Consider the following 47,479-nt stretch of genomic DNA (forward strand, 5'->3'; position numbering starts at 1 on the left):
CCGTCAACTGGCGATACGTGATACCATTGTTGTTCTGCTGATTGCGGAGATAATATTCTTTCTTACCCTTTGGTAAAAATTCAGGTGATATAAAATTGTAACCCAGTGTTTGAACAGGGCTTCTTTTGATATTGTTCATAAGCAGAAATTGGGGTTGAGACCTGTTATTCTACTGTTACTGATTTAGCGAGGTTTCTTGGTTTATCAACATCAAGTCCTTTTGCGACTCCGATATAATAAGCAAGCAACTGCATTGGCACAACACTCAGCATTGGAGCCACTAATTCGTCGCATTCAGGCACGATGATCACATCATCTGCGAGTCCTGTGACCACATCATCGCCCTCTGTGATGACGGCAATTACCTTGCCTTTCCTGGCTTTGATTTCCTGCATATTGCTGACTATCTTCTCATGATATGAATCCTTCGTCGCGATAAAAACGACAGGTAAAGTTTCGTCTACAAGGGCAATGGGTCCATGTTTCATCTCCGCTGCAGGATAGCCTTCCGCATGAATATAAGAGATCTCTTTTAATTTCAGTGCGCCTTCAAGTGCAATCGGGAAGTTATATCCTCTTCCGAGATAAAGAAAATCCCTCGCATCCTTATATTTTTCAGCAAGCTTTTTGATGGAGTCATTGAGTAACAGTGTCGTCTTGATTTTTTCAGGAATCTCATGCAATTGGTTAAGGAGGTGCATGAACCTCTTATTATCAATGGTTCCTTTTTCGTGTGCGATCTTTAAAGCGATCATAGTCAGCACGGCCAACTGCCCGGTAAAGGCCTTAGTGCTTGCAACCCCGATTTCATGACCGGCGTGTGTATAAGCGCCTGCATGTGAAATGCGGGCAATAGATGAACCGACTACGTTAACGACACCAAATATCGTCGCACCCTGTTCCTTAGCCTTTTCGATTGCCACCAAAGTATCAGCGGTTTCACCGCTCTGAGAAACGGCTATTATAACATCACCTTTATTCACTACCGGATTCCGATACCTGAACTCGGAAGCATATTCTACTTCCACCGGTATCCGGCATAATTCTTCGATAATATACTCGGCAAGAAGACCCGCGTGCCAGCTGGTTCCACAAGCCACTATTATGATGCGGCTGGCATTTTTTAACTGCTCAATATTGTTCTGAACACCTGCCATCGTGATCGTTGCACCTACTTCATCAAGCCTTCCTCTGAGGCAGTCAAAAATGGTATCGGGCTGTTCAAAAATTTCCTTCAGCATGAAATGTTCATAGCCGCCTTTTTCGATAGCCGCAAGTTCCATATCAAGCTTCTGAATGAAAGGCGTAATCTTTTCGTTACCCAGGTTTTTGAGTATGAGTTCATCCGGCCGGATGATGGCGAGTTCATAATCATTCACATACACTACTTCCTTTGTATACTCGATAATAGGAGAGGCATCGGAAGCAAGAAAATGTTCACCTTTTCCAACACCGATTACCAGCGGACTTCCTTTTCTTGCAGCGATCAGCGTATCCGGGTTATCTTCATCAATCACCACGATTACATAAGCACCGGTGACGCGTTTAAGTGCGATCCGGATAGCTTCTTCCAGTGAGCTATTGTTGTTCTTCTGAATATCTTCAATAAATTTCAACAATACCTCAGTATCGGTATCACTTGAAAATATGTATCCTTTTTTCTGGAGTTCAGATTTGAGTTGTGCGTAATTTTCAATGATACCGTTGTGTATCATTGCCAGCTTACCATTTGAGGAAGAGTGGGGATGAGCGTTGCGGTCGCTGGGTTCACCATGTGTGGCCCATCTTGTATGGCCGATTCCGATGGAGGCATGCAAATCTTTACCGACCAGGGAATTTTCCAGTTCTGCAACCTTACCTTTTTTCTTGAACACCTTCAACCCGCTGTTCAGCAGCGCTACGCCCGAGCTGTCATAACCCCTGTATTCAAGTCGTTTTAAGCCTTTGAGAATAACCGGGTATGCTTCACGATGGCCGATATATGCAACAATTCCACACATGATGTATTTTTTAAGGGTAATAAACGAAAAACTCCACTTCAACCATAAGGTTGACAGGGGTTCAGGATATCGGGTTAGTAAATATATAAGATTTTTGTATACAACTTAAGGCTTCAAGATTACATAACTAACCGCATATTATCAAGAGAAGGCTGCATTATTTGCCTGAAGGCCTAAGGGTAGAACGTCATTTACAGGTCAATATCTCATTTGATAAACTTCTTTAAGGTTACATTTTAAAGGTCTGTTCTTTAAAAAGCCCTGTTCGTTAAAAAAGCCCTGTTCTTTAAAAAGGTCCGTTCTTTGAAAAAAGGTCTGCTCTTTAAAAGGTCCGTTTTTTAATAAGGCCTGTTCTTTAAAAAAATTACGTTCCTTAAAGGCCTATTTTTTTAGATAAGTCTCAAACAGCTTAAATATCCGCTTGTATTCATCTGTCCAGCTACTTGGTTCTACAAATCCATGGTCCTCGACAGGGTAAACGGCGAGCTCCCAGTTCTCCTTCTTCAGTTCGATCAGCCTTTGGCTCAGTCGGACTATGTCCTGAAAATGCACATTCACATCAACCATTCCATGACACATCAACAAGTGACCCTGGAGACCCTCAGCAAAGTAGATTGGTGAACTCCGGCGATATGCCAGGCTATCTGTAAACGGCTCATTCAGGATATTCGAGGTATATCCATGGTTGTAATGTGCCCAGTCGGTAACTGATCTGAGTGCACCACCAGCTTCAAACACACCCGGTTTTGTAAACATCGCCATCAGGGTTATAAAACCGCCATAAGATCCGCCATAAATACCAATATGTTTGGGGTTCACACCCTGTTTCTCGACCAGGTATTTTGCACCATCCACATGATCGTCAAGATCCTTTCCTCCCATGTGCCGGTAGATACCGGTCCTTACATCACGGCCATAACCTGCGCTGCCGCGGTAGTCAATATCCAGCACCGTGTAGCCATTGTCTGCCAGGAAATTATGAAACATATATTCCCGGAAATAACTACTCCACCACTTGTGTACATTCTGAAGGTAACCGGCGCCATGTACAAATACCACAGCAGGTGCCGATGCATGCGGTTTGGAAGGTTTATATAATCTCGCATAAACAGTGGCCCCGTCCGTGGCGGTAAAAGTTACGATTTCCGGATCGCGCCATTTATAGGAACTGAATTCTGCCGTTTGCGCAAGAGTGGTGATTTGTTCAGGTTTAGCTCCGGCTTTGTTTTGCTGAAGATAAAGTTCCCAGGGCTTATTGCTGTAAGAGTACAGGTAAGCGATATTTTTCTCATCCGGAGAAAGCGTCGCCTGGTTCGAGCCTGTCATCCCGGTAATCTTCTCGGGTTCTCCACCGTTTGCAGGCAGACGATAAAGATGTTGTTCACCCGGATGAACGGCATTGGTGGTGAGGTAAAAAAACTTCCTGTCTGCTGAAAGTATCGTGCGTTGTACTTCAAATTTACCGGTAGTCAGCGCTGTCTTCTGTTTGGTTTCAACGTTCATTTTATACAGATGAGAAAAGCCTGTTGTTTCGCTTTGAAACCAAAAAGTATTTTCATTGAGCCAGATATTGCCGGCGCTACCAAAGGCAAAGCCAATGCCGGGGCCGCCAATCCAGGCTTCGTCACGCTGCCGGTCAAGCAGCACAAGTTTCCCTGTTGCAGGTTCCAATAACATCAGCCACCTGTCTTTGTTATCCTGTGAACGGACGTCCATCACCGCATAGTTGCCGTTATCAGACCAATAAGGTCCGTTGAAAGTTACGCCCCTGGGTAGCCGTCGTTTTGCTGTGTCTTTAGTCTTGTAGTCCTTTGCATAATCAGGTGCATCGGTAATACCGGGGATAGCGTTTATTTTCACCGGGATAATTGTATCTGTCTGCGTGTCAAATACGAAAAACTCCTGGCTGCCCGCCGGTGCGCCTACTTTCGTGCGGCCAGGAATATCCGTAGTGAAACCGCCTTCAGTAACCCAGGACGGTATGATGGTGTTTTTTTCACCAACAGGTGCCTTAAATAACCGGTAGGTCACAAAGCGCCCGTCGGGGCTAATATTCAGTCCCACCAGGTTGCGGTCATCCAGCGTGATCGTGCGGAGCGTTTTTATTTTTGGTTGAGATTTTGTCCATGCTTCTGCTTTATCCCGTTTTTCTTTTCTTTGTTTTAATACCTCGAACAATTGTAACTGTTCTGTTTTGAGTGCCTGTTCCTGTGGATCACCTGAGATATTTGCACCTGAAGCACCTGAGGTCCCCGAGCCCCGGGATGCTGAACCACGTTGTCCCTGCGCACCTCCAACACCACCAGTACCACCGGTAGCTCCTGATCCCAATGTCCCGGCAACACCTCCGCCGGCTCTGACAAAATTTGTGAGCTGCGTTGTGGTACCATCATTCATGTCAAAAGCAAACAGGTTTTGATTGCGGGTATATATAATCCTTGTGTCATTGTTGCCGAATTGCGGATTTGCTTCGGCTTCGATTGTCTGGGTGATAATTTTTGTTTTACCCGATTTTACATCGGTAAATAAGATATCACCGTTTTTCGTGTATACATAGGCGTTCCTTTTCAGGTTATATTTTATTGCCTGTGGTGATATACTGTTTTGTCTCAGTTCATACCCGGCTTTTTTAGGCTGTCGGTCAGCCAGGGTGATATAATACAATGAGTCATCACTGGATTTATCGGGGTTCCAGTTAAAAAAAAGATATTTACCATCAGCACTCCAGTATGGATTTGATGGTGAAGATCCGATCCAGGCGGGATCCCGCATGATCTTATCAATACTCAGGGAGGTTAGGGTTTCCTGGCTTTGTGAACTAGTAATAATAAATAGAAGCAGTAGGTTGGTACAAATTGTTCTCATAATTCTTATACTAAGATCTTGAAGTATTGGCTTGAAGATTAAATGCTATAGACATTGTATTGTAGCATAAATGCTATAAAAAAATTAATTGGTTAAGCGGGATAAAGCAATCTTTAAAGCAAAATTCCCTGCATGAAAAAATAAGCCGTCGAAAAATAAATTATCAACCCGGTTACATCAACTAAAGTCGCAACAAAAGGTGCGGAAGATGTGGCAGGATCGGCTCCAAGTTTTTTCAAAATGATAGGCAGCATCGACCCGGAAACGGTTCCCCACAACACCACGCCTATGAGTGAAAATCCAACGGTTAACCCAATGATCACGGTATGTTCGCCGTAACTGTCAAAAATGCCGTTCCAGATAATTACCCTTAGAAATCCGACCAGGCCTAAAATAGATCCAAGTAAAAGACCACTGATAAGTTCCCGGCGCATCACCCGCCACCAGTCGGTAACATGAATTTCACCAACAGCCATTGCCTGTATGATAAGGGTAGATGCCTGTGATCCACTATTGCCACCGCTGGAAATAATGAGTGGAACAAATAGTGCCAATACCACGGCCTTTGCAATTTCATCCTCAAAATAACCCATAGCGGTTGCTGTCAGCATCTCACCAACAAAAAGCACAATCAGCCATACCACTCTTTTTTTGAACAGCTTCAGAATTGGCATTTCAAGATATGGCTCATCCAGCGCTTCAGTACCACCAATTTTCTGCATGTCTTCACTGAACTCTTCATTGGCTACCCAAAGCACATCATCTATGGTGACAATACCCAGCAACAAATTTTTATCGTCCACCACCGGCAGCGCTACCCGGTTATTCATTTTGAAAGTCTGGTTCGCCACTTCCTGGTCGTCGTTCACATTCAGTGTGATTGAGCGGTTATCTATGATCTCACCCACCTGCTTGTCGGGACTCGCCAGGATAATTTCACGGATCCTCATATCATCTATAAATTCACCTTTATCATTTACCACATAGATCACATCAATGGTTTCCCTTTCTTTGCCGACTTCACGGATATAATCCAATACTTCCTGTACTGTCCAGTCAACCTGTACGGCAATATAATCTGGCGTCATTAGCCTGCCAACGCTTCCTTCCGGATAACCCAGCAGCGAGAGGGTAACGCGACGCTCCTCCGGATCAAGTAATTTGATCAGCTCTTTTACTACTTCAGATGGCAACTCCTCAAGAAACGAAGTTCGGTCATCTGCCGGAAGTTCGTTTAATAGTTCAGCAGTTTTGAATGGAGGCAATTCCTGGATAATCGTTTTCTGGGTATTAATGTCCAGGATTTTAAATACACTGGCTGCCCGGTGCACGCTCATGTTACTTATGATCTTTCCTTCATACTCAGGATATTCATAGATCAACCCGGCAACATCGCTTATGTTTTGCTGATTCAGGAACTCACGGATACGAAGCACCTCTTCATTCTGAATAACTTCCAGGAACTGTTCAAGCAGTGATTCTTTTTCGATTTCCAATGCCATGCCTAATTGTCAATTTCTATATTTATCTTTCAACCTCCTGCTAAACAGGTAGAGATGATGATGATCGTGAGGTATAAAGTTAACAATACAATTTTAGGATTTGGTTTAGGATTTTTAGCTATCTCCATCAAAATAACAGGATACCATTAAATGTTGATATTATGATTTTGCCGGTGTTGTTTATAACTTCTACCCGCGACATGGGAAAAGGTGTATTTACATCGGAAAACCTGGAAGCAGGGACAGTGGTCGAAATTTCGCCTGTAATAGTAATGAGTGATGCGGATCGCAAACTGCTTGATCAGACACGTTTGCATGATTATATCTTTGAGTGGGGAGAAAATATCCGGCAATGTTGTATGGCACTTGGGTATATCCCGATGTATAATCATTCATATAGATCTAACTGCGAATACGATATGGACTATGATGAGGAGATCATGACCATAAAAACCGTCCGTTTTATAAAAGCGGGAGAGGAGCTGTTTATCAATTATAATGGCGATTGGAATAACAGCAAACTTCTTTGGTTTGAAGCTGTTTAGAACCCGAATTTGCCTGCCGGCGGACTTCCTACAACACTAATATCACCTTTCACATAAACCTGGATCTGTATGGTTTCTTTTTTCGACAAAAGGCCTACTATCTTAAACTCACTGAATTTCCCGACCGTACTTAGCCATTCGTTTAAGGGTTGATTCATTCTTTTTTCAATCTCCGATTTGTTTTTTTGAATCAGCGCAGCCAGGTCGAGTACTGATTGATCTTTCAGTTGTTTTATTATTCGTTTACGAAAAAGGCCCCTGGCCATCTTTACAAGCATGTCTTTTGAATCAACAGAGAACGAAATATCGGGCATGGACAATACTTGTTTTGCGCTGTCCAGCACCGGCGTACCAGTTAAATGTAGCGTGCCTTTTTTATAACCGTCAAACCTCAGGTCAACCGTTACCTTGCCTTCCTCTGTACCACCAAGAGCAACTTCCCTGATAACGAAAGTATGGCCCTCTACTTCAAAAGGCTTGTTTTTTAAACTGTCGTTAAGCAGCCCCGAAAGAGAAGAATAATTGTAAACTGTATTGAGATAAGCAGAAATGCCCGCCGGGTTTTCAGTATTGCTGAAAGGAGGCAGATAAGGTTTATTCGCAATAGACAAACTATCAGAAGAGAATTCAGGGTTACCATTGAAGCCAACGGAAAACATCAGGCTGTCACGGATATAATTGAACTTCCCAAGGCGCAACAGGCTCGGATTGAGATTCAGGTACCCATATTTACTAACCGTTAATACCCTGTTTCCTTTTGCCCGCCATTCGGTCAGCATTTCATTATTATTCAGCGTCTGAACAAACTGATCAAAATTATCACAATAATTTTCAACAGAAGCCCGGATACTGTCTATTATCTCAGCAGTCATATCTGTTTGAAGAATAGAAACAGTGCATTTATCCCTTGGTACCAGCTTGTCAAGTGTCGTTTTAGTAACAACCTGGTATTTCGGTAACAATTGTAATTGTGAACTGATGTTCACGTCAACCTTGCGAAGCGGTTCACTACCAAACCCGCAGCTACCGGAGATCCAGGGCGATACCTGTTTACCAAACGCACAGGCAGCTTTACTGCCCGCAATCTGGTAACTTCCCATGAAGCTGATATTTACCTTGTTGTTTATGCAGGTGAGGGTTACGGGTGATCGGATAAACCGGTATTTATACCTGAATTCACAATTGGTTTGCAGATAGTCGGGCCATTTTTCGGAGGTGAACTCTTTGGCCATCATAGAGTCCATCTGGCGGATCAGGGGCTTCATATAAAGTTTCACAGGGATATTAATCTGTGAAACAGGCAAAGCCGGCAATGATCTTTTCTCAGTTTTTGAGATAGTTGTTGCGGTGGTTTTCGGTGAGGAGCAGGATCCGAAAGCCAGCGTTAAAAGCGAAACAGTCAACAGGTACAGTGATCTCATGAACTAAACGATTGGGTGCAAATTAACGTTAATAAGTTATGAGTTATGAGATATGAGTTATGAGATATGAGTTATGAGTGAAGTGGTGGGTGGTGAGTTGTGAGTTTGAATTATGTGAGTTATGAGTGTAAGATTGAGCAAAGAAATGCTGGCGATTTTTAGGGAATGAAACCTGTAGGGCGGGTGGTTTTTTTTCGATCGATAGAATAGATATAATAACCTATACCTGCACCTATTGTATTTAACAAAAGGTCGTCAACGTCAAAACTTCCCAGCACGGCAATCAGCTGAATGATCTCGAACACCAAACTAATGGTCAGGGCTCCCAATAACACGGGTTTTAATCCTGCCAATTGCCTGTATAACATTGGGACCAGGATTCCGAATGGAATAAAGCCAAGTATGTTTCCCAGCAGGTTTCCAACAATATCCCGCATGGCAAGCCGCGACTTTATGAATAGCAGGATGGTAGTGAAGGGAACAAGGTTAGCTCTTCTGAAATTAGCCTTAATCATGTCCCAGTCGTAGTTATAGAGAAAATGATGTACGTAATAAGAAGGGGGGCGCTTAAAAAGGATCATTTTTATAAGAATACACGCATATAAGCCGAATACCATCCAGGTTAATGTTCTGAAGCTCCATTTAAATATGACAGGCTTTTGATTCATTGTACGGCATAAAAATGGGGATTTTGGATTGATACTAACCGTATGATTAGCCGGGAGAACTCAGGAGATATCAGATCTGTTTCGCAATATAAGCTAATACTGAAAAAGATAAAAGCCCGGGTAGAAATTAATCCAGCCGGTCAGGCGTACGTTTTTTCTTTAGTACACCCGGCGAATAACCATGGTGCTTTTTGAAGATCTCGATAAAATTGCTGACTTTTTCATAACCAAGTCTTTCAGCGGTTTCATTAACACTTAAGGCGTTTTCGAGCATTAATTGTTTGGCAAGGTCCATTTTCTTTTCGAGATAATATTCATAGATGCTTTTTCCAAAGATCGCTTTGAAATGCCTTTTGAAAGTTGATTCACTCAGCGCGACGGACCTGGCAATCTGTTCAAGACTTGGAAGGTTTTTCTGGAGATGAGCAAGCAGTATATTTTCAGCTTCCATGATCTTCTCGAAATGAACATCCTTTATGGCATAAGCTTCAGCCGGCTGCCGGTTGAACATTTTCTTGAAAAATTCCGAAACCAGCACTGCCACCAGGGAGTTTACAGTCTCATTTCTTGTGCCATCATGAATGATAACTTCAAACAACTCGTTTATTGTCAGATTAACCGTAGTGGAACAAATGTCTGATAACACAAAAGGTGCATCGGTTTTAACGGTTCTTTCCCAGAGATCCGCAAACGGTAGAATTTTCCTCTTGAACTGAAGTTTCAACCATTCGGAAGATATACTCAGATCTATAACCTGTATTGGATGAAAAGCTGAAATTTCGAAATCATATGCTACATCATCTGCCAGCAGGTAACTTGTTCTTGCATCATAATTGTTGAACTGTGTATGTGTGCCGATGGTTCTGAGCTGGCAATATTCGGGGGTAAGAATATATACGAGATTAAATCCTTTGTTTTCTGTTGCGGAAATCGCATGTTTAAATAAACGTGTAGGCTGATTTAAGATTACATTCCAAAGTCTCAATGAGAGTCCTCGTTCAGGATTTAGTTTCCTGATAAATCCTTTACCCATTGAAGTATTGATGGTAATAAGATTCTGCTGAGAAACTTCTGCTGAAATAGCCTCAGCAAAATTTTGAAAGGAACGATCTGAGTTTAGTCTGGTAATATGTACCTGGTAATCCGCCATTGATTGCTTCTGTTAATTGTCTGATATTGGCTACCACCTATATGGATGTTTTTTTATCCAAAAACCCTGTAAATAAAAAACGATTGCGTTCTCATTGCTAAATCAGAAGCTTACCAATGTTAGGAACTTAATTCAATGCAATTATAATGCATTTAAGACTGCAAATTACAGACCTTCGGCAGATGATTTTATATTAAAAATTCTGATCCCATTCAGGTATCCATTTGAGTACATACAGGTAAACAATTGGTTAAAACAAACCATAAAAAACCTGTTCCATCGTTTGTGTGGCTGGATTAAGTTATACAGACATTGTACATTCGCTTAAATCATGCTTCATCGATATGGCTAATATTTTCAGGGCGATTTACCACGATGAGTTAAATCATTTTTATAATGCCGAAATTTATATAAGTTCCGTGACCCTGACCATGCGATTTAAAAATGAACAGGGACAAATGATCGACAGGAACTGGCTTGGTGAGGATATTCATTCGCTTGAGGAGGGAGAACTACAGTCTACACTTTACTATAGAAACGAATCAGGTAAACCGGAGAAACTTGTAATCCGTGACCGGGCTTTACTGGAACACATAAAACACCAGTTTCGTCACCGGAGATTCGCCGGAAAAAAAATGCATTACTCCACCGGGAAAACCGGTTATCGCATTTTTGCAATATTGCTGGTAATTCTGTTCATTGTCGGATGCATTTATTTCTTTTTTGTTCCCTGGCTTGGTGAAAGGGTAGCAGTGGGTTTTTCAAAAGAAAAGGAGATAAGCCTTGGAGATCAGATGTATAGTTCGATAATTTCCAATGCGAAAGTTGACCAGCATAAGACCACCGTTTTAAACAAGTTTTACGGGGAGCTTCATTATGATATCAATTACCCGGTGAAAATTACCGTGATACAATCAGACGAAGTAAATGCTTTCGCAATTCCGGGAGGACATATAGTAGTTTATGACGGCATACTTGAAGGAATGAAAACTCCGGACCAGCTGGCAGCTTTACTTGGCCATGAAGCATCACATATCCGGTTAAGGCATAGCCTGAGAAACATTTTCAGGAGTATGGCCAGGAAAATGTTCCTGCTGATCATTCTCGGAGGTGATGCCGGGATTGCAGGGTACCTCGCTGACCGGGCAGATGATCTGAAAGGATTGCAATATTCCCGGAAGTTGGAAACAGATGCTGATGATAGTGGAATAAGATTGATGAGAAACTCCGGGTTGAACCCGGATGGTATGTTGCAATTGATGGAGCTATTGGCAAAAGAAGGCGCTGGCAAAGAAACCTCTGCTCTGCTTAGCACTCATCCCGTATTCGAAAGCCGCATAAAAAATATCCGGCAGCAACTCCATCAGGCGCCAGGTGATCCGAAAAGCAATCCACACCTCGCAGAATTATTCCACGAAATTTACGAAACGGGAAATTCTTATTAAGGACTTTTACAAAGGACCTTAACTGAGGACACTTACTAAGGACACTAACTGAGGATATTTGCGCCTTTAATTCATTTCCAGGATCTCGCCCACATGTTTCCTGATGTTGTCCGCCATTTTTTGCGTGGGCAAATCATTGGAATCTCCCCCAAAAGGATCTTCAATTTCTTCTGCGATTAATTCCAGGGTAGCCAGTACATAAAAGATCAGGCCAACGACGGGAATGGTAAGGTAACCCAATGCAAACACCAGGCTAAAAGGAAGCGTCATTACATAAATAAAAATGAAACGCTTCAGGAAGGTGCTGTAAGAAAAAGGAATCGGGGTGTTTTTTATTCTTTCGCAGGCGCCGCAGACATTTGTGAAGGTTTCCATTTCATGGTTGAGAATAATAAGTTGGTCACCTTTGATTTTACCCTCTTTATACAGATCATTTATCCTGCCGATCAAAAAACCCGCTACCTGGTTTGGCACATGTTTATTTTTATCGAGATAAGCCAATTCCGGATGATCACTTTCGTCAAGTGAGAGCCTTGTTTGTTCTGATGCCAGGTGATGGGCAAGGACCGAAGCATACATCGCAATACTTTTCCGGAAAAATTTCCGGCTTGCAGTATCGGCAGGGTCCAGTATCGCATTAAGCTTGATTGCAATGTTCCGGCTACTGTTTACCAGGGTTCCCCAAAGTTTCCGCCCTTCCCACCAGCGATCGTAAGCAGTGTTCGTTCTAAATACCAGCAACATCGAAATAGCAAAGCTGAGTAGCGTGTGCATGATAGTCAGGTTACTGACTTTGCTGTTTTTTGTCAGCTGAAAATATTCCAGTTCGAGATAAGTAATCAACCAGGTGTATAAACAAACACAGATTATAAGAATATATAACTTTTTTAGTGTGTCTGCCTTGTCGATGCGGAAAAAGGAGTACCAGTCTTTAGGATTGTATGTCTTCATGTTTCTTGCGTTTAGGGCGTTTTGCCTTCAGCGGCTTTTTCCCTTTCTTTCATTTTTTGCTGGTAACTGATTCCTTCTTTGATCCATTTTTCGGCTGGCTTCTTTAGCAGGAAATGATCAAAAAATTCTTTTTGTCTTTTCTGATAATCGATTTGGTTCTCTTTTTTTGCAAGGCCATGGTTTTCGTCCGCATAAACCAACATGATATGCGGCTTTTCCATGCGACGCATTGTGCCATACATTTCAATACCCTGGTGCCAGTCTACCGCTCCGTCCTTATCACCAAAAGCTACCAGCAGGGGAGCCTTGATTTTAGCAGCATTAAACATGGGCGAATTGCGCATATGGTCCTCCATCCGGTCATACCACGGACCATCAAATCTGCCCTGGCTGGTTTCAAATATCTGTTGATCCGGTGTGCCGGAGTTCCAGTAGATCGACAGCGACATACTGATCAGGTCCGTGAGCGGCGCACCCGCGCAGGCAGCTTTGAAGATATCAGTCTGCGTGATTATGAATGAAGTCTGGTAAGCGCCCCAGCTATGACCCATAATACCAACCTTAGCCGTATCTATCATACCTGTTTTTAATACTTCCTGAACGGCAGGAACCACGCAGTTGACCGCGCTCAAACCAGGATCATTAATGTCGTAGACAATGTCAGGTCTGAAAACAAAATATCCGTTTGTTGTAAAATTAGAAGTGTTGTATGCGCTTCTTATGGACGGGTTAGTATAAAAATGAACTGTGTTCGACAGGATCTCATAAATGTACACGATCATCGGATACTTTTTCCCCGGTTCATAGCTTGCCGGGTAAAAAAGAGCACCCTGGAGTTTTTTACCTTTGGTATTTGTGAAATTTACCAATTCACTTTTTCCCCATTTGTAGTTTGCCTGCTGAGGATTCGTGCCGGTGATCTTTGAGGTTTCAATAAAATTATTTGTTGCATATAACTCAGGGGAGATGTTATAATCCTGCTTTACATAAACAAAGGCGTTTGCATCTTTTGCTTTTGATAAGCGGTTGATCATCTTGTTCTCAAATACAAGTGGGCTCACCTTGCCTTTATCATACCGGTAATAACCAAAATATTTACTGGTATCACCCAAAGCAGAAAAAAACAATGGTTTTGAATCATCCAGGTAAGGATATTCGAAGTCTACCCGGTTTACACGGAAAACAATTTTTTGTTCCTGGCCATTGGTGAGTTTTCTTGCTCCTTTTCCATCAGGTTTTACTGCCCAGATATCATATTCATCATAAAGTAACACCTCCTTATCTCCCTTGATCCATCCACCTTGTCCAAAAGGTGGTTTCATAGCCGGATGATCATCTCTTGTGTTCCAGAATGTCGATTTGATAGTTGATGTCAGATCCGTTGTGACACCTGTAGCAATGTTATAGCTGTGCCAGTTTTTATCTTTAAAGAACAAAAGGTATTTCCCATCCGGAGATGTTTGTGGTGCTGTAAAAAATCCCGCCTGTGCTTTTTCCAACACAGGTTTTTGCTGACCCGTTTTGGCGTTCACCAGGTAATAATCAGCAAAATTTTCTTTGAACGCGGGTTTGTATTTGTCCGAAGTAGAAATAACAACATAATCACGACTGCCATTGATGGAAGCATTGCGGGTTGTATCCCAGGCCAACTGAAAGAATTTATCTGCAGTCACATTCCATACTGATAACAGGCTTTCTTCCTTATCACGGTTATATGTTATCTTTTGACGTGGCTGAATTTCGTTGTCCTTCCAGTGCCATATGTCAACCGCGGCTGGTTTTTCATCCTTCAATTCGGATTTAGCCAGACCTGGTTTTGCCGCATCAGCAGGTTTTGTTTTAGCTGTATCGTTAATATTTGTTTTTGAGCTATCCGTGGATTTGGTCTTTGAAGTATCCGTGGTTTTTTTTGTTTCTTTAGCCGGCTTAGGGGTCCAGTCTTTTAAACCAAAAAATACTCTGTCAAGATCATCGCTAATCGTAATATCAGAGCTGAGATAAACTCTTTTGTTTTTAGGAAAGTCCGGGCGTTTTACGGGATTAAAATGTTTGAGCGTAGGTGATTTCGAAACATTTGAGTAAATATAGATTGATGCATTCTCTTCTTCGAAAGCAGAATCCTTAAATACCTTATAAAATGCCAGGCCTTCTCCTTCTTTCTGCCATTGGAGATTTGTGAATCTCATCGTATCGCTGGCAATAACTTTCAAAACAGAAGTGTTGAGATTATACAATTCAACACTATTAGCTGCTTTATTCCCGGTTTCTACAATGTAAGCGAACAGTTCGCTTTTCTTGTTGAAAGCAAAATTCGTTACGTTACCAATTGTTCTTGTAGAACTGTCACCGAGATTTCTTAACAACAGTACACTGCCCTTGTCTTTGTTTTCTTTTGGTGCGGCAAGTGAAATCGCCAGGAATTTTCCATTTCTTGAAAACCCGAAATTGCTGATGCCTTCATATACCAGTTTTTGGCCGGTCTTCAGATTCAATAATCCCATCTTGTTGTTTTCGACCGGCTTATTTTGTTCGCGCAATTTTTCAGCTTCCTTAAAGGGAAGACCAATGCGGTATGCAAGCCATTGATTGTCTCCGCTGAATTCCCATACGGAACCAAATTCCAGCTTATATATTTTTTTTGAATCCCTGTTCACTAAGTACAAGGTATCGTTATCAGTTTCAACGGTGATACGATAGGCCACCCAGGCACCATCCGGCGAGAGATCGGCGGCATTTATGGATTGCCATTTACCATAATCAACAGCCAAAAGGTCTTTTTTCTGAGCGGTTCCTGTTAAGACTGCGAACAAACAAAACAGTAATAAGAGGGGGATTTTCTTCAGATTCATTTAATATAATTTAATGACTATGCCGGATTCCTTATCCGGCATATTTTCAATATAAACGATTGATTTAAATAAATTTCACCAGTTGAAGTAAAGTCATGAAAATTTGTCCTGAAAAGATAAAATGAGATATGTTCTGACATTTTATTATTCCCGACAGGCTGTATTTCAAATTTAAATATAGCTTAAGTCCCGAAAATTCCGCTCGCTGAGCAGATTTTTGAGATCCCATGGTAAGGATTTTAATAAGACCGGACGAATTCCTTACAAAATTAAATTAGGTCAACCTGAATTTGGGCTCCGGCTTTTATTCATATATTCAGGTATAGCAAAACTGCGCTGCGGAAAATAAGTTATCAGAGGGTCAAACCCTTGTAAAGCATTTTATGCAATAATATTCCCTAACCTTCAATAAATATAAAATGGAAACCATCATTGATTTTTCCAGAAAAGCAGTCCTGCTGTTATTGTTGTCAGCCAGCTTTAATTTTTTATCAGCTCAAAACTCAAGAAAAGAAAAAGATTCTATAAAAGCCCAGATGACAAAAAGCCAGGTTGAGGCAAAAAGCTTTGTTTTCCAGGCCCAGTCAGCTTCCCCGATGCGGGGAGGAAGAAGAAATTTAACTCCTGGTTACACACTCCTGATTTCAAATGATACATTGGTAAGCGACCTGCCGTATTTTGGCCGGGCTTATTCTGCAGGCTATGGTACTGACGGAGGGATAAAATTTATCTCAACCAAATTTGAATCAACAGTAAAGAATCGCAAAAAAGAAGGATGGGAAATTAACGTTAAACCTACTGACATAAGCAACATAGAGGTACTGATCATCACGGTTCACGAATCCGGCTCTGCATCATTGCAGGTAAAAACCCGCGACAGGCAGCCTATTTCTTTTGATGGATATATTGAAGAACCTAAAAGCCGAAAATAAGAACATAAGGTGTATACCCCATTGCCCCTGCTCGAAGCATTACGTCGGTCCGGAATGATTTTTTTGAATCAGCCTTCCCGGTGTTCGATCAGCTGCACTTCACAGGCAATCTTTACTTCTTCTCCAACAAGAATTCCACCGGCTTCTGTCACAACATTCCATACAAGTCCAAAATCCCTACGGTTGATTTTGCCATTAATAGTGAAACCGGCTTTTGTGTTTCCCCATGGGTCCTTGACTACCCCGCCGAACTCAACATCAAGTTTTATGTTCCTGGTGACTTCTTTAACGGTGAGATCTCCATATAATTCGTAGGAACCATCCCCATCAACCGACTCATATTTTGTTGCCTTGAAAGTAATAGCCGGGTATTTTGCTACATCAAAAAAATCAGGTCCCTTCAGATGGGCGTCGCGGTCAGCATTGCCGGTAGTCAGTGAAGCCACCACAACGCTGAAAGTCACTTTGGCTTTCATGAAATCTTCCTCCTCTGTTTCAACATTGCCTTCATACTCGCTGAAACTGCCGGTTACCGTTGAGATCATCATGTGTTTTACCTTGAACTCAATCTGCGTATGCGCTGGATCCAGCACCCATTTTTTTATCGCCATGGTTGAATAATATTTTAAGGTGAAAGGTAGGAATTTATCACAAGGTTTAAACAACGTTTAAGCCTGGATTTGTGATCAGGATCAGAATTTTGAGTATAGAAAGACTACCTTATCAACGCGGAGCTTCCCTTTGCAGAAATCTTTTTACCGGTATCAGATTCCGTATAACTAAGGGTCCAGACAAAAATGCCTGCGGGCTGGGCTTTTCCATTGATAGTTCCATCCCATTTTTGGGTCCAGTCAGATGTTTCAAAAACGACCTGGCCATATCGGTTAAAAACTTTGAACACCAGGTCTGTAGCCTTGAATGCATTCAACGGATAAAGGAAATCGTTCACACCATCACGGTTAGGTGTAAACGCCGATGGTACCGCTATATAACATGAGCTTACGGCTTTGATTGTAGCTGTAGCAGTATGGAAGCAACCGGCAGCATTGCCTACGGTCAATGAGACATTGTATTTTAATTCCCTGGTCAGCGCAGGGACCTCGTAACTCTGGGGTGATGGATGCTGGCTCGCACTTGTGAACCCATTTCCAAACTGCCAGTTCCATGATGTTATTTTTCCCCGGCTGCTATCAATGAAACCCGCAGTTTCCTTAGGGCAAACAATTTCAGGATAAATAAATTTCGCCGTCAGTTCGTTGTCAAGCATCACAGACTGGTTACTGGTGTCTGAACAGAAGCCGTTACTAACTACCAGGGATATGCGCTTTTCGCCAAACTTTGTATAATAAGCATCCGGATTTTGCAGGTTGCTTGATTTGCCATCGTCAAGGATCCATTTCCAGTTGTTAATTCCATTGCGTCCATCATGACGGAAGTTTATGGTATCAATAGTGCATCCCATAAATACGTTGTAGCTGAAGGCTGCTGAAACTGTGTCTTTAACACTAAAGGGTAGTGAAGATCCTGGGGGAGTTGACTGGCCACATTCATCGATCAGCGTGTTCAGATCGCTTCCGTTTACCAGGCTTACCTGGTAGTTACCCCCGATAACGACCGGAGATTGTAGCCTCAGGCTGATGGATGTTGCCAGACCTGAAGCATCACAGGTTGCGGTGGCTCCTGATACTTTCAAAACCGAGGGCCCGTTAATTACAAAATCACTGCCGTTAACAGCTACGCTGTTACATCTGATGGGGCGTTTAAAAATCAACTTCAATTCATTAGGTGAACATGCTACCGGAACCAGGCTGTCCATTGGTGTGGGTTGCAGCGCGTTTACTGTAAATGATATTTCCTGTGTTCCAAGGGAGTTACCACAATAGTCGATTAAGCTGTTTCCGTCTGAACCTATTTTTCCATTGAGTTTATATGTTCCCGCAGGCAGGGGATTGTTTAGGGTGAGGTTGATGGTTTCCATGTCAAAGCCATTTGTGCAGGTGACGGTCGCAGCCGCTTGTACTGATGCCAGTGGTGTTGATAACTGGAAATCTGTGCCATCCGCTGCAAGCGAGTTACACCTCATTTTTTTATTCAGCTTCACAGTGAGTTGTGTTCCATCACATTTGACTGATACGTTTTCTATTGCTGGTGGCTTTGTATCCGTGATGCTTGCAGTTGATCCGCTTCCACCAAATGAAAGTTTATAGCCACTCTGGCTGTCGGTGAAATGACTTACCAGCATAATATATTCATGACCCTTGATAAGTTCCGGCATAGTACTGAACAATGCTTTACCCGGCCCTTCGCAAACATGCGGCGATCTGCCTGCAGCCGAGGCCCCCGTAACACCGCTTTCGCCGGACCAGTTGCTGGCTACGATGAGTGAAGCAGTGGTATAGACGTCGTTTGGATCCCGGCCAGTAATATCAAAAATCTGCCAGTCATAATCATCTCCCAGGTCATTGGGGGTGATCTGAAAGCCAAGTTTGCCGGCTTCGAAGCAGGTGAATTTATACCAGTAAGGGTTTTTATCAGTAAGCGTAACCGTACATCCTATTCCGGGAACCGGCCGGTTCCCACAAATCGCAACGGTGTTTTGTGTGAAAGATGCTGTACCACAAACAGGAAATGCAGTGCCCGGATTTTGACCGAGAGCGGAGCAAGTGGACTGTGTATAAGCCCGAAAAATAGTTAAAGTGAACAGGAAAATGAGTGCCGCAGTCCTTGTGTTCATAAGTGATTGACTCAAAATAATGAACTAACGCTGCAACTTCCAAACATATTTTTGCATATGGTTAGTAAGATATACCCAGTTTTGGAGGTATTGCCGGTGTGAATTTTTGATGAATTAAAAAAGGGAGGTCAGCCCTCCCTTTTATTACTATTATAGTTTTTTACTTATCCTGTTGAACGGTAGATGTTCGGTCAGTGAAAACTTGCGGTCATTGTCTCGCAAACTGTTTCCTGATCACATTCAATGCACCACCGGCTTTGAACCACTCGATCTGCTGATCATTATAGGTGTGATTCAGTACAACAGTATCCTGGGTACCGTCCGCATGGTTCAACACCATTTTCAGTGGTACACCGGTTGCGAAAGATTGCAGGCCGATGATATTGATATCGTCATTTTCCTGGATCTTGTCGTAATCGTCCTTGTTATCGAAGGTGAGTGCGAGCATACCCTGTTTCTTCAGGTTGGTTTCATGAATACGTGCAAAACTTCTGACAATAATCGCACGAACCCCGAGATGACGTGGTTCCATAGCTGCGTGTTCACGGCTGGAACCCTCACCATAGTTTTCATCACCTACTACAACCGTTCCCACATAGTGAGCCTTATAATAACGGGCAGCATCTGGCACCCCTGTATAATCTCCGGTCAGTTGATTTTTTACCGAATCAGTTTTATCATTAAAATAATTCACGGCACCTATCAACATGTTATTGCTGATATTGTCAAGATGTCCGCGGAACTTCAACCATGGACCTGCCATAGAGATATGATCCGTGGTACATTTTCCTTTGGCCTTGATAAGCAATTTCAATCCAAGCAGATCCCTGCCTTCCCAGGCCGCAAATGGTTCCAACAATTGTAAGCGGCTACTTTCCGGACTTACTACTACCTGAACCCCGGTACCGTCGGCTGCTGGTTCCTGATAACCTGCATCTTCAACCGAAAACCCATTCGGAGGCAGTTCAATACCAGTTGGTTCATCAAGCTTTACGTATTCACCGTTCCTGTTTTTCAAGGTGTCTGTGAGCGGGTTAAAAGTAAGGTCACCGGCAATTGCAAAAGCGGTCACAATCTCTGGTGATGCTACGAATGCGTGTGTACTTGCAAGACCGTCGTTGCGTTTTGCGAAGTTTCTATTGAAAGAGGTGATGATAGAATTTTTCCTGTTTGGATCATCGATATGCCTGGCCCACTGACCGATACAGGGACCGCAGGCATTTGCAAGAACAACGCCGCCAATCTGGTCAAACGTTTTCAGAAACCCGTCTTTTTCAATGGTATATCTCACCAGTTCAGAACCGGGGGTAATGGTAAATTCAGCGTTTGTTTTTAAATTCTTGCTGATGGCTTGTTCTGCTACGGAAGCTGAACGGCTGATATCTTCATATGAAGAGTTTGTGCATGATCCGATAAGTGCAACTTCCAGTTTTTCGGGCCAGTTGTTGGCACGAACTGCTTCTCCAAATTTACTGATAGGCCAGGCCAGGTCAGGAGTGAAGGGTCCGTTTACATGCGGCTCAAGTTCATCAAGATTTATCTCGATCAGCTGATCATAGTATTTAGCAGGATCCTGGTAAACTTCCGGATCTGGTCTCAGGTGTTCCGCAACTCCGTCGGCCAGTGCAGCTACTTCTGCACGTTCGGTTGCTTTCAGGTAAGCAGCCATTTTCTGATCATAAGTGAAGATTGAACAAGTGGCGCCAATTTCAGCACCCATATTACAAATGGTTGCCTTACCGGTGGCGCTCATGCTATCTGCACCTTCGCCAAAATATTCAACTATTGCCCCGGTTCCACCTTTTACAGTAAGAATACCGGCAACTTTTAATATTACATCTTTTGGTGCGGCCCATCCGCTCAATCTGCCGCTAAGCTTTACACCAATCAGTTTTGGCATTTTGAGTTCCCAGGGAAGGCCAGCCATAACATCAACGGCATCTGCACCGCCAACCCCGATTGCCACCATACCTAAACCACCGGCATTTGGCGTATGTGAATCAGTACCGATCATCATTCCACCCGGGAAAGCATAGTTCTCCAGCACCACCTGGTGAATAATTCCGGCACCCGGTTTCCAGAATCCGATACCATATTTATTGGAAATAGAAGCCAGGAAGTCATAGACTTCCCGGTTTACGTCTTTTGCTGTTGCGAGGTCTTCCACTCCGCCTGTTTTTGCCTGGATAAGGTGATCACAATGTACAGTTGAAGGCACAGCTACCTTGCTGCGGCCACAGGTCATAAACTGAAGCAGTGCCATTTGTGCCGTAGCATCCTGCATGGCAACGCGGTCAGGTGCGAAATCCACATATTTTTTGCCCCTTTCGTAGGCTGCCGTCGGTAGATTGTAAAGATGACTATAAAGAATTTTTTCTGCTAAAGTGAGAGGCGATCCAGTAAGCTTTCGGGCTGCTTCGATTTTCGCGGGCATTTCCGAGTACACTTTCTTAATTAGATCCAGGTCAAATACCATAAATAGGGATTTAAATTGTTTGTAGCAGGCGGAATTTTATTCCGAGCTAACTTTTTGATTATGATAGAATTTTTTGGCTATCCGGTCGTTCTAAAGTCGTGCAAATTTACCAATTTTTGAACTTATCTTCTAACGTATTTTGGCACGATTTTATTAATTTTTACTAAATTGGGCTTATGAATCGTTTTAAGTATTTTATCGAATGGCAGGTATTCGGAGTTTGTGCCGCCATTGGTAAGTATATGGGGATAGCGCCCTCGCGCATCCGGTCCTGGTTCATATATGTTTCTTTTATGACGATGGGATCGCCGCTTATCGTTTATTTTATCCTGGCGTTCTGGATGAATATCAAGCGATACATCCTTTCATTCCGCCGGAACCCGTTTTGGTATCAATAATTAAGACACTATCACTTTCCGGAGTTTTACCATCTTTGCAAGCAGGTTTTCGAGCAGGTCAAGTTTAAGCATATTCGCCCCATCGCTTTTTGCAACGGCGGGATTAGGGTGGGTTTCGATGAAGAGTCCGTCAGCACCAGTGGCAATGGCAGCGCTGGCAATGGTGCCTATCAGTTGGGGATTGCCACCAGTTACGCCGGAGGTTTGATTTGGCTGTTGAAGACTGTGGGTGCAGTCCATTACAACGGGGACATTATGTTGTTGCATCCAGGGAATGTTCCGGAAATCAACCACCATGTCCTGGTAGCCAAAACTATTTCCTCTTTCAGTAAGTATCACTTTTTCATTGCCAATATTGCGGATCTTATCAGCAGCAAATTTCATCGAAGGTCCGCTTACAAACTGGCCTTTTTTCACGTTGACGATCTTACCGGTTGCAGCACATGCAATCAGCAAATCAGTCTGACGGCATAGAAAGGCCGGAATCTGAAGTATGTCAAGGTATTTTGCTGCCATTTCAGCTTCATCATGTGCATGGATATCCGAAGTAACTGGCAGGTGGTAAGTTTCTGCCACTTTCTTTAAATGTATGAGTGCGGTTTCATCACCTATACCCGTAAACGAAGTTGAGCTTGTGCGGTTAGCTTTACGATATGAAGCCTTAAAAACATATGGTATACCCAGGTTTTTACAAATGGTAGAAACCTTGTCGGCAACTTCCAGAACGAGCTCCTCACTTTCAACCACACAGGGGCCGGCGATCAGGAAAAAATTCTTCTCATCATATTGCTGGCCGGCGAAAAGGTCCGTCATAAATTTTTCCATGGGTCAAAGATAAGAAGATCCCCGACGCATTATATTTGCGGCATGATAAAAGAAAAGATTCTGGTGATTGGTGCTTCCGGTCAGATCGGGGTGGAATTAACCCTTGGTCTTAGAAAGATTTACGGAAACGCAAATGTGGTTGCTTCTGATCTCCGCGAAGAAAACGAATTATTGAAAGGCACCGGGCCTTATGTCAGTATAGATGTGATGAACAAGGAGATGCTACATGTACAGATTATCAGGCAGAACATAACACAGATCTATTTGCTGGCAGCCATCCTTTCCGCCACCGGCGAAAAAAATCCCAACCTGGCCTGGAACCTGAATATGCAGGGACTGTTGAATGTGCTCGATATAGCGCGGGAAGAACAGATCCATAAAATTTACTGGCCAAGCAGCATTGCTGTTTTTGGGCCAACATCACCAAGGATTAATTGTCCGCAGCAGACCATCATTGAACCTACTACAGTTTATGGTATCAGTAAATACGCGGGCGAATTCTGGTGCAACTACTTTTACCATCGCTATAAAGTGGATGTGAGAAGTTTGCGGTATCCGGGTTTGATAAGTTATAAATCAGCACCCGGTGGTGGTACCACTGATTATGCGGTCGAGATATTTCATGAAGCGATTGAAGAAAAAGCTTATACCTGTTTCCTGGAAGAAAATACCTATCTGCCAATGATGTATATGCCGGATGCAATCAGGGCAACAATTGAGCTGATGGAAGCACCTGCGGACAAAATCTCCATCAGGACTTCCTACAATTTATCTTCCATGAGTTTCTCTCCCAGGGAAATTGCTGCGGAAGTAAAAAAACATATCCCGGATTTTCAAATGAGCTATAAACCTGATTATCGCCAGGCAATAGCTAACAGCTGGCCTCAATCTATTGATGATTCAGTTGCCCGGCAGGACTGGGGCTGGAAGCACGATTTTGATCTGCCGAAAATGACTGCCGACATGTTCCAGAATCTTTAGACAGCAACGAAAAAAAGGCATTCATCTATCGTAAATACGAAGATGAATGCCTTTTCAGATTATTTCGATAATTCGAATTTATAAGTTCCTGACCCAGATATTTCTGAAGCTAACCGGATTTCCATGATCCTGCAAAATGATTGGTTCCTTTGCCTCATGTTTTTCATAACTGGCAAGACCGATGTATTGAGTGGCACCCTGGATGGCCATGTTATTCTGAACCAGTACGCCATTATGTATAACAGTGATACGTGCCTGGGTTTTTACTGAACCGTTTGGATTAAAAGTCGGAGCAATAAATACGACATCATAAGTCTGCCATTCTCCCGGTGGACGGCAAGCGTTCACAAGTGGTGGCAGTTGTTTGTATATGCTGGCCGCCTGACCGTTCACATAAGTTTTATTATCGTAGTTATCAAGCACCTGCAACTCATATTTTCCCATAAGAAAAATACCACTGTTTCCGCGTCCTTGTCCTTCACCTTTTACCTCAGCTGGAGCTCTCCATTCGATATGCAACTGGCAATCTCCGAATTTATCTTTTGAAGTAATCTCACCCGTTCTTCCTTTTACCGTCAGGGCGCCATCAGCGACTGTCCAGGCAACGGCACCTCCGCCTTTTGCTAGCCATTTTGATGCATCCTTACCATCAAATAAAACAATGGCATCTGAAGGCGGTTCACTGGCTGTTTTACCAGGTGTAACCACAGGTGCAGCTGGTTCATAATATTCGCTGAGTTTAGGGTCACCTCCCTTACGGTCCTGGGCATTTGCAAACATTACAGTGCAAAGCCCAACAGAACACAATACTAAAAATCTTCTGTTCATATCAATCATTTTGTTTTTTAGATAAAGCGGTAATTTAATACAAAATATGTTACTGTATCAACAAATCCGGGCTTTAACGGTCTGTATTAAAACCAATTAATCGAAGATGGTTTATCTTAACGTTTTATCGAAAAACCAGTAAAATAATGTAATGGAATTTCAGTTGAACTAACTTCAGAAACTGAGGCCAGTTGAGGGCCTTTGTGGCACCAGCGAACAAAACCTTCAAGCGTACCAGGATCACCGGTTGCGATGATCAATACATCACCATTATCCAGATTTTCAACGGTTCCTGATAAGCCAAGAGTTACTGCCTTTCGCCTGGTTGTTTCGCGATATGTAACTCCCTGTACTTTTCCCTTAACAATTATTTTTAATGTCTGCGTCATTTGGTGAGATCGGCAACAGTTCTTTTTTCAAGTATCCTCAGATTAGCATCTCTGACCATGATCATTGTATCGTGCAGGCCACAGCTTTTTTCATCGCAGTTTTTACATCGCTCGTAGAAGTATAAGCTCACGCAGGGTAACATGGCAATCGGGCCATCGATTAACCGCATTATCTTAGCAAGTGAAATTTCACGGGGAGGAACATTGAAAAAGTAGCCGCCTCCTTTGCCTTTTTTGCTTTCGAGAACACCGGCTTTCCGGAGTTCAAGCAGTATATTTTCAAGAAATTTTAAAGGTATTTTTTTCTTCTTTGCAATTTCCGCAATAAGAACAGGCTGATTATCTTTTTTCTCAGCCATATACATCAGGGCCTTAAAGGCATATTGCGCTTTTTTGGACAGCATGTTTAAAATTTATCGGCGAGAAGATATAGTTTTTTTCTGAGACTTGTTTTAGGGCTATTCAATTCCAAGCACATCATTCATATGATACACACCGTTTTTATTTTGGAGGAATTCGGCAGCCAGCACTGCTCCACCGGCAAAACCTTTCCGGTTGTGGGCCGTATGTTTGATTTCGATGTCATCAATTTCAGAGCGATAGGTTACCGTATGTGTACCTGGTGCGGGATCTATTCTTTCGCTGATTATAGAAAGAGCAGTCTTATCATCGGTCCATTCATTCACCCATTTATTTTTTGCCGGGATTTGTTGCATTACCTGTTCGGCGAGGGTGATGGCGGTACCGCTCGGCGCATCTTTTTTCTGGGTATGATGAACTTCTGTTAAACTTACTTCATAACTGTCGTGGCGGCTCATCAGGGAAGCAAGCTTTTTATTAACAGCAAAAAAGATATTCACGCCTATACTAAAATTGCTTGAATATAAGAAGCCGGTCTGTTTTGCTTTACTGTATGATTCTGCTTCTTGCAGGTTTTTCAACCAACCGGTTGAACCACTAACAACAGGAACACCTGCATCCAGGCAACGCTTAATATTTTCAAATGCCACTTCGGGGCCGGTAAATTCTATGGCGACATCAGCTTTGCTGATTTTTTCCACGGTATTGTCCTCCAGGTTTTCAATTCCAACTTTCAATACGATTTCATGACCACGGCTCAATGCTATTTCTTCTATGGCTTTACCCATTTTACCATAACCAATCAGGGCAATTTTCATTTTTCAAGTATTTAATCGAGATGCGAAGGTAAAAGGTTGTCTCAACATCGTCAATACACTGTTTTTCCCCGAGCCTGCTGGTTTTTATCTTTCAAAGAAAAAACTAAACTTAAGCCGGGTGTTTTTGTGCCGGTCATTATCACCGGTTTTACCCGCATGCTGATCTCGTCACTCACATCAAAGTCTTTAAGATGCGCATCCACGGTAGCATCGATAATGTTCAGACCCCAGGCCAGGATAGTAATGAGTATAGAATAATCCATATTTTTCCGGAACTCATCCCGGTAATTCCTGAGAGAATTTACAGAACCTGAAGCCGTCAATGCCCTTAGTTCCGGATGCACGGTTTCCAGTTCCTGTGGATCTACCGGTGGGTTGGAAGCCACACTCAGGGCATATCTCGCGCGATCGTACCATTGTTTGTTATAATAAACGAGATAGGCGGGTATACCGACGGCAGCATAAACCAATGGAAGTTTCCAGTATTTCCTGTTGTAAATCTGGCCCAGGCCAGGAAGGATCGCTGACCTGATAGCTGCTTTTCTCGGGCTGTGTTTGCGGACCGAATCTTTTTTGACGGCATTGATAACAGTATCGCCGGTAATGATAACGGCATTTGTCGTGTCGCGGCGATCACCAAGTTTAACCGTATCACTGCTCCTGTGGGGGATGGTATCCCGTTTTGCAACCGGTACAGTATCAGCAATGTTCACCGGTATCCTGGTCTTAACCAAATCACCTTGTTGCGAGAAAGCAAAAGGCTGAATCAACAACACCAGTAAAAAAACAAGGAACATTCTCATACCGGAAATGTCGGTTCAAACTCGGATTTAATATGATTAATTTTGAAATGACCCAGTAAAATTGGTTAACTAACGGTCACACCCAACTGATCAAGAATCTTATTAAGATCCTGGATTGAAAAGTATTCAATGGAAATGCTCCCGTAGCCCTTTTTATTATGATTCAACTTAACCTTTGTACTCAGATGCGATGCTAAATTATCTTCAATTTTTTTGTAAGCAGGGGGCAATGAAGCTTTTACGGAATCTTTAACAGGGGCGTTCGACTTATAAAGTTTTCTAACGAGTTCCTCTGTTTGACGAACAGAGAGATTTTTTGCTCTCACTTCATTAAAAATATAAAGTTGCTTATCAACAGTATCCACGTTTACAAGTGCACGTGCATGACCCATACTGATATCACCTTTGCGGACCGCTACCTGTATATCTGGCGGCAATTTTAACAAACGGATATAATTGGCTACGGTACTTCTTTCCTTACCCATTCTTTCCGCAACTTCTTCCTGTGTATGATTCAGTTCTTCCATCATACGTTTATAGGAAAGTGCAATTTCCATCGCATTCAGATCTTCACGCTGCAGATTTTCAAGTAAAGCCAGTTCAAGTAAGTCCTGGTCATTTGCCTGCCTGATATAAGCAGGTACATCAGCTAACCCCGCCAGCTTTGCAGCCCGCCAACGACGTTCACCGGATATAAGCCTGTATTTCCCGTTCCCGATTGAAGTAACCGTAATGGGTTGAACGAGGTCATGCATCTTAACGGAAGCAGCAAGCTCTTTTAAAGCCTGCTCATCAAAATCACGGCGTGGCTGTTTAGGATTAGGCTCAACATCTGTGATTTTTATACGCTGCATAGTAGTTGCTGCTTCCACAACAGAAGTTTTCAGCGAACCAGTATTTGTTTTCAGGTCAGAGTCGATGCTCTGCAAAAGAGAACGGATACCCTTGCCGAGTGCGTCTTTATTTTGTTTGGGATTGGTCATTGATTGGTTAAATTTATTCTAGTATTCTTTCTTCCTGGCTGATACGCGTCATATTGTTTTTCTGCAGCACTTCTTTTGCCAGGTTCAGATAATTTATCGCGCCCTTGCTGAGCGCATCATATAAAATCACCGGTTTTCCAACACTTGGCGCTTCACTTATCCTGGTATTACGGTGTATAATGGTATTGAAGACCATCTCGTCAAAATGTTTGCGAACCTCCGCTACTACCTGGTTACAGAGCCTCAGCCTGCCATCATACATAGTCATCAGTATACCTTCTATCTCGAGTTCCTGGTTTAACCTGCTTTGTACAATCTTGATTGTATTCAGCAATTTGCCAAGACCTTCCAATGCAAAAAATTCAGTTTGCACGGGCACAATCACTGAGTCAGATGCAACCAGGGCATTCACGGTGATTAAACCAAGTGAAGGTGAACAATCTATTATGACAAACTGGTAATCATCTCTCACAGGAGCAAGTATATTTTTCAATACAGTTTCCCTGTTCGGATAATTGATCATTTCTATCTCTGCACCAACCAGGTCTATATGCGATGGAATTACATCCAGGTTTGGTATTTCGCTTTTAAGGATTACATCACTTGCACGTACATTATTAACCATGCAATCGTACAAACTTTGCCTTATATTATGAAGATCGAATCCAACTCCGGTTGTACTGTTTGCCTGAGGATCCGCATCTACCAGCAAGGTTCTGAATTCCAGCACTGCAAGGCTTGCAGCAAGATTTATTGCTGAAGTTGTTTTTCCTACACCACCTTTTTGATTAGCAACGCCGATTACTCTCGCCATTTATACAAATTAAATTTTATTATCAGGGATAGCGGTAAAGTTGTTCACAATCGTTAAAACCGCAAAATTTAGTTTTGCCCATACCTTGAACATCTTCATTCACATTCCCCAAAGTCTACAATATATAACAGATTCATCCGTCTGACCAACAAGTTGATCTTTCGAAACAATAATTAATCGGAAAATTCACTGCAGACGGTAATTTTACGCCCGGAATTTATTTTAGTCGGCAAAAATAAAGCATCGTGGGCTAAATTGCAGGAACCAAATGCAATCAGTTATGTTATTATCGTCACTATGAGCGACTTGTACACTGTAATTTCAGCAACAAACCGGCCAAACAGCAATACATTGAGGGTGGCCAGCCAGTATGAGCAACTCCTGAGAGACAGGGAAGTAAACGTTCGGCTCATGTCGCTGGAAGGATGGAAATGGTTGGCGAGAGATCCGGAATTTACAAAGATCGAATCTGAGATACTTGCCCCGACCACGAAATTTGTGTTTGTTGTTCCGGAATACAATGGAAGTATACCCGGCGTGCTCAAGGTGATGTTCGACATATCCAGCTATAAAGATACCTGGTATGGCAAAAAAGCCATGCTGACTGGCATTGCCACCGGTCGTGCAGGTAATCTGAATGGTCTTGAACATTTAACAAGCATCCTGCATTATCTGAATGTAGTGGTTCATCCGAACAAACTGCCCATTTCATCTGTCGATAAGCTATTGAACCCCCAGGGTTTTATAGTGGATGAAGGAACATTACTTGCCATGAAACATCAACTCAACGAATTCACCAGGTTTTGAGAATTCACCAGGTTCTAAAATTGCGGCTTTTTAATTTCAATCAATTATGCGAAACTCAGGTTTGTTATGGATACTTATGGCCATCATGTTAATGATGGATATATATATATTCCAGGTCATAAGGTCATTAACTCAGCAAGCCAGTCCAAAAGTACGACTGGTCGTGACCATCATTTATTGGTTAGTAGCTATTGCTGCGCTGGCAGTAATGCTGGCCATTCCTTATCTCAATGAACAAAATTTTTCACGCACAGCACGTACCTATCTTTTCGCTATCCTGGTGGGTTTATTTTTTTCGCAGCTGGTTGCTTCAGTATTTTTTCTTGTTGATGATATTCGCAGAGGTATCACCTGGGTTGTTCAGAAACTGCAACACCGATCCCCGGATTCAGGGCCGGGAGAGGGTATAAGCAGGTCCGTATTTCTCAGCTGGCTCGGCATCGGCCTGGGTGGAGGCCTGATGGCTACACTTGTCTATGGTTTCAGTAATAAATATAATTACCAGCTGGTCCGGAAAAAGTTAGTGTTTTCAAATGTACCGGGTTCATTTAAAGGACTGAAGATTATCCATATCTCCGACATTCATGCGGGAAGTTTTACGGATAAAGCAGCAGTATTGAAAGGTGTTCAAAAAATCATGAACGAAAAACCCGACCTGATTTTGTTTACAGGTGATCTTGTTAATGACCGGGCTACTGAAATGGATGATTATATGGAGATCTTCAGCCAGTTGAAAGCTCCACTGGGAGTTTATTCAACATTGGGAAATCATGATTATGGTGACTACGTGGCCTGGGAAAGCGCAAGCGTGAAACACAGCAATCTTGAAAGGCTGAAGGAAATACATGGAGAATTGGGTTGGAAACTTTTGATGAATGAAAATGTTTCGCTCGAAAAAAACGGAGAGCAGATTGCATTGATAGGAATCGAAAACTGGAGTGCAAAGGGAAACTTTCCTAAATATGGACGACTGAATGAAGCTTATAAGGGAACAGCGCATCTGCCATTTAAAATTCTTATGAGTCATGACCCAAGCCATTGGATGGCTGAAGTGCAGGAGCAATATAAAGACATCGACCTCATGCTTGCTGGTCATACACATGGAATGCAGTTTGGTGTTGAAGTGCCTGGTTTTCGATGGAGCCCTGTACAATACATGTATAAACAATGGGCTGGTTTATATGAAAAGGAGAATCAGAAACTCTATGTTAACCGGGGTTTTGGCTTTATAGGTTATCCCGGAAGAGTTGGAATCTTACCTGAAATAACCTTACTGGAGATTGCTTAAATCGCCTTCAGTAAGGAACTTCAACAATGGTTTACAGATTTATCTTAATTTTAATAAAAAATAAGTCGTTGTTAACGCTAATTAACAAGGCCATATTTTCTCTGGCATGTAACTTGAAAATTATTAGAAACCATTAAAGCAGAAAATATGAAAACGAAAATCCTGGGTTTGCTAACGATTGCTCTGGTTGCAGGAACTATGAGTTTTGCACAAGGAGTTGGTATTAAGGCCGGCGCCAACATCAACAAAATAGATGGTAAAGGACTTAAGGAAGAATTTCAATATGGTTACAGTCTTGGTGGATTTGCTGAACTGTATTTCAACAACAAATGGGGTCTGCAACCCGAGGTATTGTGGAACCAGTACCAGACAAAAACCACAGATGACTTTGATGATGTAATTCCCGGTGGCACCAGCGATCTAAAGGGAATCAAACTAAATTATCTTTCCATTCCATTATTATTAAATTTCCGTCCTGTACAGTTTATCACGCTGCAGGCAGGTCCCCAGTTTGGAATTCTTATCAACAAGGACCAGGGTTTATTAAAGAACGGTCAGCAGGCATTTTCATCAGGAGATCTCAGTATGCTTGGTGGCGTGCAGCTAAATGTAGGTAAACTAAAAGTGGGTGGCCGTTACCAGATCGGTCTTAATAACATAAACGAAATCGACAATTCAACAAAATGGAAGAACCAGGGTTTTCAAGTCTATGCCGGCATTAAGTTATTGTAACGCCAGCCTGGATTTTCTATATACAACAGAAGTTATAGGTGCCGAATGAACAACCCCGTCCACATTAGCTGAGGACGGGGTTTTTTACGCAAATATTCTTCACACAAATGGCATCAAACTTGACCTACATACCTTTCTCTTAAAAAATCCCTGTTTGTAAAAGGGAATTGCTATTTTGTCACAGTTAATAAGAACAATGAAAGAATCGAATTATTTGTTTAATCCTGAAGATGATATGGACTTTATGCCCATCATTCCGCTTAACGAGAATGATGGTGAAAATGGCACTGACACTGTGATTCCTGATGAATTATCCTTATTGCCGCTTAGAAATACCGTTCTTTTTCCGGGAGTGGTTCTGCCAATAACCGTGGGCCGGGATAAAAGTATCAAGGCCGTCAACGATGCATACAAGGCTGACAAATTGGTAGGTGTGGTTGCGCAAAAAGACAGTGCGGTAGAAGATCCGGTAGTTGCAGACCTGGAAGATATCGGGACCGTGGCAAAAATTATCAAGCTTATCAAGATGCCCGATGGTGGAACAACAGTGATCATCCAGGGTAAAAAAAGGTTTAAAGTTCAATCCATCATTTCAGAGGATCCATATTTCCGCGCAAAAGTTACTGTACTGGAAGATGAAACCATTGCAAAAAATGAAGACTTTGAGGCCTATGTTGCCAATATCAAGGACCTGGCCTCACAGATCATTTTACTATCTCCCAATCTTCCTTCTGAAGCGGGTATCATTCTAAAAAATATTGAAAACCCGTCTTTCCTTATACACTTCATCTCCAGTAACCTTAATACGGATCTTGCGGAAAAGCAAAAATTACTTGAGCTGAATCATATCCAGGAAAGAGCTGATCTGCTGATGCAGTTGTTGCAGAAAGAACTGCAGTTTGCTGAGCTGAAAAACAAGGTAACTACAAAGACAAAAACAGAACTTGATAAGCAACAGCGTGACTATTTTCTTCAACAGCAACTCAAAAGTATTAAAGACGAACTGGGAGGGGATACCAATGAGCGTGAGATAAAAGACATGCAGAAAAAAGCCGAGACCAAGAAATGGTCAGTTTCTGCGGCTGAAATGTTTAAAAAAGGAATAGAGAAGCTTGAAAGAATGCATCCAAGCACTCCTGATTATTCTGTTGTTTATAATCATCTTGACCTGATGCTTGATCTGCCCTGGGCCGATTATACACAGGATCTTTATGATCTTAGAAAGTCCAAGAAGATCCTTGATAAAGATCACTATGGCATGAATAAGGTAAAGGATCGTATTCTTGAATACCTGGCAGTATTGAAATTAAAGGGTGATATGAAGAGCCCTATTCTTTGTTTCCTGGGACCTCCCGGGGTTGGGAAAACTTCACTTGGCAGAAGTATAGCCAGTGCTATAGGACGCAAATATGCAAGGATAAGTTTGGGCGGTTTGCATGATGAAAGCGAAATCCGCGGACACCGTAAAACGTATATCGGTGCCATGCCTGGCCGGATAATCCAGTTAATACGCAAAGTCAAATCCAGTAATCCTGTAATTATACTGGATGAGATTGATAAGGTCGGAAGCGATGGCCGCGGCGATCCCTCATCCTCTTTGCTGGAAGTACTGGATCCTGAGCAGAACTATACTTTTTATGATAACTACCTGGAGCTTGAGTATGACCTCAGCAAAGTGTTGTTTATCGCAACAGCCAATGATATCAATCACATTCAACCCGCTCTGCGCGACCGGCTCGAGATCATAGATCTTAGCGGTTATGCGGTGGAAGAAAAAATTGAGATCGGTCGCAGGCACCTGGTTCCAAAGCAAAAAGAAGCCCATGGTCTGAAGGATATGACATTCAATATACCTGATAAGGTTCTTGAAAAAATTATACAGGATTATACGCGTGAAAGCGGGGTGCGTGAGTTGGATCGTTACCTGGCATCTGTGATGCGTTATGAGGCCCGTGAATATGCAATGAAAGATAAGATCAAGGCCGGGCTCACAATAAAAGACATAGAAAAGATCCTGGGTAAACCGAGGTACAGCAATGAATTATATAAGGTGGCAAACATGCCTGGAGTAGCGGTGGGACTGGCCTGGACCTATGTCGGGGGTGATATACTGTTTATTGAAACAAGTATCAGTGAAGGGAAAGGTGAGTTGAAACTAACAGGAAATCTGGGCAACGTGATGAAAGAATCTGCAATCACGGCACTCACTTTTTTGCACTCAAATGCTAAGAAGGTTGATCTGGCACCCGAACTGTTTAGTACTAAAACAATTCATGTTCATGTTCCCGAAGGTGCGGTACCCAAAGATGGTCCGAGCGCAGGCATCACTATGATGACGGCGATCGCTTCGGCGCTCAGTGGCCGGAAGGTAAAAAGTTACCTCGCCATGACAGGGGAGATTACTTTGAGGGGACAGGTTTTGCCAGTGGGCGGAATCAAAGAAAAGATCCTTGCCGCGAAACGCGCAGGTATAAAAGAGATCGTTTTGTGCTGGTTAAATGAAAAGGATATCCAGGAGATTGACTCTTCATTTATCAAGGGACTAAAGTTCCATTATGTAAAAACCATGACACAAGTCTTAGATATTGCACTTAGTTGATGAGGTTTTTAATGGCATTTTAATCGATTATGTAACTATCAGGTAAACATTGTATTGGAATCCCTGTTATATTTAAATAATCAATAAGAATTTTTCATGTTGGTTGTTTTAAGGGTTAAAGAAATTCCTCCATGTCCATGGAGGAATTTTTATTTTGGGTATATTCGTTTCGACTATGAAACGAGGCGCAATCATCACGATCTTCCTTATCAGAAGCATAGCCCTTGATGCGCAAACGCTAGGCGGCAGCAGCGTTTTTAATTTTCTTAGGCTGTCAAATACACCCCAGCTTACAGCTCTTGGCGGTGAAAACATTTCCAATCAATCGGAAGATATCGGGATGGCCTTCCATAATCCGTCTTTGTTAAGGCAAACCATGCATACGCAGGCTTCTTTTGTTTTTAATTCATTATATGGAGGGATAAAAAACTATCACCTGCAGGCAGGATACCGGGATGAATCACTCAAAACAAATTTTGCACTCGGGGTGGTTTATTTTAATTACGGTTCAGTGGATCAAACAGACGCTTCAGGTAATATCATGGGAATATTTAAGCCAAGAGATTACGTGGTTCAGTTAAGCATGAGCCGTAATTATTTATCTAGATGGGTTTATGGGGCCAGTCTAAAATATATCGGATCGCGTTATGGTGCTTATACTTCTTCTGGAGCCGCAATAGATCTTGGTTTGTCCTACCTCGATACAAGCGCAGGATTTCAGGCTTCGTTTGTGATAAAAAACATAGGCACGCAGTTGAACACATATACGGTCAGCTCAAGAGAAGAATTGCCATTTGACCTTCAGCTGGGGGTTTCAAAAAGATTGAAAAACGCGCCACTCCAGTTTTCATTAACAATGAATCGCCTCCACAGGTTTGATGTAACCTATAATGATTCGGTATACAATGATGAAAACGGTCTGGATCAGAACACGAAAAGTTTTAGCCTCGATAATATTTTCAGACATATCATTTTGGCCACCCAGGTTTATATCACTGATAAGGTGGAAGTTTCGATCGGCTACAATTACCTGCGAAGAAAAGAACTGAATATCGCGACATCAGGTAACGGCGTCAATGGTTTTTCAGCTGGTGTCGGTGTTTTGTTTAAAAAAATACAACTAAGATATGGACAGGCTTATTATCAGAGTAGCCGTGCATACCACCAGGTTGGTCTGAATATAAAGCTCAACGAATTTTCAACATTCGGAAAATTGTGAACTTCCATTTCTTCTTCTAAAAAACTTCTACTTTCTCGTTTTTGAAAGCTTCCCTCGGCGACAAGCCCAATAGCTCAAACATAATTTTATCTTCTCCAAAACTTGGGTTCGGAGTGGTGAGTAATTTTTCACCGGCGAAAATAGAATTCGCCCCGGCCATAAAACAAAGAGCCTGTTCAGCAACGGTCATTGTGGCCCGTCCTGCGCTTAACCTCACCATTGTTCGGGGCATAAGGATCCTTGCTGTGCCTATCATGCGGATCATATCCCACACATCAACACGTGTGTTGTTTTCCAGTGGAGTTCCTTTTACCGGAACCAGGGCATTGATGGGAACACTTTCCGGATGTTCAGGAAGGGTTGCTAAGGTGTGAAGCATGGTAATACGGTCAGCATGGTTTTCACCAAGTCCGATTATGCCACCACAACAGACACTTACTCCGGCTTTACGCACATTATCGAGCGTTTGCAAACGATCCTCATATGTTCTGGTGGTAATTATTTCTTCATAATATTCTGAAGAAGTATCCAGGTTATGATTATATGCATATAAACCAGCGTCTGCTAACTTCTGTGCCTGTTCGGATGTAAGCATCCCAAGTGTACAGCAAACTTCCATGCCTAAAGAATTAACACCCTTTACCATGTCGAGCACCCTGTCGAAGTCACGGTTATCTCTCACTTCGCGCCAGGCCGCACCCATACAAAACCTTGTAGAACCAGCTTCCTTAGCTTGTAATGCGTAGTTAAGCACTTCCTCTTTTTTCATCAGCGCATGTACCTTCACATCAGTGTTATATCTGGCAGCCTGCGGGCAATAAGCACAATCTTCACTGCAGCCCCCTGTTTTTATAGATAATAATGTACAAACCTGTACTTCTCCTGTTCCCTCATATTGACGGTGAACAGTGGCTGCCTTAAATATCAGATCAAGCAATGGGGTATTATAAATTTCCTGGATTTCTTCTTTTGTCCAATCGTTTCTGCGCGTGTCCATCATACGATTAATTTGCAAGCAAACGTACAGAAAAATAATTATGAATTATGAGTTATGAATTATGAAATTTAGTTATCATTCACCACTTTTGGTTTCATGTTTTTTATACAAATACATTGTTCTGGTTGTTCCGGGAATAGTTTGCTTATTAATAAGGTCGAAATAGACGGCTAGTGTGGATTCAAAATTTTCATGGTTATAGTCAGGGAATACATCTTCCCTGTTGGCCAGCATAGCAGTTACCTTGGGATCATCTTTGGGTACGAATTCAATTAACAGCCATTTTGTATACTCACTAAAAAATGAAGCAAGCATACTGAGGGGAATATTTTTGCCGATAACAAGATGATGAACAAGTGCGAGTGCCAATATAAGATCGCAATCTAATCTTTGGAGGAAACTACTTCGTTCAAGATTCCTGAAACCTGTGGCAGGTGTGGGAGCAGTGATATCTACTACGAGTGATAATATGTTAAGTGATTCTTTTTTGCTTAAAAGGAATAAACGGTTTATTGATGGCGCATCATTATCAATGGCAATAACAATGGCTCCTTTACTGCTTAACAGGTTTGAAAAAAAGCCATCATTTGATCCGATATCAATGGCAACAGATATTTGTAGATCGCCTGTAAGTTGAGTAAAGATGGTTCTTTTGCTTGCGAGATAATTTTCACTCAGGATGGTTTCAGCGTAATAAGTATTCCAGGCTGCCGGAGATTTATCATTTGATTTAAGTCCTAAAATAAGAGCCCGCAGATGACTCACCAGGTTTATCATTTTCTTTTTGCTGAATCTTATTTCCCCCCTCACTGTATGTTTTGTTTTAGCAACCGATGCAGGCAGGAAAACATGCAGCCAGCAACCCAGGCTTAGCCGGCTTCTGAAAGGTAAAAGGGTGGCGGTTTCTGCCGCGGTAATTCCATCCGGGAAACTTTGATAAACCTGGTTAATGTAAAACCTCTTGTAGTTTTCAAGTAAAAGCGGGAATAAAAAACATTCACAGAATTGGCGGTAAGCAATCCATGGTAAATCCTGGTTATAACGTTGAAAAGAAAGGGTATCAATAAAAATGGCCTGCCCGCTTACGAACTGAACATTATAAGGACTTGCATCTTTAAGGATCATGTCATGTGCAAGCGCAGTTTCCATGATATCAAGATGAAGTAGTGCGGCCGCTTTCAACGCATCAAAACTCCATTCAGAAGGATAACTGATCGCCTTTATTTTTTCTGGTTTAATCACCATCCATGCAGAATCATTGGCTCCCGCAATAGCATTCATTTCTTCGTGCTTAACCATCTGTTTCTTTGCTATCAGTTTAGCAAGCAAACCAGAATTTTTCAGCTGTGAATAATCTTCAGCATAAGACTTGTTGATTTGCCGGTAGATTATTCCATCCTGTTCAAAAATATGCCCTGAAGGATCTCTATAAGACGACGGGTGCCGGTTTGTATTCACGCCATATGTTTAAGCATGTATCAAAGAAAAACAATTTATTGCTTAGCCTTAGAGATTAAATTATCTATACACGCGAAATGTAGTAGATTAGCTACAATGGTTTTCGTTGAAAATGTAATTACAAAAATATTAATTTCTGCCATGTGTTTTTCTCTCCGCAAACTAAGGTTTTGTCTGTCATTTGCAATTGCAATATTATTGATAAACAACGGAAGGTCCATTGCCCAGGCTGACAATCTCGTGGCAGGTCAAGCCGTAAAAATCAATGGATTTATAGGCGAAAAACTTGCAAATGCTTCCGCCAATCGTGTGTTTGCGCAGGATGTAAACCGGCTGATTGAACCATTTAAACATCGTGATGAAACACGTTGCTGGCAAACTGAGTTCTGGGGCAAATGGTTTACCTCCGCTGTTCTTGCATATCGTTATCAGCCAACTGCAGCTTCAAAGGCTATACTTGACAAGGCAGTTGCTGACTTAGTAAAAACCCAGACGCCTGACGGATATATAGGGAATTACAAAGCAACAAATCTGTTGGATCAATGGGACATTTGGGGAAGAAAATATTGTTTGCTCGGGCTCATAGATTATTATGATATCACAAAGGATAAAAACACGTTAGCTGCGGCTTCAAAGCTTGCTGATAACTTATTGAGCGATTTGTCTGCCCGGGGTGATACCATCGTTACAAAAGGAAATCATCGTGGTATGGCTGCTTCATCGGTTCTTGAACCGCTTTGCCTGTTATATACACGTACAAAAAACAATAAATATCTTGAAGCAGCAGAAAAAATTGTTGCCCAATGGGAAACTCCTGTCGGACCTCAACTCATCAGCAAAGCCTCCGTAGATGTTGCTTCAAGGTTTCCAAATCCCGGCCCTGAAAAATGGTTCAGCTGGATGCAGGGGCAGAAATCATATGAGATGATGTCTTGTTACGAGGGGTTATTGGAGTTGTACAGGATAACGGGTAATCCTTTGTATAGGCAAGCGGTAGAGAAAACCTGGCAGAACATTCTTGAAACCGAGATAAATGCTGCCGGCTCCGGCTCTGCCATTGAATGTTGGTTTGGTGGCAGGCAGTTGCAGGCTAACTCAATTTACAAATACCAGGAAACCTGTGTGACTGTTACCTGGATAAAACTGAGCCAGCAACTTTTAAAACTCACAGGAGAATCAAAATATGCTGATGCGATAGAAATTGCTTACTACAATGCTTTGCTGGGAGCTATGAGTCCCGATGGCAGGCATTGGGCGCAGTATACGCCTCTTTCAGGAAGAAGAATGGAAGGAGAGGAGCATTGTAATATGGGACTTAACTGCTGTATTGCGAGCGGGCCAAGGGGGTTGTTCACTCTTCCACACACAACAGTGATGTCAGCTGCAAACGGTATTTCGATCAATTTTTTTGTTGATGGTGTATACGAATCTGTTAGTCCGAAAAAACAAAAAATAACAGTTAACCAGCAAACTCAATATCCACAAAACGGCAATGTTGTTGCTTCCATAACGCTGACAAAACCGGAATCATTCGAATTGAGGATAAGGATCCCTCAATGGAGTTCAAATACGACTGTGAAAGTGAATGGTGAAATGATAACTGGTGTAACAGCAGGTGATTTTAAAAAGTTGACAAGGACCTGGAAAAACGGCGATCGAATCGAACTGGCATTTGATATGACCACAAGACTGCAAACGCTCGGTAAAAATCCAACTTATGTTGCTTTCATGCGTGGCCCTGTATTATTTGCCAGGGATACAAGGCTGGGCGGACCGGAACTGACTGCAGTACTCAAGCCAGTCAAAACAAAAGATGGAGGATTTATCCTGACAGATACGGCAACAAGTAAAAAAGATATCTGGATTGAAGTAAAAGGGCTTTTCGCTCCGGAATCTTATCCTGAAAATCGCGAAAAACCTATACAGGTAGCATTATGCGATTATGCTTCAGCAGGCAACGGTGCAGAAGCTTCTTATTTTGTTGTATGGATGCCACAGCTGCTTGATGCGAGACTCAGGTGAAATTCAGTTGTGAGTTGTGAGTGGTGAGTGGTGAGTTGAGTTATGAGTTATGAGTGATGAGTGATGAGTTGAGTGACCGAGTTGATTGGCTGAGTTGGTGATGGTAAGTCTAGAGTGAGTGCGTGGAACAAACGCACAACCCCGATAGGGGTTGATTTCGCAAGGCCCGGGGTGAAATCCCGGGTTCAGAGGTCGTTCGATTTTTCGTTGTCTTTTTTTGGCCTTTTAAAAAAAGATTTCACTTTCCACCAGATTGTTTTGAAATAAAACAGGGCGCCCAAAACAGCAGCGATAATTGCCTGTATAAGGTAACTACCGCTGCCTGGGTCGATATAAATGAAGTAGAGGTTAATCATGAAAATAACTAAGATTGGTTGATGGGGTAAGCGCCAGAAGCGTTTCATACATCAATTCAATGGTCTGTTCGATGTCCTTTTTATGCAACATCTCGACGGTTGTATGCATATATCGCAAAGGGATAGAAATTAACACCGAAGGACATCCTTCGTTCGCATAAGCAAATGAATCGGTATCAGTACCGGTACTTCTTGAAACCGTACGCATTTGTACCGGGATCTTCTTCTGTGAGGCAATATTCTCAACAAAGGCCAGCAGCTTATTATGAACCGCAGGTCCATACGCCAGCGAAGGTCCCTTTCCACAGAGTACATCACCTTCAATAATCTTATTAATCATCGGGGTATGTGTATCATGCGTAACATCTGTTATGATGGCAACATCCGGTTTTATCCGGCGTGCTATCATCTCCGCACCGCGCAAACCAATTTCCTCCTGTACAGCATTCACAACATATAGAGCATATGGAAGTTTCTTGTTGTTCTCCCTGATAAGTCGAGCCACTTCTGCAATCATATAACCACCGATCCGGTTGTCAAAAGCTCTTGCTATATAATAGTCATAGGCCATTTCATCGAAGCCATCCTGGTAGGTAACTACGGCTCCTATATGTATGCCCAGATCCTCAATTTCTTTTTTATTCCTTGCGCCACAGTCAAGACATAAATTATCAACTCTTGGTTGTGGTTCTTTTGAATCGTTATTGCTGAGACGGGTATGTATTGCCGGCCACCCGAAAACTGCTTTTACAGGTCCTTTTTTGCCATGAATAAACACTCGTTGAGCAGGAGCAATCTGGTGATCGACACCACCATTTCTTTTAAGATAAATAAGTCCTTCCGGAGTGATATAGTTAACAAACCAGCTGATTTCATCTGCATGACCTTCAATAACTACTTTGAAGGTCGCTTTTGGATTGATTACCCCTACAGCCGTTCCATATGGGTCAGTAAAATGGCTATCAACATAAGGTTTAATATAGTCGAGCCAAAGCTTCTGACCGCTGCTTTCAAAACCAACGGGTGAAGGATTATTCAGATAACTTTTTAAAAATTCATAGGATTTTCCGGTTATTCCCGGAGCCGATTTTTTTTTGGATAACTGTTTAGCCATATTTTATGATAGTTGGTTTAAATGATTGTCGGTTTAAATAAAAATCGAGGTCAGCAATGCGGATAACATCATCATTCCATCAAGGATAATATAGTAAAGATAGTCGGAAAAGTTTTTCTTCGCCACATAGTACAATGGTATCATAATTAAGCCGGGCAAAAGTATCAATACTACCTGTAATGTTGTAAATCCGCACCAAACCAGTAAGAAGGTAATAATTGCAAATGCTGACAAGGAAAAATAAAATAGCTTGTCCACACCTTTGTTGTCGAGATAAGTGATCATACTCCTGATTCCCTCTTTTTTGTCATAATCACGATCACGGTAATCGAACAGGATACAGATACTATAAATGAAGAACAAACGGGAAGCGCAGAATAATATTTGAGATGAGTCCCAGTTTTTGCCTGAAATAAAGATGGGCAGGGCCGTGGTAACATACATCCAGACCATTGCAAGAAATACAGTTTTACCTACAGCAATATTCCTCAGTATTCTGAGATAAGGCACTTTCGGGGCCGAATACAGAAATGTGAGAATAACGCCTATGCCTAGCCAAAACCAGTGCTCCGTGAAATAGAAAAAATACCAGACCGCACCAATTACCCCAATGATAAACAGGATTTTATGAACGGTTTTATTACGGATTGTCCACCCCAGTCTCACCATATTAGTTTCAACAGATGGTGTAAGTCCCCAATGAAAATTATAACTACAGATCGTAGAAAAGAAAACAAAGCAACAGTAATGAAAAACATCATATTGAAGATTCAACAGCTGGTTTGTCTGATAAATCATCACCAATGCGCAAACTGCGATGTATATACTGCTGAATACCAGGAAATGAATGGACGATTTGACCAACCCCCGCATGCCTCTGCGATTAGTGTTGTCCATAACTGTTAGAAAGAGGTCCCGGTGAAAGCATTTACCGGTCTCGTTTAGTTTATACGTTGAATTACTATTTGTTCAGTAGTAACGGTATCGCTAACGTGTTTGTCCTTATCCCTTAAAGCAAGTCTGATAATAATACTGTCACTTTCAAAGCCGGTGGATGAACCCGGATTGGCCGGTGCGCGCTCGGCAGATATTAATTGCAACTGATAAAACAGCCTCATTTCCAGTTCACCGTTGGTTTTTTTTGGAAAATCTGCTACTGATAGTGAAAAAGTATCCCTGATAGTTGTGGTTTTCCGGAGGTTCTGCCTGATTTTTTGAACAAAAATGGATTCAAGATCCGCCTCTTTGTCCCGGAATTCCAGGTTAATACTCAGGTCACCGTTCACAGGAATGAGTTTCGAACTGAGTGATTTAACATTAATGGATGGTTTGGTGTCTACCTTATCTTTGCTGCACGAAATCGCTATCAACGTAACTATCAACACCAAAGCAGGTAAAATGTACCGCATATTAAAAAACATTATTGATTACAAATTTAACGGTCGGAAAGTGAATATAAGTATATGAATTGTGAATACGAAGATAAAATTTTTCAGGCGAATGCCGGGAATTTTGAGGCGATTGCTATGTTGGTGTTCCGTTTCCAGGCAGCAAATAATGAGGTTTACCGGGATTATCTTTCCGCTCTCAAAGTTGATCCGTTCAGCATCTCCCGGCTATCTGAGATTCCGTTTTTGCCAATTTCGTTTTTCAAAACACAAAAAATAGTTACAGGCCAGTTTGAGCCTGAGGTAATATTCGAAAGCAGTGGAACTACCGGTTCTGTCAGCAGTAAACACTTCGTGAAAAAAACCGGCCTTTACCGCCGCAGTTTTATGGAAGCATTTAAATTATTTTATGATTTGCCGGAAAAATGGTGCGTGATAGGACTATTACCTTCATATCTTGAAAGATCATCCTCATCGTTGGTTATGATGGTTGATGAGTTAATCAAATCTTCAAAACATCCCCTGGGTGGATTCTATCTATACGAACACCAGAAATTAAGAGACAACCTGGTGAAATTACAGCAGGCAGGTCAACGCACCTTGCTTATCGGTGTGAGCTTCGCATTGCTGGATTTTGGCGAACAGTTCGGTATGCCACTTAATAATGCTGTAGTAATGGAGACCGGAGGAATGAAAGGTCGTCGTGCTGAAATTACACGTCCACATTTACATCAAACCCTTGAGAAGTATTTTAATTTAACGGATATTCATTCAGAATATGGCATGACGGAATTGTTATCCCAGGCATATTCTCTCTCAAATGGTTTGTTCAGTTGCCCGCCATGGATGAGGGTTATGGTAAGAGATGAAGATGATCCTCTTTCCGTAAATCATAACGGCAAGGGAATACTTAACATTATCGACCTGGCTAATCTTTACTCCTGTTCATTTATAGCGACCGACGATATAGGCGTCGTGCACAACGATCTTAGATTCGAAGTACAGGGCCGGATGGACAACAGTGATGTAAGGGGATGTAGTTTGATGGTGAGCGACGTTGGGAGTTATGAGTTATGAGTGATGAGTGATAAGTTGAGTGGTGAGTTGAGTGGTGAGTTGAGTCTTTGAGGTGATTGAGTTATGAGATTATAAGCAGTGTTATGAGGCATGTGAGTGATTTGTCGGGTGATGAGTTGTTTGTGATTTGTCGGGCGATGAGTTGTTTGTGATTAGGGGTGAGGGTTAGAGATGATTGGAATCAGAGAGGGATGGAGCATTTTATTCTGCTGCTTTCAAAAGCTGCCTCGATGATACGGATGGTATTGTATCCATGCTCGGGTGTTTCGGAAAGCGGTTTTCCTTTGACAAGTGTTTCGTAAATGTTCCTGTAGTAGTCACCGTAATTTCCTTTAAGGGAAGGATATTTTTCCCTGATGATTTTTCCATCGATTTCAGTATGCAATAGTCCATAAATAGATTCAGGTTCAGCACCCCAATCCGCACCCAATGGTAATTCGCCGGCTCTCAGTTTTGCTTCCTGTACATCCTCGCCATATTTTATGAATGAGCCTTTTGTACCGTGAATCATATACCTGGGCCCGGGCTCACGTACAAGCATACCCGCAGTTAACCGGACATGCAAAAATCCATAGTCGAGGCGCAGATCAAAATAATCGTCTGTTTTCGCATGAGAACGCTGCATTCTCACGTCTGCAATGATTCCGGAGGGCCATCCAAATAATGTCAGTGCCTGGTCAATAAGGTGAGCCCCAAGATCGAAAAGTATCCCGCTTCCAGGTTCTGGCTTTTCCCGCCAGGCCTGGGGCCTTTCCTCGATCCGATACCGGTCATAATGCGCTTCAAATTCATGAATGTCACCCAGTAGTTTTTTATCCAGGATTTCCCTGATGGTATGATAGTCACTTACATATCGCCTGTTCTGGTAAACGCTGAGCATTTTTCCGCTTGTGGCTGCTATTTGAACCAGCTCTTTTGCTTCGCCAGATGTATTTGCAAAAGGTTTTTCCAGGATTACGTTTTTACCTGCCTCAAGTGCCAGTTTAGCATAAGGAAAATGCGTTTCATTAGGAGTTGTAACAACTATAAGGTCGATTTCAGGATCATTTACCATTTCTTCAATTGACCTTACGATACGAACTCCGGGATACTTTTGCGCCGATTCGGATTTAGATCTTTCCAGCACACTCACGAGTTTAAAACCTGGATTAGTTATTATAAAAGGAGCATGAAAAACTTTTGCCGAAATCCCGAAACCTACAATACCTGTACGTATTACCATATTTGCGACTATTGTATAATAAAATAAGTATTTGTTAGAATAACTATTGCGAAACGACTATTGCCAAAACTGACTATTGCGAAAATTGACTATTGCAAAAATTGACTATCACGAATAAATGATTATAGTCGCTAGTTCCAATCATGCTTAACAACTTCGTAGTTGATTAGTTCGTGATTAATTAGTGATTGATTAAATATCGGAATAAAATGGTTATCGTGATTAATAACTGTCGCGATCAAAAACTATCCTGACAAATAAACTATCCTGGTCAAAAAACTATTCCGGCTAATAAACTATCCTGACCAATAAACTATCCTGACCAATAAATTATCCCGATTAGTAAACTATCATGTTTAATAATCAATCATTGTAAACGATCGTTATTAAAATAAATTTCGCTAAAATATTTAAACAAAGGCGTTTAGAATCATTACCCCTATGATACCGACAATAGCAACGATCGATTCCATTAATGACCACGAACGAAGTGTATCTTTCATGCTAAGATTGAAGTATTCCTTAAACATCCAGAATCCGCCATCATTCACATGCGAAAACATCAGGCTTCCTGCACCAATCGCCAGCACCATCAGGTTTGGATTTGCATTTGACTGTATAAGTATCGGGGCCATAATACCGGCGGTTGTTAGTCCGGCTACGGTCGCGGATCCGATACAGACCCTGATGATACAGGCTATCAGCCAGCCGAGTAATAATGGGTGAATGTTCCAGGTTTGTAAAACGCTGGCTATCTGGTTGCTCACGCCGCTGTCAACAAAAACCTGTTTTAATGCACCTGCGCCGGCAACGATAAAAATGATCATTGCAATGTCCTTCACAGCATCGCTGTAGAGATTCATGATGGTACTCATTTTTTTGCCCATCAATATTCCCAGGGTATAAGTGGCAACTATCAGTGCAATAAGCATTACAGTTGTTGGCTCGCTGACGAAAACGGCCACGTCGCGGGCGACCCCTTCTGCCGGAAGAAAAAAAGGAATTACTGTAGTTGCCATTAGCAGGATCACAGGCAGGAGGGATGATAAAAAACTATTAGCTCTTCCTGGCAAAAGGTGGGCCGGTAGAGTCTGAACCTCGAAGGTCTTGAGCGGTACAGATATGATTCCCCTGAGCGATTTTGAAAATATAGGTCCCGCAACAATGATGGCAGGTATTGCCACGATCATTCCATATAATAAGGTAAGACCCATGTTAGCCTTAAACTGGGCAACCAGGGCGGTAGGTGCCGGATGTGGTGGAAGGAAACCATGGGTTACCGAGAGGGAAGCCAGCATAGGTAAACCGATATAGACTGCCGGAAGCTTGTATTGATATACCACTGAAAAAATGAGCGGTATCATTAATACAAATCCGACATTATAAAAAAGTGGAATTCCAACTATAAAACCGGTTGCCATCAACGCCCACTGGATATATTTCAGGCCAAAAATCCCCATCATAGTAGAGGCAATCTGCTGCGCTGCGCCACTTTCAGCCACTAGTTTGCCTAACATTGCACCAAGACTAATTACAATTACCAGGCTGCCAAGTGTGTCACCGATACCTTTTTGAACAGACCCTGTTATGGTCCTCAACGGGATTCCGAGTAAAAGCCCGGTTGCAATAGATACCAGCAGAAAAGCAAGGAAGGCGTTTATCTTGCCCCAGGAAATAAGAATAACCAGGGATAGGATACACAACACAATCATAAGTAGCGTCATAGCATTCGTGGATTATGTTCACGAATATATGGTAAACCCGTAAAAAGCTAGCTTCCTGGATTATTGTAATTTGTTGATTTTGCACGTTCAGGGAGTTCACTCGGTTCTTCCCTTCGCCGGATGGGCCTTTCGGTTAGTTTGATTTGCCACTGTGATTCCTGCTTAGTTTGGTCGTTTATGCCGGTGGCTGCTGTTGTCTCCGGCCAGCTTTTAGTGCCTTGATCGGCTTTTTTAACCATTCTTTCAGCGGTAGTGGCTGCCCAGCCCTGCTCGGCTTCAGTAACTCCGCCCAGGAATCGAATGTGGCAAATCAACCCAACCTCAGGCCATCCTGCACGTTCTAACCTCGTTCACTTGAGGAGATATGCGAACAGCACAACAAAATTCAACATTCACTTATCGCAGTTATCAGGATTGCAGTCTATGCATTCCATTATTAGCACTTCTATTAGCACTTCAGGTTTCAGCATTCCGTTAGCAGCATGCAGTTATTGCAATGCAATAGTCGCAATTGCAATTATCCCGATAAGCTTCTCTATCCTTCGCTGAATTACGCTTATCGAATTATACTTCAACAATTCAGATGTAGACATTCAGTGTAAACCTCTAACCAGAACCACGATTGTTATTTGAAAAAGATTTTGTATCGCCGTTGGGGGGCTTTTGTGGATATTGGGGCTGATGGTTTTGTTTCAAAAGTTTGACCTTTACAGGATCAACAATCATCCAGGCATATGTA

39 protein-coding genes are annotated in these 47,479 nt (G+C 42.3%); 12 read left to right on the forward strand and 27 right to left on the reverse strand.

The genetic code is table 11. From position 1 onward, the window contains the following. Positions 1-164 precede the first annotated feature (164 nt). The 3 genes from glmS to mgtE all read right to left on the reverse strand — a co-directional run bounded on the left by glmS (position 165) and on the right by mgtE (position 6,367). On the reverse strand, positions 165-2,000 hold the full coding sequence (gene glmS, locus VK664_RS12315) for a glutamine--fructose-6-phosphate transaminase (isomerizing) (protein ID WP_461398964.1): 1,836 nt from the start codon (positions 1,998-2,000) through the stop codon (positions 165-167). A gap of 381 nt (positions 2,001-2,381) precedes the next feature. Then, positions 2,382-4,865, reverse strand: coding sequence for a S9 family peptidase (locus tag VK664_RS12320; RefSeq protein WP_461398965.1), 2,484 nt, complete (start codon positions 4,863-4,865; stop codon positions 2,382-2,384). A gap of 113 nt (positions 4,866-4,978) precedes the next feature. Next, positions 4,979-6,367 (reverse strand): magnesium transporter, encoded by a 1,389-nt coding sequence (gene mgtE / locus VK664_RS12325; RefSeq protein WP_461398966.1) that lies wholly within the window; start codon positions 6,365-6,367, stop codon positions 4,979-4,981. A 161-nt stretch (positions 6,368-6,528) separates the two neighbouring features. Here mgtE and VK664_RS12330 point away from each other — a divergent pair, with 161 nt between their 5' ends. Further along, on the forward strand, positions 6,529-6,912 hold the full coding sequence (locus VK664_RS12330; protein WP_461398967.1) for an SET domain-containing protein-lysine N-methyltransferase: 384 nt from the start codon (positions 6,529-6,531) through the stop codon (positions 6,910-6,912). Here VK664_RS12330 and VK664_RS12335 read toward each other — a convergent pair. The 3 genes from VK664_RS12335 to VK664_RS12345 form a co-directional block, all read right to left on the reverse strand. Beyond that, positions 6,909-8,333 (reverse strand): DUF4403 family protein, encoded by a 1,425-nt coding sequence (locus tag VK664_RS12335; RefSeq protein WP_461398968.1) that lies wholly within the window; start codon positions 8,331-8,333, stop codon positions 6,909-6,911. The two genes, VK664_RS12330 and VK664_RS12335, sit on opposite strands and share 4 nt — an antisense overlap. A 158-nt stretch (positions 8,334-8,491) precedes the next feature. Next, positions 8,492-9,001 (reverse strand): VanZ family protein, encoded by a 510-nt coding sequence (locus tag VK664_RS12340; RefSeq protein ID WP_461398969.1) that lies wholly within the window; start codon positions 8,999-9,001, stop codon positions 8,492-8,494. Between the two features lie 127 nt (positions 9,002-9,128). Continuing rightward, complete coding sequence (locus VK664_RS12345) at positions 9,129-10,151, reverse strand: helix-turn-helix domain-containing protein (RefSeq protein WP_461398970.1); 1,023 nt, start codon at positions 10,149-10,151, stop codon at positions 9,129-9,131. A 344-nt stretch (positions 10,152-10,495) separates the two neighbouring features. On the opposite strand from VK664_RS12345, the gene VK664_RS12350 reads away from it, so the two are divergent. Beyond that, entirely contained in the window at positions 10,496-11,596 is a 1,101-nt protein-coding gene (locus VK664_RS12350) for a M48 family metallopeptidase (protein ID WP_461398971.1), read from the forward strand. 66 nt (positions 11,597-11,662) lie between these two features. Here VK664_RS12350 and VK664_RS12355 read toward each other — a convergent pair whose 3' ends face one another. After that, positions 11,663-12,547, reverse strand: coding sequence for a bestrophin family protein (locus VK664_RS12355; protein WP_461398972.1), 885 nt, complete (start codon positions 12,545-12,547; stop codon positions 11,663-11,665). 11 nt (positions 12,548-12,558) lie between these two features. Beyond that, positions 12,559-15,396 carry a S9 family peptidase gene (locus tag VK664_RS12360; protein ID WP_461398973.1) on the reverse strand — a complete coding sequence of 946 codons (2,838 nt, stop codon included), beginning with the start codon at positions 15,394-15,396 and terminating at the stop codon, positions 12,559-12,561. A 419-nt stretch (positions 15,397-15,815) separates the two neighbouring features. On the opposite strand from VK664_RS12360, the gene VK664_RS12365 reads away from it, so the two are divergent. Then, positions 15,816-16,328 carry a DUF4251 domain-containing protein gene (locus tag VK664_RS12365; RefSeq protein WP_461398974.1) on the forward strand — a complete coding sequence of 171 codons (513 nt, stop codon included), beginning with the start codon at positions 15,816-15,818 and terminating at the stop codon, positions 16,326-16,328. A 68-nt stretch (positions 16,329-16,396) separates the two neighbouring features. On the opposite strand, the gene VK664_RS12370 is transcribed toward VK664_RS12365, so the two are convergent. The 3 genes from VK664_RS12370 to VK664_RS12380 all read right to left on the reverse strand — a co-directional run bounded on the left by VK664_RS12370 (position 16,397) and on the right by VK664_RS12380 (position 21,538). Continuing rightward, positions 16,397-16,939 carry a YceI family protein gene (locus VK664_RS12370; protein WP_461398975.1) on the reverse strand — a complete coding sequence of 181 codons (543 nt, stop codon included), beginning with the start codon at positions 16,937-16,939 and terminating at the stop codon, positions 16,397-16,399. 104 nt (positions 16,940-17,043) lie between these two features. Further along, on the reverse strand, positions 17,044-19,062 hold the full coding sequence (locus tag VK664_RS12375) for a T9SS type B sorting domain-containing protein (protein ID WP_461398976.1): 2,019 nt from the start codon (positions 19,060-19,062) through the stop codon (positions 17,044-17,046). Positions 19,063-19,270: 208 nt separating this feature from the next. After that, positions 19,271-21,538 (reverse strand): aconitate hydratase, encoded by a 2,268-nt coding sequence (locus VK664_RS12380; RefSeq protein ID WP_461398977.1) that lies wholly within the window; start codon positions 21,536-21,538, stop codon positions 19,271-19,273. Between the two features lie 176 nt (positions 21,539-21,714). On the opposite strand from VK664_RS12380, the gene VK664_RS12385 reads away from it, so the two are divergent. Continuing rightward, the gene (locus VK664_RS12385) at positions 21,715-21,936 is read left to right on the forward strand and encodes a PspC domain-containing protein (RefSeq protein WP_461398978.1); all 222 of its coding nucleotides are present in this window, start codon (positions 21,715-21,717) and stop codon (positions 21,934-21,936) included. Here VK664_RS12385 and kdsA read toward each other — a convergent pair whose 3' ends face one another. Then, positions 21,937-22,761 carry a 3-deoxy-8-phosphooctulonate synthase gene (gene kdsA / locus VK664_RS12390; protein ID WP_461398979.1) on the reverse strand — a complete coding sequence of 275 codons (825 nt, stop codon included), beginning with the start codon at positions 22,759-22,761 and terminating at the stop codon, positions 21,937-21,939. It lies immediately after the preceding gene. A 42-nt stretch (positions 22,762-22,803) separates the two neighbouring features. Between kdsA and VK664_RS12395 the strand changes: the two genes are divergently transcribed. Then, complete coding sequence (locus tag VK664_RS12395; RefSeq protein ID WP_461398980.1) at positions 22,804-23,742, forward strand: NAD-dependent epimerase/dehydratase family protein; 939 nt, start codon at positions 22,804-22,806, stop codon at positions 23,740-23,742. 78 nt (positions 23,743-23,820) lie between these two features. Here the strand turns inward: VK664_RS12395 and VK664_RS12400 are convergent, their stop codons facing one another. From VK664_RS12400 to VK664_RS12430, 7 genes are all read right to left on the reverse strand, one after another. Then, complete coding sequence (locus VK664_RS12400; RefSeq protein WP_461398981.1) at positions 23,821-24,570, reverse strand: 3-keto-disaccharide hydrolase; 750 nt, start codon at positions 24,568-24,570, stop codon at positions 23,821-23,823. A 116-nt stretch (positions 24,571-24,686) separates the two neighbouring features. Further along, the gene (locus VK664_RS12405) at positions 24,687-24,959 is read right to left on the reverse strand and encodes an acylphosphatase (RefSeq protein ID WP_461398982.1); all 273 of its coding nucleotides are present in this window, start codon (positions 24,957-24,959) and stop codon (positions 24,687-24,689) included. Next, entirely contained in the window at positions 24,956-25,363 is a 408-nt protein-coding gene (locus VK664_RS12410) for an RrF2 family transcriptional regulator (RefSeq protein WP_461398983.1), read from the reverse strand. The genes VK664_RS12405 and VK664_RS12410 overlap by 4 nt, the downstream gene beginning before the upstream one ends. A gap of 54 nt (positions 25,364-25,417) precedes the next feature. Continuing rightward, positions 25,418-26,137, reverse strand: a complete 720-nt coding sequence (gene dapB / locus VK664_RS12415) for a 4-hydroxy-tetrahydrodipicolinate reductase (RefSeq protein ID WP_461398984.1) — start codon at positions 26,135-26,137, stop codon at positions 25,418-25,420. Between the two features lie 50 nt (positions 26,138-26,187). Further along, entirely contained in the window at positions 26,188-26,940 is a 753-nt protein-coding gene (locus VK664_RS12420; protein ID WP_461398985.1) for a DUF5683 domain-containing protein, read from the reverse strand. A 65-nt stretch (positions 26,941-27,005) separates the two neighbouring features. Beyond that, positions 27,006-27,923 (reverse strand): ParB/RepB/Spo0J family partition protein, encoded by a 918-nt coding sequence (locus VK664_RS12425; protein ID WP_461398986.1) that lies wholly within the window; start codon positions 27,921-27,923, stop codon positions 27,006-27,008. A 13-nt stretch (positions 27,924-27,936) separates the two neighbouring features. Then, positions 27,937-28,737 carry a ParA family protein gene (locus VK664_RS12430; RefSeq protein ID WP_461398987.1) on the reverse strand — a complete coding sequence of 267 codons (801 nt, stop codon included), beginning with the start codon at positions 28,735-28,737 and terminating at the stop codon, positions 27,937-27,939. Positions 28,738-29,034: 297 nt separating this feature from the next. On the opposite strand from VK664_RS12430, the gene VK664_RS12435 reads away from it, so the two are divergent. The 5 genes from VK664_RS12435 (at position 29,035) to porQ (ending at position 35,382) form a co-directional block, all read left to right on the forward strand. After that, positions 29,035-29,544, forward strand: a complete 510-nt coding sequence (locus VK664_RS12435; RefSeq protein WP_461398988.1) for an NADPH-dependent FMN reductase — start codon at positions 29,035-29,037, stop codon at positions 29,542-29,544. Between the two features lie 46 nt (positions 29,545-29,590). Beyond that, positions 29,591-30,832, forward strand: a complete 1,242-nt coding sequence (locus VK664_RS12440) for a metallophosphoesterase (RefSeq protein ID WP_461398989.1) — start codon at positions 29,591-29,593, stop codon at positions 30,830-30,832. Between the two features lie 147 nt (positions 30,833-30,979). Then, the gene (locus tag VK664_RS12445; protein WP_461398990.1) at positions 30,980-31,564 is read left to right on the forward strand and encodes a porin family protein; all 585 of its coding nucleotides are present in this window, start codon (positions 30,980-30,982) and stop codon (positions 31,562-31,564) included. Positions 31,565-31,760: 196 nt separating this feature from the next. Continuing rightward, positions 31,761-34,163, forward strand: a complete 2,403-nt coding sequence (lon, locus tag VK664_RS12450) for an endopeptidase La (RefSeq protein ID WP_461398991.1) — start codon at positions 31,761-31,763, stop codon at positions 34,161-34,163. A 175-nt stretch (positions 34,164-34,338) separates the two neighbouring features. Beyond that, positions 34,339-35,382: a type IX secretion system protein PorQ gene (gene porQ / locus VK664_RS12455; RefSeq protein ID WP_461398992.1), complete on the forward strand. Its 1,044-nt coding sequence runs from the start codon at positions 34,339-34,341 to the stop codon at positions 35,380-35,382. 16 nt (positions 35,383-35,398) lie between these two features. On the opposite strand, the gene bioB is transcribed toward porQ, so the two are convergent. Beyond that, the gene (gene bioB / locus VK664_RS12460) at positions 35,399-36,382 is read right to left on the reverse strand and encodes a biotin synthase BioB (protein WP_461398993.1); all 984 of its coding nucleotides are present in this window, start codon (positions 36,380-36,382) and stop codon (positions 35,399-35,401) included. Positions 36,383-36,454: 72 nt separating this feature from the next. Next, positions 36,455-37,837: a methyltransferase domain-containing protein gene (locus VK664_RS12465; RefSeq protein WP_461398994.1), complete on the reverse strand. Its 1,383-nt coding sequence runs from the start codon at positions 37,835-37,837 to the stop codon at positions 36,455-36,457. 96 nt (positions 37,838-37,933) lie between these two features. Between VK664_RS12465 and VK664_RS12470 the strand changes: the two genes are divergently transcribed. Then, positions 37,934-39,859 carry a glycoside hydrolase family 127 protein gene (locus VK664_RS12470; protein ID WP_461398995.1) on the forward strand — a complete coding sequence of 642 codons (1,926 nt, stop codon included), beginning with the start codon at positions 37,934-37,936 and terminating at the stop codon, positions 39,857-39,859. Positions 39,860-40,044: 185 nt separating this feature from the next. Here the strand turns inward: VK664_RS12470 and VK664_RS12475 are convergent, their stop codons facing one another. From VK664_RS12475 to VK664_RS12490, 4 genes are all read right to left on the reverse strand, one after another. Beyond that, the gene (locus VK664_RS12475; protein WP_461398996.1) at positions 40,045-40,215 is read right to left on the reverse strand and encodes a hypothetical protein; all 171 of its coding nucleotides are present in this window, start codon (positions 40,213-40,215) and stop codon (positions 40,045-40,047) included. Next, positions 40,208-41,329: a M42 family metallopeptidase gene (locus VK664_RS12480; RefSeq protein ID WP_461398997.1), complete on the reverse strand. Its 1,122-nt coding sequence runs from the start codon at positions 41,327-41,329 to the stop codon at positions 40,208-40,210. The genes VK664_RS12475 and VK664_RS12480 overlap by 8 nt, the downstream gene beginning before the upstream one ends. 33 nt (positions 41,330-41,362) lie before the next feature. Then, positions 41,363-42,202, reverse strand: a complete 840-nt coding sequence (locus VK664_RS12485) for a UbiA family prenyltransferase (protein WP_461398998.1) — start codon at positions 42,200-42,202, stop codon at positions 41,363-41,365. Positions 42,203-42,270: 68 nt separating this feature from the next. Next, positions 42,271-42,738 (reverse strand): hypothetical protein, encoded by a 468-nt coding sequence (locus tag VK664_RS12490; RefSeq protein WP_461398999.1) that lies wholly within the window; start codon positions 42,736-42,738, stop codon positions 42,271-42,273. A 54-nt stretch (positions 42,739-42,792) separates the two neighbouring features. On the opposite strand from VK664_RS12490, the gene VK664_RS12495 reads away from it, so the two are divergent. Then, positions 42,793-43,794: a LuxE/PaaK family acyltransferase gene (locus VK664_RS12495; protein ID WP_461399000.1), complete on the forward strand. Its 1,002-nt coding sequence runs from the start codon at positions 42,793-42,795 to the stop codon at positions 43,792-43,794. Positions 43,795-43,975: 181 nt separating this feature from the next. On the opposite strand, the gene VK664_RS12500 is transcribed toward VK664_RS12495, so the two are convergent. Further along, complete coding sequence (locus tag VK664_RS12500; protein ID WP_461399001.1) at positions 43,976-45,016, reverse strand: Gfo/Idh/MocA family oxidoreductase; 1,041 nt, start codon at positions 45,014-45,016, stop codon at positions 43,976-43,978. A 410-nt stretch (positions 45,017-45,426) separates the two neighbouring features. Next, on the reverse strand, positions 45,427-46,740 hold the full coding sequence (locus VK664_RS12505) for a gluconate:H+ symporter (RefSeq protein WP_461399002.1): 1,314 nt from the start codon (positions 46,738-46,740) through the stop codon (positions 45,427-45,429). Positions 46,741-47,479 lie beyond the last annotated feature (739 nt).

Source organism: Flavitalea sp. (genome assembly GCF_035489435.1).
GTDB lineage: Bacteria > Bacteroidota > Bacteroidia > Chitinophagales > Chitinophagaceae > DATHKG01.

What these genes read in the sequence shown, in the direction of transcription:
- glmS (WP_461398964.1), bottom strand. Translation starts at nt 2,000, where the DNA reads ATGTGTGGAATTGTTGCATATATCGGCCATCGTGAAGCATACCCGGTT.
- VK664_RS12320 (WP_461398965.1), bottom strand. Translation starts at nt 4,865, where the DNA reads ATGAGAACAATTTGTACCAACCTACTGCTTCTATTTATTATTACTAGT.
- mgtE (WP_461398966.1), bottom strand. Translation starts at nt 6,367, where the DNA reads ATGGCATTGGAAATCGAAAAAGAATCACTGCTTGAACAGTTCCTGGAA.
- VK664_RS12330 (WP_461398967.1), top strand. Translation starts at nt 6,529, where the DNA reads ATGATTTTGCCGGTGTTGTTTATAACTTCTACCCGCGACATGGGAAAA.
- VK664_RS12335 (WP_461398968.1), bottom strand. Translation starts at nt 8,333, where the DNA reads ATGAGATCACTGTACCTGTTGACTGTTTCGCTTTTAACGCTGGCTTTC.
- VK664_RS12340 (WP_461398969.1), bottom strand. Translation starts at nt 9,001, where the DNA reads ATGAATCAAAAGCCTGTCATATTTAAATGGAGCTTCAGAACATTAACC.
- VK664_RS12345 (WP_461398970.1), bottom strand. Translation starts at nt 10,151, where the DNA reads ATGGCGGATTACCAGGTACATATTACCAGACTAAACTCAGATCGTTCC.
- VK664_RS12350 (WP_461398971.1), top strand. Translation starts at nt 10,496, where the DNA reads ATGGCTAATATTTTCAGGGCGATTTACCACGATGAGTTAAATCATTTT.
- VK664_RS12355 (WP_461398972.1), bottom strand. Translation starts at nt 12,547, where the DNA reads ATGAAGACATACAATCCTAAAGACTGGTACTCCTTTTTCCGCATCGAC.
- VK664_RS12360 (WP_461398973.1), bottom strand. Translation starts at nt 15,396, where the DNA reads ATGAATCTGAAGAAAATCCCCCTCTTATTACTGTTTTGTTTGTTCGCA.
- VK664_RS12365 (WP_461398974.1), top strand. Translation starts at nt 15,816, where the DNA reads ATGGAAACCATCATTGATTTTTCCAGAAAAGCAGTCCTGCTGTTATTG.
- VK664_RS12370 (WP_461398975.1), bottom strand. Translation starts at nt 16,939, where the DNA reads ATGGCGATAAAAAAATGGGTGCTGGATCCAGCGCATACGCAGATTGAG.
- VK664_RS12375 (WP_461398976.1), bottom strand. Translation starts at nt 19,062, where the DNA reads ATGAACACAAGGACTGCGGCACTCATTTTCCTGTTCACTTTAACTATT.
- VK664_RS12380 (WP_461398977.1), bottom strand. Translation starts at nt 21,538, where the DNA reads ATGGTATTTGACCTGGATCTAATTAAGAAAGTGTACTCGGAAATGCCC.
- VK664_RS12385 (WP_461398978.1), top strand. Translation starts at nt 21,715, where the DNA reads ATGAATCGTTTTAAGTATTTTATCGAATGGCAGGTATTCGGAGTTTGT.
- kdsA (WP_461398979.1), bottom strand. Translation starts at nt 22,761, where the DNA reads ATGGAAAAATTTATGACGGACCTTTTCGCCGGCCAGCAATATGATGAG.
- VK664_RS12395 (WP_461398980.1), top strand. Translation starts at nt 22,804, where the DNA reads ATGATAAAAGAAAAGATTCTGGTGATTGGTGCTTCCGGTCAGATCGGG.
- VK664_RS12400 (WP_461398981.1), bottom strand. Translation starts at nt 24,570, where the DNA reads ATGAACAGAAGATTTTTAGTATTGTGTTCTGTTGGGCTTTGCACTGTA.
- VK664_RS12405 (WP_461398982.1), bottom strand. Translation starts at nt 24,959, where the DNA reads ATGACGCAGACATTAAAAATAATTGTTAAGGGAAAAGTACAGGGAGTT.
- VK664_RS12410 (WP_461398983.1), bottom strand. Translation starts at nt 25,363, where the DNA reads ATGCTGTCCAAAAAAGCGCAATATGCCTTTAAGGCCCTGATGTATATG.
- dapB (WP_461398984.1), bottom strand. Translation starts at nt 26,137, where the DNA reads ATGAAAATTGCCCTGATTGGTTATGGTAAAATGGGTAAAGCCATAGAA.
- VK664_RS12420 (WP_461398985.1), bottom strand. Translation starts at nt 26,940, where the DNA reads ATGAGAATGTTCCTTGTTTTTTTACTGGTGTTGTTGATTCAGCCTTTT.
- VK664_RS12425 (WP_461398986.1), bottom strand. Translation starts at nt 27,923, where the DNA reads ATGACCAATCCCAAACAAAATAAAGACGCACTCGGCAAGGGTATCCGT.
- VK664_RS12430 (WP_461398987.1), bottom strand. Translation starts at nt 28,737, where the DNA reads ATGGCGAGAGTAATCGGCGTTGCTAATCAAAAAGGTGGTGTAGGAAAA.
- VK664_RS12435 (WP_461398988.1), top strand. Translation starts at nt 29,035, where the DNA reads ATGAGCGACTTGTACACTGTAATTTCAGCAACAAACCGGCCAAACAGC.
- VK664_RS12440 (WP_461398989.1), top strand. Translation starts at nt 29,591, where the DNA reads ATGCGAAACTCAGGTTTGTTATGGATACTTATGGCCATCATGTTAATG.
- VK664_RS12445 (WP_461398990.1), top strand. Translation starts at nt 30,980, where the DNA reads ATGAAAACGAAAATCCTGGGTTTGCTAACGATTGCTCTGGTTGCAGGA.
- lon (WP_461398991.1), top strand. Translation starts at nt 31,761, where the DNA reads ATGAAAGAATCGAATTATTTGTTTAATCCTGAAGATGATATGGACTTT.
- porQ (WP_461398992.1), top strand. Translation starts at nt 34,339, where the DNA reads ATGAAACGAGGCGCAATCATCACGATCTTCCTTATCAGAAGCATAGCC.
- bioB (WP_461398993.1), bottom strand. Translation starts at nt 36,382, where the DNA reads ATGATGGACACGCGCAGAAACGATTGGACAAAAGAAGAAATCCAGGAA.
- VK664_RS12470 (WP_461398995.1), top strand. Translation starts at nt 37,934, where the DNA reads ATGGTTTTCGTTGAAAATGTAATTACAAAAATATTAATTTCTGCCATG.
- VK664_RS12475 (WP_461398996.1), bottom strand. Translation starts at nt 40,215, where the DNA reads ATGATTAACCTCTACTTCATTTATATCGACCCAGGCAGCGGTAGTTAC.
- VK664_RS12480 (WP_461398997.1), bottom strand. Translation starts at nt 41,329, where the DNA reads ATGGCTAAACAGTTATCCAAAAAAAAATCGGCTCCGGGAATAACCGGA.
- VK664_RS12485 (WP_461398998.1), bottom strand. Translation starts at nt 42,202, where the DNA reads ATGCGGGGGTTGGTCAAATCGTCCATTCATTTCCTGGTATTCAGCAGT.
- VK664_RS12490 (WP_461398999.1), bottom strand. Translation starts at nt 42,738, where the DNA reads ATGCGGTACATTTTACCTGCTTTGGTGTTGATAGTTACGTTGATAGCG.
- VK664_RS12495 (WP_461399000.1), top strand. Translation starts at nt 42,793, where the DNA reads ATGAATTGTGAATACGAAGATAAAATTTTTCAGGCGAATGCCGGGAAT.
- VK664_RS12500 (WP_461399001.1), bottom strand. Translation starts at nt 45,016, where the DNA reads ATGGTAATACGTACAGGTATTGTAGGTTTCGGGATTTCGGCAAAAGTT.
- VK664_RS12505 (WP_461399002.1), bottom strand. Translation starts at nt 46,740, where the DNA reads ATGACGCTACTTATGATTGTGTTGTGTATCCTATCCCTGGTTATTCTT.